This is a genomic window from Streptomyces sp. NPDC002133, assembly GCF_040296405.1.
Taxonomy (GTDB): Bacteria; Actinomycetota; Actinomycetes; order Streptomycetales; family Streptomycetaceae; genus Streptomyces.
The window spans coordinates 1-53365 of the sequence record NZ_JBEOXF010000050.1; the positions used below are offsets into that span (position 1 = coordinate 1).

General features: G+C 72.7%; 58 protein-coding genes, 4 pseudogenes and 1 riboswitch. Of the genes and pseudogenes, 26 read left to right on the forward strand and 36 right to left on the reverse strand.

Annotation, left to right across the window (positions count from 1 at the left end; translation table 11 throughout):
• Positions 1–24: 24 nt before the first annotated feature.
• Both ABT078_RS32290 and ABT078_RS32295 read right to left on the reverse strand, forming a co-directional pair.
• Entirely contained in the window at positions 25–1908 is a 1884-nt protein-coding gene (locus tag ABT078_RS32290) for a DUF6493 family protein (protein WP_351234053.1), read from the reverse strand.
• Positions 1905–3359, reverse strand: a complete 1455-nt coding sequence (locus ABT078_RS32295) for an SWIM zinc finger family protein (protein ID WP_351234055.1) — start codon at positions 3357–3359, stop codon at positions 1905–1907. Before ABT078_RS32295 ends, ABT078_RS32290 begins: the two co-directional genes overlap by 4 nt.
• Before the next feature lie 138 nt (positions 3360–3497).
• Between ABT078_RS32295 and ABT078_RS32300 the strand changes: the two are divergent.
• Positions 3498–4204, forward strand: a pseudogene (locus ABT078_RS32300) (DMT family transporter); the annotation flags it as partial.
• On the opposite strand, the gene ABT078_RS32305 reads toward ABT078_RS32300, so the two are convergent.
• Together ABT078_RS32305 and ABT078_RS32310 are read right to left on the reverse strand one after the other, a co-directional pair.
• Entirely contained in the window at positions 4166–4996 is an 831-nt protein-coding gene (locus tag ABT078_RS32305; RefSeq protein WP_351234057.1) for an alpha/beta fold hydrolase, read from the reverse strand. The pseudogene ABT078_RS32300 and the gene ABT078_RS32305 overlap by 39 nt on opposite strands.
• A gap of 249 nt (positions 4997–5245) precedes the next feature.
• Complete coding sequence (locus tag ABT078_RS32310) at positions 5246–5566, reverse strand: NAD(P)-binding domain-containing protein (RefSeq protein WP_351234059.1); 321 nt, start codon at positions 5564–5566, stop codon at positions 5246–5248.
• 133 nt (positions 5567–5699) lie between these two features.
• On the opposite strand from ABT078_RS32310, the gene sigJ reads away from it, so the two are divergent.
• Positions 5700–6581, forward strand: a complete 882-nt coding sequence (gene sigJ / locus ABT078_RS32315) for an RNA polymerase sigma factor SigJ (RefSeq protein ID WP_351234061.1) — start codon at positions 5700–5702, stop codon at positions 6579–6581.
• Positions 6582–6912: 331 nt separating this feature from the next.
• The gene (locus tag ABT078_RS32320; RefSeq protein WP_351234063.1) at positions 6913–7677 is read left to right on the forward strand and encodes a GntR family transcriptional regulator; all 765 of its coding nucleotides are present in this window, start codon (positions 6913–6915) and stop codon (positions 7675–7677) included.
• A 117-nt stretch (positions 7678–7794) separates the two neighbouring features.
• Here ABT078_RS32320 and ABT078_RS32325 read toward each other — a convergent pair whose 3' ends face one another.
• Positions 7795–8952 carry an ROK family transcriptional regulator gene (locus ABT078_RS32325; protein ID WP_351234065.1) on the reverse strand — a complete coding sequence of 386 codons (1158 nt, stop codon included), beginning with the start codon at positions 8950–8952 and terminating at the stop codon, positions 7795–7797.
• Positions 8953–9125: 173 nt separating this feature from the next.
• Here ABT078_RS32325 and ABT078_RS32330 point away from each other — a divergent pair, with 173 nt between their 5' ends.
• Positions 9126–9563 carry a hypothetical protein gene (locus ABT078_RS32330; RefSeq protein WP_351234067.1) on the forward strand — a complete coding sequence of 146 codons (438 nt, stop codon included), beginning with the start codon at positions 9126–9128 and terminating at the stop codon, positions 9561–9563.
• A gap of 117 nt (positions 9564–9680) precedes the next feature.
• Here the strand turns inward: ABT078_RS32330 and mug are convergent, their stop codons facing one another.
• From mug to ABT078_RS32345, 3 genes are all read right to left on the reverse strand, one after another.
• Positions 9681–10247, reverse strand: coding sequence for a G/U mismatch-specific DNA glycosylase (gene mug / locus ABT078_RS32335; RefSeq protein WP_351234069.1), 567 nt, complete (start codon positions 10245–10247; stop codon positions 9681–9683).
• Positions 10248–10261: 14 nt separating this feature from the next.
• Positions 10262–11695, reverse strand: coding sequence for an adenylosuccinate lyase (purB, locus tag ABT078_RS32340; protein WP_351234071.1), 1434 nt, complete (start codon positions 11693–11695; stop codon positions 10262–10264).
• 90 nt (positions 11696–11785) lie between these two features.
• Positions 11786–12637 (reverse strand): SGNH/GDSL hydrolase family protein, encoded by an 852-nt coding sequence (locus tag ABT078_RS32345; protein WP_351234073.1) that lies wholly within the window; start codon positions 12635–12637, stop codon positions 11786–11788.
• Positions 12638–12715: 78 nt separating this feature from the next.
• Between ABT078_RS32345 and ABT078_RS32350 the strand changes: the two genes are divergently transcribed.
• Positions 12716–12988, forward strand: coding sequence for a hypothetical protein (locus tag ABT078_RS32350; protein WP_351234075.1), 273 nt, complete (start codon positions 12716–12718; stop codon positions 12986–12988).
• Between the two features lie 57 nt (positions 12989–13045).
• A complete protein-coding gene (locus tag ABT078_RS32355; protein WP_351234077.1) occupies positions 13046–13339 on the forward strand; it encodes a holin in 294 nt (97 codons plus the stop codon).
• Here the strand turns inward: ABT078_RS32355 and ABT078_RS32360 are convergent.
• The 6 genes and pseudogenes from ABT078_RS32360 to ABT078_RS32385 form a co-directional block, all read right to left on the reverse strand.
• Complete coding sequence (locus ABT078_RS32360) at positions 13332–14357, reverse strand: hemolysin family protein (RefSeq protein ID WP_351234079.1); 1026 nt, start codon at positions 14355–14357, stop codon at positions 13332–13334. The genes ABT078_RS32355 and ABT078_RS32360 overlap by 8 nt on opposite strands.
• Entirely contained in the window at positions 14354–15724 is a 1371-nt protein-coding gene (locus tag ABT078_RS32365; protein WP_351234081.1) for a hemolysin family protein, read from the reverse strand. Before ABT078_RS32365 ends, ABT078_RS32360 begins: the two co-directional genes overlap by 4 nt.
• A 190-nt stretch (positions 15725–15914) precedes the next feature.
• Positions 15915–16346, reverse strand: coding sequence for a GNAT family N-acetyltransferase (locus ABT078_RS32370; protein WP_351234083.1), 432 nt, complete (start codon positions 16344–16346; stop codon positions 15915–15917).
• Positions 16334–17299: pseudogene (locus tag ABT078_RS32375) on the reverse strand (TIGR03621 family F420-dependent LLM class oxidoreductase). The gene ABT078_RS32370 and the pseudogene ABT078_RS32375 overlap by 13 nt, the downstream one beginning before the upstream one ends.
• Before the next feature lie 23 nt (positions 17300–17322).
• Positions 17323–19887: an ABC transporter permease gene (locus ABT078_RS32380; RefSeq protein ID WP_351234085.1), complete on the reverse strand. Its 2565-nt coding sequence runs from the start codon at positions 19885–19887 to the stop codon at positions 17323–17325.
• Positions 19888–19899: 12 nt separating this feature from the next.
• Entirely contained in the window at positions 19900–20682 is a 783-nt protein-coding gene (locus tag ABT078_RS32385) for an ABC transporter ATP-binding protein (RefSeq protein ID WP_351234087.1), read from the reverse strand.
• Between the two features lie 124 nt (positions 20683–20806).
• On the opposite strand from ABT078_RS32385, the gene ABT078_RS32390 reads away from it, so the two are divergent.
• From ABT078_RS32390 to ABT078_RS32400, 3 genes are all read left to right on the forward strand, one after another.
• A complete protein-coding gene (locus ABT078_RS32390; protein ID WP_351234089.1) occupies positions 20807–21058 on the forward strand; it encodes an antitoxin in 252 nt (83 codons plus the stop codon).
• Positions 21055–21426: a fic family toxin-antitoxin system, toxin component gene (locus tag ABT078_RS32395; RefSeq protein WP_351234091.1), complete on the forward strand. Its 372-nt coding sequence runs from the start codon at positions 21055–21057 to the stop codon at positions 21424–21426. The genes ABT078_RS32390 and ABT078_RS32395 overlap by 4 nt, the downstream gene beginning before the upstream one ends.
• 67 nt (positions 21427–21493) lie before the next feature.
• Positions 21494–22012 carry a hypothetical protein gene (locus tag ABT078_RS32400; protein ID WP_351234093.1) on the forward strand — a complete coding sequence of 173 codons (519 nt, stop codon included), beginning with the start codon at positions 21494–21496 and terminating at the stop codon, positions 22010–22012.
• A 24-nt stretch (positions 22013–22036) separates the two neighbouring features.
• Here the strand turns inward: ABT078_RS32400 and ABT078_RS32405 are convergent, their stop codons facing one another.
• The 5 genes from ABT078_RS32405 to bioB all read right to left on the reverse strand — a co-directional run bounded on the left by ABT078_RS32405 (position 22037) and on the right by bioB (position 26461).
• Positions 22037–22735 (reverse strand): class I SAM-dependent methyltransferase, encoded by a 699-nt coding sequence (locus tag ABT078_RS32405; protein WP_351234095.1) that lies wholly within the window; start codon positions 22733–22735, stop codon positions 22037–22039.
• 60 nt (positions 22736–22795) lie between these two features.
• A complete protein-coding gene (locus ABT078_RS32410; RefSeq protein WP_351234182.1) occupies positions 22796–23140 on the reverse strand; it encodes a VOC family protein in 345 nt (114 codons plus the stop codon).
• Between the two features lie 13 nt (positions 23141–23153).
• Positions 23154–23870 carry a dethiobiotin synthase gene (gene bioD, locus ABT078_RS32415; protein ID WP_351234097.1) on the reverse strand — a complete coding sequence of 239 codons (717 nt, stop codon included), beginning with the start codon at positions 23868–23870 and terminating at the stop codon, positions 23154–23156.
• Between the two features lie 139 nt (positions 23871–24009).
• The gene (locus ABT078_RS32420; protein ID WP_351234099.1) at positions 24010–25299 is read right to left on the reverse strand and encodes an adenosylmethionine--8-amino-7-oxononanoate transaminase; all 1290 of its coding nucleotides are present in this window, start codon (positions 25297–25299) and stop codon (positions 24010–24012) included.
• Entirely contained in the window at positions 25292–26461 is a 1170-nt protein-coding gene (gene bioB / locus ABT078_RS32425) for a biotin synthase BioB (RefSeq protein WP_351234101.1), read from the reverse strand. The genes ABT078_RS32420 and bioB overlap by 8 nt, the downstream gene beginning before the upstream one ends.
• A gap of 157 nt (positions 26462–26618) precedes the next feature.
• Between bioB and ABT078_RS32430 the strand changes: the two genes are divergently transcribed.
• Positions 26619–27764, forward strand: a complete 1146-nt coding sequence (locus ABT078_RS32430; protein WP_502981417.1) for an 8-amino-7-oxononanoate synthase — start codon at positions 26619–26621, stop codon at positions 27762–27764.
• Between the two features lie 26 nt (positions 27765–27790).
• Here ABT078_RS32430 and ABT078_RS32435 read toward each other — a convergent pair whose 3' ends face one another.
• Together ABT078_RS32435 and ABT078_RS32440 are read right to left on the reverse strand one after the other, a co-directional pair.
• On the reverse strand, positions 27791–28006 hold the full coding sequence (locus tag ABT078_RS32435) for a DUF397 domain-containing protein (protein ID WP_351234105.1): 216 nt from the start codon (positions 28004–28006) through the stop codon (positions 27791–27793).
• Positions 28007–28019: 13 nt separating this feature from the next.
• Positions 28020–28877, reverse strand: coding sequence for a helix-turn-helix domain-containing protein (locus tag ABT078_RS32440; protein WP_351234107.1), 858 nt, complete (start codon positions 28875–28877; stop codon positions 28020–28022).
• Between the two features lie 294 nt (positions 28878–29171).
• Between ABT078_RS32440 and ABT078_RS32445 the strand changes: the two genes are divergently transcribed.
• From ABT078_RS32445 to ABT078_RS32455, 3 genes are all read left to right on the forward strand, one after another.
• Complete coding sequence (locus ABT078_RS32445) at positions 29172–29612, forward strand: ATP-binding protein (protein WP_351234109.1); 441 nt, start codon at positions 29172–29174, stop codon at positions 29610–29612.
• 54 nt (positions 29613–29666) lie between these two features.
• Positions 29667–30446, forward strand: a complete 780-nt coding sequence (locus tag ABT078_RS32450) for an SDR family NAD(P)-dependent oxidoreductase (protein ID WP_351234112.1) — start codon at positions 29667–29669, stop codon at positions 30444–30446.
• A 214-nt stretch (positions 30447–30660) separates the two neighbouring features.
• Positions 30661–30987: a hypothetical protein gene (locus ABT078_RS32455; protein WP_502981414.1), complete on the forward strand. Its 327-nt coding sequence runs from the start codon at positions 30661–30663 to the stop codon at positions 30985–30987.
• Here ABT078_RS32455 and ABT078_RS32460 read toward each other — a convergent pair.
• The 4 genes from ABT078_RS32460 to ABT078_RS32475 form a co-directional block, all read right to left on the reverse strand.
• A complete protein-coding gene (locus tag ABT078_RS32460; protein ID WP_351234114.1) occupies positions 30970–31551 on the reverse strand; it encodes a DUF6328 family protein in 582 nt (193 codons plus the stop codon). The two genes, ABT078_RS32455 and ABT078_RS32460, sit on opposite strands and share 18 nt — an antisense overlap.
• A 66-nt stretch (positions 31552–31617) precedes the next feature.
• Positions 31618–32094 carry a C40 family peptidase gene (locus ABT078_RS32465; RefSeq protein WP_351234116.1) on the reverse strand — a complete coding sequence of 159 codons (477 nt, stop codon included), beginning with the start codon at positions 32092–32094 and terminating at the stop codon, positions 31618–31620.
• Positions 32095–32097: 3 nt separating this feature from the next.
• Positions 32098–32253: riboswitch (cyclic di-AMP (ydaO/yuaA leader) on the reverse strand.
• A gap of 364 nt (positions 32254–32617) precedes the next feature.
• Positions 32618–32926 (reverse strand): hypothetical protein, encoded by a 309-nt coding sequence (locus ABT078_RS32470; protein ID WP_351234118.1) that lies wholly within the window; start codon positions 32924–32926, stop codon positions 32618–32620.
• Between the two features lie 7 nt (positions 32927–32933).
• Complete coding sequence (locus ABT078_RS32475) at positions 32934–33569, reverse strand: ATP-dependent Clp protease proteolytic subunit (RefSeq protein ID WP_351234120.1); 636 nt, start codon at positions 33567–33569, stop codon at positions 32934–32936.
• Positions 33570–33641: 72 nt separating this feature from the next.
• Here ABT078_RS32475 and ABT078_RS32480 point away from each other — a divergent pair, with 72 nt between their 5' ends.
• Positions 33642–33944, forward strand: a complete 303-nt coding sequence (locus tag ABT078_RS32480) for a type II toxin-antitoxin system Phd/YefM family antitoxin (RefSeq protein WP_351234122.1) — start codon at positions 33642–33644, stop codon at positions 33942–33944.
• A gap of 84 nt (positions 33945–34028) precedes the next feature.
• On the opposite strand, the pseudogene ABT078_RS32485 reads toward ABT078_RS32480, so the two are convergent.
• A pseudogene (locus ABT078_RS32485) lies at positions 34029–35141 on the reverse strand (ABC transporter permease).
• Here ABT078_RS32485 and ABT078_RS32490 point away from each other — a divergent pair.
• The 7 genes and pseudogenes from ABT078_RS32490 to ABT078_RS32520 all read left to right on the forward strand — a co-directional run.
• Positions 35053–35473, forward strand: a pseudogene (locus ABT078_RS32490) (TetR family transcriptional regulator C-terminal domain-containing protein); the annotation flags it as partial. The pseudogenes ABT078_RS32485 and ABT078_RS32490 overlap by 89 nt on opposite strands.
• 138 nt (positions 35474–35611) lie before the next feature.
• The gene (locus tag ABT078_RS32495) at positions 35612–35914 is read left to right on the forward strand and encodes an urease subunit gamma (protein ID WP_351234124.1); all 303 of its coding nucleotides are present in this window, start codon (positions 35612–35614) and stop codon (positions 35912–35914) included.
• 15 nt (positions 35915–35929) lie between these two features.
• The gene (locus tag ABT078_RS32500) at positions 35930–36241 is read left to right on the forward strand and encodes an urease subunit beta (protein WP_351234126.1); all 312 of its coding nucleotides are present in this window, start codon (positions 35930–35932) and stop codon (positions 36239–36241) included.
• Positions 36234–37955 carry an urease subunit alpha gene (locus ABT078_RS32505; RefSeq protein ID WP_351234131.1) on the forward strand — a complete coding sequence of 574 codons (1722 nt, stop codon included), beginning with the start codon at positions 36234–36236 and terminating at the stop codon, positions 37953–37955. The genes ABT078_RS32500 and ABT078_RS32505 overlap by 8 nt, the downstream gene beginning before the upstream one ends.
• 488 nt (positions 37956–38443) lie before the next feature.
• Positions 38444–39115 carry an urease accessory protein UreF gene (locus ABT078_RS32510; RefSeq protein ID WP_351234184.1) on the forward strand — a complete coding sequence of 224 codons (672 nt, stop codon included), beginning with the start codon at positions 38444–38446 and terminating at the stop codon, positions 39113–39115.
• 18 nt (positions 39116–39133) lie between these two features.
• A complete protein-coding gene (gene ureG / locus ABT078_RS32515; RefSeq protein WP_351234133.1) occupies positions 39134–39817 on the forward strand; it encodes an urease accessory protein UreG in 684 nt (227 codons plus the stop codon).
• Positions 39814–40554 (forward strand): urease accessory protein UreD, encoded by a 741-nt coding sequence (locus ABT078_RS32520; RefSeq protein ID WP_351234135.1) that lies wholly within the window; start codon positions 39814–39816, stop codon positions 40552–40554. The genes ureG and ABT078_RS32520 overlap by 4 nt, the downstream gene beginning before the upstream one ends.
• Before the next feature lie 21 nt (positions 40555–40575).
• Here the strand turns inward: ABT078_RS32520 and ABT078_RS32525 are convergent, their stop codons facing one another.
• The gene (locus ABT078_RS32525) at positions 40576–41298 is read right to left on the reverse strand and encodes a lysophospholipid acyltransferase family protein (protein WP_351234137.1); all 723 of its coding nucleotides are present in this window, start codon (positions 41296–41298) and stop codon (positions 40576–40578) included.
• A 318-nt stretch (positions 41299–41616) separates the two neighbouring features.
• Here ABT078_RS32525 and ABT078_RS32530 point away from each other — a divergent pair, with 318 nt between their 5' ends.
• Both ABT078_RS32530 and ABT078_RS32535 read left to right on the forward strand, forming a co-directional pair.
• A complete protein-coding gene (locus ABT078_RS32530; protein WP_351234139.1) occupies positions 41617–42078 on the forward strand; it encodes a hypothetical protein in 462 nt (153 codons plus the stop codon).
• Positions 42079–42451: 373 nt separating this feature from the next.
• A complete protein-coding gene (locus tag ABT078_RS32535; RefSeq protein ID WP_351234141.1) occupies positions 42452–42955 on the forward strand; it encodes a metallophosphoesterase family protein in 504 nt (167 codons plus the stop codon).
• Positions 42956–43309: 354 nt separating this feature from the next.
• Here the strand turns inward: ABT078_RS32535 and ABT078_RS32540 are convergent, their stop codons facing one another.
• Positions 43310–43567: a hypothetical protein gene (locus tag ABT078_RS32540; RefSeq protein ID WP_351234143.1), complete on the reverse strand. Its 258-nt coding sequence runs from the start codon at positions 43565–43567 to the stop codon at positions 43310–43312.
• Positions 43568–43754: 187 nt separating this feature from the next.
• Between ABT078_RS32540 and ABT078_RS32545 the strand changes: the two genes are divergently transcribed.
• Positions 43755–44984: a D-alanyl-D-alanine carboxypeptidase family protein gene (locus ABT078_RS32545; RefSeq protein ID WP_351234146.1), complete on the forward strand. Its 1230-nt coding sequence runs from the start codon at positions 43755–43757 to the stop codon at positions 44982–44984.
• 99 nt (positions 44985–45083) lie between these two features.
• Here the strand turns inward: ABT078_RS32545 and ABT078_RS32550 are convergent, their stop codons facing one another.
• Positions 45084–45224 carry a hypothetical protein gene (locus ABT078_RS32550; RefSeq protein WP_351234148.1) on the reverse strand — a complete coding sequence of 47 codons (141 nt, stop codon included), beginning with the start codon at positions 45222–45224 and terminating at the stop codon, positions 45084–45086.
• Here ABT078_RS32550 and ABT078_RS32555 point away from each other — a divergent pair.
• Complete coding sequence (locus ABT078_RS32555) at positions 45223–45399, forward strand: hypothetical protein (protein WP_351234150.1); 177 nt, start codon at positions 45223–45225, stop codon at positions 45397–45399. The genes ABT078_RS32550 and ABT078_RS32555 overlap by 2 nt on opposite strands.
• 95 nt (positions 45400–45494) lie before the next feature.
• Here ABT078_RS32555 and ABT078_RS32560 read toward each other — a convergent pair whose 3' ends face one another.
• The 6 genes from ABT078_RS32560 to ABT078_RS32585 form a co-directional block, all read right to left on the reverse strand.
• Positions 45495–46316 (reverse strand): alpha/beta fold hydrolase, encoded by an 822-nt coding sequence (locus tag ABT078_RS32560; protein ID WP_351234152.1) that lies wholly within the window; start codon positions 46314–46316, stop codon positions 45495–45497.
• Between the two features lie 550 nt (positions 46317–46866).
• Positions 46867–47025, reverse strand: coding sequence for a hypothetical protein (locus tag ABT078_RS32565; protein ID WP_351234154.1), 159 nt, complete (start codon positions 47023–47025; stop codon positions 46867–46869).
• A gap of 117 nt (positions 47026–47142) precedes the next feature.
• Positions 47143–48102: a cytochrome c oxidase assembly protein gene (locus tag ABT078_RS32570; RefSeq protein WP_351234156.1), complete on the reverse strand. Its 960-nt coding sequence runs from the start codon at positions 48100–48102 to the stop codon at positions 47143–47145.
• Positions 48103–48221: 119 nt separating this feature from the next.
• Entirely contained in the window at positions 48222–49247 is a 1026-nt protein-coding gene (locus ABT078_RS32575; protein WP_351234158.1) for a 6-phosphofructokinase, read from the reverse strand.
• A gap of 168 nt (positions 49248–49415) precedes the next feature.
• Complete coding sequence (locus tag ABT078_RS32580; protein ID WP_351234160.1) at positions 49416–50144, reverse strand: type 1 glutamine amidotransferase; 729 nt, start codon at positions 50142–50144, stop codon at positions 49416–49418.
• An 18-nt stretch (positions 50145–50162) separates the two neighbouring features.
• Entirely contained in the window at positions 50163–51410 is a 1248-nt protein-coding gene (locus ABT078_RS32585; protein ID WP_351234162.1) for a MurT ligase domain-containing protein, read from the reverse strand.
• Positions 51411–51536: 126 nt separating this feature from the next.
• Between ABT078_RS32585 and def the strand changes: the two genes are divergently transcribed.
• Positions 51537–52079 (forward strand): peptide deformylase, encoded by a 543-nt coding sequence (def, locus tag ABT078_RS32590; protein ID WP_351234165.1) that lies wholly within the window; start codon positions 51537–51539, stop codon positions 52077–52079.
• 477 nt (positions 52080–52556) lie between these two features.
• On the opposite strand, the gene ABT078_RS32595 is transcribed toward def, so the two are convergent.
• Complete coding sequence (locus ABT078_RS32595; protein ID WP_351234167.1) at positions 52557–53213, reverse strand: TetR/AcrR family transcriptional regulator; 657 nt, start codon at positions 53211–53213, stop codon at positions 52557–52559.
• Between the last annotated feature and the right edge of the window lie 152 nt (positions 53214–53365).

Here is a 53365-nt window from a genome sequence, read left to right on the forward strand (position 1 = left end):
GACTCCCACCCCGCCCAACGGATCCTACGGGGCATGCATTCCCGCGGAGGCCATGCGGCATGGCGGCAGTGTCAGGGTCGAGGGTAGGCGTGGGCCGCCACTCCGGCGCACCCGCAGCAGAGCCTGGGCGAAGTCGCTTTCCACGGGGTCGGCGCACAGCCGCCCGTACGCGCTGAGCCGCTCGACCAGATCGCTCGCGTCCAGCGCGCCGTTCTCCCACGTGGGCGTGGCGAGGAGGAAGGGCAGCTGCCGGGTCCGAATGCGGTGGGCGACCTCCCACACCCGGACGTTGACCACGGAGTCCAGCGCCAGATGGACACAGGCCGCAGTGGGGCCGCCCCGGACCAGGCCGTCGCGCAGGCTGCGGACCGACACCCGGTCCAGCACGGCCGCGGCGACGACCTCGATGCCCTCGAAGCGCTCGGCGGACGGCAGGTCCACGAGGTCGCCGACCGACGCCTCGCCGAGCCACCAGCGGTCGGCCAGCGCGGGGCGCAGGGCCGCCGCCAGCGCCTGGCGGTCCCGGTGGGCGTGGCGCACCAGGCCGTCGAGCGCGCGCTCGAACTCCGCCACCGACGCGGATCGCGACTTGATCAGCGCGACCACGAGCTCCACGGTCTCCTCGACGGTGTCCGGCGCGGGAGCCAGCCGCGCGGGCACCGGCACCGGCGGCAGAGTCTCCTCGTACGGCGCCCCGTCGCCCGCCGCCGTCTCCTCACCGAACACCTCGGCTGCGAGCGCCCGGTGTACCGGACTCAACTGGCCGGCCGAGCCCGCCAGTTCCGACCGGAGGGCGTCGTCCACACCGGGGCCGCCTCGCCCGGCCCGGACATGGCGGCCCACCAGCTTCAGCGCCCGCTCCTGGATCGCGGTGTCCTCGTGGCCGAACGCCTCGGCCACCACCGGCAGCAGCTCGGTCGCGGCCCCCGGATCGCGCCGGAGCACCTTGCCGATCAGCACCAGCTGGGCCCGTACCAGCTTCTTCTCCGGACGGAACAGCACCGCGGCGGACATCTCCGCCAGCTGCCCCGCCGACAGTGCACCGGACTCGGCGAGCCGGGCGAGCACCTCCTGGGCGTGACCGGCCGGCGACGAGGGCCCGTCCGCAGCCATCGCGATCCAGTCCGCCGCACGGTCCCGCTCCTCTGCCGCTGTCAGCGCGATGCGCTCGAGCAGCACCAGGAAGAACCGCAGCTCTGCGGGCCGCCCTCCGCGCACCAGCCGGGCGACGCACCCGTCGACGAGCACGGACCGGTCGATCACCCCGTCCCCGGCCAGCCCGGCGAGCGCCGACGGCCAGTGGTCCGGCGCCTTCGGGTCGCTGTACCAGGAGAGGGCCGGGGCCGGCTCCACCGTCTCGAACAGGCGTGGCGCCAGCTCCCGCACATGCGGATCGCTGCGCAGCGCGAGGGAGAGGGTGGCCCGCGAAGCGTGCGAGGGCCTCGCCGAGACCAGGGACTCCGCCCAGCCGTGCACGAAGGCGTCCGTCGTCGGTACGGGGCACTTGGCGAGCCGCACCAGGTCGGCGATGAACGGGTAGTCCTCCGCAGCCGTCGCGGCGCGGGCCGCGAGCCGGTGCGCGACATCGCCCAGCCACGCCGGCTCCCGGCCGGCCAGGACATCGAGCAGGTCCGTGCTCGGCAGCGGCCGCCAGTCGCGAAGCTCACGCGCCCCGATCCAGGCCGCTGCGGCCGCCGCGCCGGTGTGGCACCCGGCACCGGCGACGAGCAGCGCGCGCTGGGCGGCGCTCCGTGCCTGCCAGCGGTCCCAGCCCCAGCCGCGCACCTCGCGGCGCAGCTCCTTCAACTCGGCCAGGGCTGCCCGGCGTTCGGCCGTCGCCATCGGCTTCAGCAGGCCCGGCACGTCGTGGACCCGGCCCGCCCGTGCGGCGTCGAGAAGCTCCTTCATCGCACGCCTCCCTCGGCAGGCGCGGCCTGTGCCGTCGTGCCTCGGTGCTGTGCCGCGCCGTGCTGTGTCGCGTCCTGGGGATCGGTGACCCGTTTCGCGATCCGGACGGCCAGTGCGTGCTTGCACGGGCCACGCGTGCCCCGGTGGTCGGCCCACCACTGGCAGGTGCAGTTCAGCGCCCCGCCCGCGTCGCGCACCTGATAGCGCTGCTCGCCCGATGCGACCGTCGCGCTCGCACCGTCGATCCGTACCGCACCGGCCGAGACCAGCGCCCGGGCCGCGACCAGGCGCGGATTGTGCCGCTCCGCGCGGTCCGCGTCGTACGGCAGCTCGCGGTGGAAGTAGGCCGCGTCGGCGATGTCGTACCCCACCCGGCCTGCGGTGCCGAGCCGGGTGAGCGCGGCCCGCACCCGCGCGACCGTGAGGCCCGACTGCTCGGCCAGGTCGGCAGGGTCGATCAGGGGCTCCCACGCCAGCAGTACGGACACCAGCTCCGCGTCCTCGGCGGCCTCGTCGGTGGCCAGCGCCTCCAGCACCCCGCCCTCGCCCGAGAAGCCCCGGGCCGCCTCGGGCGACAGCGTGAGCGTCAGCCGCATGCCCGGCAGCGTCACCTCCCACGCGCTCGCCGTGGCGGCGGCGCCCGCACCGGCACCGCCCGTCACCGGCGGCCCGTACACACGCAGCCCCGTCGCCTGGCGCAGCACCCGCTGCAAGGCCGCCAGTCGCTCGGGCCCCGGCAGACACACGGCCCCGGGAACGGGCCGCGTCGTCGGCCGCAGCGTCCTGCCCGCCGGGACGACCCACATCGCACCCCGTGAGGCACCGCCCGACGAGCGCGGCAGCGAGCGCAGGAACCGCACGGCCTCGGCTGCGGTCAGTTCGGCCCGCAGATCGAACCCGGCGGAGACCACCTGCGCCTCCGCGAACCCGCGCAGCCAGCGGTCGGGGAGCGGCACCCTCTTCTCCACGACGGCACCGTCCAGCGTGGTCACCGCGAGCTCGTCCGGGCCGACCCGCAGATGCAGCGGATCGTCCCCGCCGAGCCGCGACAGCGCCTCCCGCAGCGGATTGTTGACGTCGACGTTCGTCGTGCCGTGGCCGGTCTCGCCGCCGTCGAGCCCCTCCTGGAGCACGTCCAGGCGTGCGTACACCCCGCAGCATCCGGAGAACGACTCGAACCGCAGCCGGTCGCCGTTCCCCGTCACCACCGGGTCGAGGGAGGCGCGCAACTCGCGCTGGTAGTAGCGCGTGGCCGCCACGTCCGCCACGGCGAGCAGCCCGCGGGCCGCGGTCCGGGGCGACGTCAGAAAGCCGGAGAAGAACCGGGGATGGGCCTCGGCGCCGCCGGGTGTCAGCCCACCGGCGGTCTCGAGACCGAGCAGCCGGCCATCCCCTGCGGACTCCAGGGCGGACGGGCGGGAATAGGCGAATGCCTGTACGGATCGCGTCATGTGAAGGACGGTAGGGCCCACCACTGACAACGTCCCGGGCGTCCACAGGCCGCTGCCCGGGCCCCCGGGTCCCCCCGGGCCAGGCCAGTTGCTCCGCGCCCAGGATGCCGGTCGTGTCATCGGCCTGCCGGCCCGGTGAACCTTGCGATCCTCGCCGCCGAGCGCACGTCGGAGCCCGCCGTCCCGGGAGTCTTCGTCGGCTGCGCGCCCCTCGTGGTCGCGGGCCTCGTACCGCTGCTCGACGGCCGGCGGCCCACCCGGCCGGTCGTGCTCGGCGCCCTGCTCGTGGCGGCGGGCGCCTTCGCCGTCCAGGGGTGGGGAAGGACGGACCCCGCCGGAGTCGCCTGGTCGGCGGGAGCCCTCGCGGGGGAGGTGGGCTTCGCCGTCCTGGCCGTGCCTGTCCTCCGGCCGCTCGGCGCAGGCTGCTCGCCGCCGCGGTCTGCGGGATCGCCGCCGTCGAATCGACCCTCGTCGGGCTGGTGCTCGACGGCGCCGGCGTGGTGCGGACGCCGTCGGCCGCCGAGTCCCTGGCCCTGGTGTGGCAGGCGGCGATCGTGACCGTGATCGGTTTCGTCTGCTGGTACATGGGCGTGCAGCGCATCGGTGCCGAACGGGCCACGCTCTTCTCGGGTCTGATCCCGGTCTCCGCAGCCCTCACCGCCCCGCTCGTCGGCACCGGTACGTACGGTCCGGCACAGGCGACGGGCAGCGCCCTCGTCGGGGCCGGAGTCGTCCTGGGGTCGGGCGTGTGGGCCCGGGGCAGGCCGGGGGGCGTCGGCCGAGGTGCGGCCGCCGACGGCCGGAGGTCAGCGGCTGCCGTCGAGGATGACCCGGGCGACCAGCGCGGGGTCGTCGTTCATCGGCACATGGCCGCAGCCGGGCAGCCGCACCAGCCGGGCGCCGGGGATCGCGCGCTTGGCGCGGATGCCCTGGCGGCGCAGCAGCAGCCGGTCGCGGGTGCCCCAGGCCACGGTGACCGGTACGCCGGGCACGTCGTCGGTGAAGAGGACCCGTCGGCCGGCGTCGAGGGTCTGGCGGAAGCCGGTCGCGTCGCGGAGCGCGAGCGTCTCGGCGACGACCGCCTCGGGTGAACGGCGGCCCGGGCGGGCGTAGATGGTGCTGGTGAGCGCCGCCCGCCCGGGGGCCGTCCGCGACAGCCGGCCGATCACCGCCGGGGGGAGTGCCCGGGCGCCCTGTCGCATCGCGAGCAGCGTGCCGAAGGCGTAACGGCGTTCGCTCTCCGTCCAGAAGCCGGCGGGGGAGAGGGCCGTCACGGAGCGGACGAGGTTCTCGCGGCCCAGTTGCAGGGCGAGCAGGCCGCCGAGGGAGTTGCCCGCGACATGCGGGCGTTCGACCCCGAGCGCCTCGCAGAGGGCGCCGAGCACCGGCACGACCGTCGGGAGGTCGTACGACACGCCGTCGGGGAGTGCCGGGGACTCGCCGAAGCCGGGCAGATCGACGGCGATCACATCGCGGTCCGGTGCGAGCAGTGGAAGGATCGGCTCCCACGCCTGCCAGTGGTGCCCGATGCCGTGGAGCAGCAGCAGGGGCTCGCCCGTGCCGATGCGTTCGTACGCCACGGAGACCGTGTGGCTCCCGCGGGGGGAATCGATCGTGAACGAGACCTTCGAGGCCATGCCGCTGCTCCCTGTGCTCCCTGGTGGTGCCCTTTTGTAGACGCGCTGTCAGCAACAATTACCGCCCAGTAGGGCCCAGTTCAAGGGATACCCGCCGAAACGCTCGGGCACGCGGTCCGGTGTCCATCGGTGAACGGTCCGGCGCACCGGGAAAGTTGAGCTCCGCATCCCCGAACCTCCGGAAAGGCGTGACCCATTGGGGCATCGTCATCTCCACCGCACGGGCCGACTCGACCCCGCCGAGGCCGATCACCCGGCCGGCCGGCCGAACTCGCCCAGCACCACCGTCGCCTGCTCCTTCGCGCCCCCGTCGTCCCCGGACACGAAGATCTGATGCGCGTCCGGCACCTTCGCGGGGTTCCCGCCCACCGTCGGGATCACCGCACGCAGAACGCCGCGGCCTCGGCGATCGTGCCGTTGCTCGCGGCCCGGCCGGCGGCCCCCGCCCACTCCACGGCCGTGGGGGCGGGCCGCGTTCCGGGTGCCGATCCGCACCTCGTGCCCCAGCCTCACCAGCTCGCTCGCAAGGGTGCGCCCGACCTCGCCGGTGCCCAGTAGTCCGTACCGCATCGGAACCTCTCGGGTCCTGACCGTCGACCACCGGCCGCCGCCTGCACATGGTGTGCGCGGGCCGCGTCCCGTGTGCCGAGCGACGCACGTCGATCGCCTGGACAGGAGGGAATGTGTCGGCTGGGATGGAACCGTGGCGACCGACACCGTGACCGACGTCTTCGAGGCCCACCGCTCCGTGCTGACGGGAGTGGCCTACCGCATGCTCGGCAGGTTCGCCGACGCCGAGGACGTGGTCCAGGAGGCCTGGCTGCGCTGGTCCGCGGAGGAGCGGGACGACGTCCGGGAACCCCGCGGCTATCTCGTGCGGATCACCACCCGGCTCGCCATCGACCGGCTGCGACAGGCGCAGTCGCGCCGTGAGGCGTACGTCGGACCCTGGCTGCCCGAGCCCGTCGCGACCGACTTCGACCACACCGCCCCCGACACCGCAGAGCGCGCCGTGCTCATGGAGTCCGTGTCGTTCGCCGTCCTGGTCGTCCTGGAATCCCTCTCGCCGCTGGAGCGCGCGGTGTTCGTGCTGCGGGAGGCCTTCGGATTCCCGTACGGCGAGATCGCGACGACCCTGGACCGCAGCGAGGCGGCGGTGCGGCAGCTCGCCGGGCGGGCCCGGCGCCATGTCGAGGAGCGCAAGCCGCGATACGACGTAGATCCGGCCGAACGCCGGGCCCTGACCGAGCGGTTCCTCGCCGCGGCGACCGGCGGCGACCTCGATGCGCTCCTCGACCTCCTCGCCCCCGACGTCCGGCTGGTCAGCGACAGCGGAGGCAAGTCGAAGGCGCCCCTGCGGGTCATCGAGACCGCGGACAAGGTGGGCCGCTTCCTGCACGCCGTGGCCCAGGAGCCCCTGCCCGACTCCGAGTTCCGGCTCACGGAGCTCAACGGAGCGCCCGGCCTCCTGGTGTTCGCGGGTGGACACCCGGACACCGCCCTCCAGATCGAGGTCAGGGACGGCCGCATCCAGTGCATCTACCTCGTACGGAATCCGGACAAGCTCGGCGGCCTGGTGTCGTAGGGCCAGGCTCCTGCTCCGTTCCGTGCCGGTCCGGTCCTGTCCTGTCCGGTCCTGTCCGGTGCGGCCCGATCCGGACGACGGATCCCGGCGACGCCGTTCCGCCGCCCCGCGTGGTCCCGCATCCCGACCGGGTGCGGGGCCGTTGCTTTTTCGCCGGAGCACGAACCTTCCGTGAACGCTCTGTGGCAGACGGTGATTCCATGTCCCCGCGCATCAGGATTGGTCTTGACCAAGTCTGTGCGCCGTCCTATGGTCGCAGAGTTAGTGCAGGAACCTTTAATAAACAAGGGCACGGAAAGCCGCCGGGGCCACGGGGATTGCGGAGGACAGGGTGGGGACCACGCAGCTCGAGTCGGTGCCGGAGCCGAAGTACTGGCACTTGAAGACCGTGATCGGCGAGGCACTGGACTCCGACTTCTCGGTCGGTGAGATCCTGCCCAACGAGCGCGAGCTGGCCGCCCGTTTCGGCGTCGCCCGCGCCACTCTCCGCCAGGCGCTCGAACAGCTCGAGCTGGAGGGCCGGTTGCAGCGTCGCCGCGGCGTCGGCACCACCGTCGCCCCGCCGCGCATGGGCGTCGACGTCTCCACCTCCCCGCAGGGCTGGCCCGGTGGCCCCGAGGACTCCTGGCAGCCGCTCGACTGCACGGTCGCGCTGCCGCCGCCCGCCGTGGCCCGCGTGCTCGACACGGACGGCGACGAGGAAGTCCACACCGTGCGCCGGATGCTGGTCACCCACGGCCAGCCGGTCGCGGCCGAGCTGCTCTACATCCCGTCCGGTTCCGTGCCGGATCTCTCCGCCATCGGCGCTCCGTCCGGCGCGGCGCGCGCCCGCGGGGTCCTGCGCGAGCTGCAGCGGCTGGCCCTCGACGGCCAGGACCGTGCCGTGGAACTCGGCTCCGCCCGCGCGGACGACGCCAAGGAGCTGGACCGGCTGCCGGGCGCGCCCGTTCTCGTCGTCACCACGCGCTACTTCAGCGAGGGCCGTACCGCCGTCGTGTCCGTCGCGACGTACCGCGCGGACACCTGCCGGCTCACCTTCGGGGACTCGGGCGACCTGGAGATCCGGCACGAAGGACACCAGCGCCGCGCCTCCTGAGCCTTCCGCACCCCGGCCTCCCGGGTGCGCGGGAGCCTGCCGGGTGCCCTGTTCGGCCCGTCGCACCGAGCGGCGGGCCGTACGCGTTCCTTCGAGCCCGTCCTCGTGCCCGCGGGCTCAGTGCCGAGCCGTCACCGATCCCTCGACGGCGAACAACTGCTCCTCCACATGGTCCAGCGCCAGCCGCAGCGCCCCCGTCGCCACGGCGGCCTCACCGAGCATCGAGAGCGCCACGCGGGGCGGCCGGAGGCAGTAGCGGGACAGCTCACCGCGCAGCGGGTCGAGTACGCCGTCCAGACCGGCAGCCCAGCCGCCGACGACGACGAGCTCCGGGTCCAGCGCCAGGACGAGCGCCGCCACATCGTGCACCAGCCGCTGGATGAACCGGTCCACCGCGGCCCGCGCCCGCTGGTCCCCCTGCCGGGCAAGCGCGAACACCTCGGCAACCGCCTGCTCGTCCAGTGGATGCAACGGTTCGCCGGTCGTCGACAGCAGCGTCTCGGGCGTGACCTCCCGGCCCAGCAGATGCAGCGCGCCGATCTCCCCGGCCGCGCCGCCGTAGCCCCGGTGCAGCCGGCCGCCGATCAGCGAGCCCGCGCCCGGGCTCAATCCCGCCAGCACGAAGACGATGTCGTCCGAGTCCGTCGCGGCACCCTTCCAGTGCTCGGCGACGGCCGCCGCGTTGGCGTCGTTCTCCACCAGCACCGGGCAGCGGAACGACCGCCTCAGCCGCTCACCGAGCGCGAGCCCCGTCCAGCCGGGCAGCGCCGTGCACAGCCGCACCGTCCCGTCGGCCTCGACGATCCCCGGTGTACCGACCCCGACCGCGCGCAGTGAACTCCGGGCGACACCGGACCGGCGCAGGACATCGGCGACGACGGCACGCACCCGCTCGAGCCGCTCCTCGACCGACGCGGTCTCCGACACCTCCCGCGACCCGGCGCCCGTGATCCGCCCGTCGAGCCCCGACAGCAGTGCGGCAACCCTGTGCGGGCCGATCTCCACTCCCAGCAGATGCCCGGCCTCCGCCCGGAAGCGGAACCGCCGCGCCGGACGACCCTGCCGGCGGGCCTCGCTCTCGTCGGGTGCGGCCTCCAGGACCAGACCGGCCTCGATCAGCCCTTCGACCACACCCTCGACGGTCGGCCGGGACAGCCCGGTGATCCGGGTGAGGTCGGTGAGCGTGGTCGAGTCGGCGCCCCGCAGTGCATGGAGTACCACCGCGGAGTTGATCCGCCGCAGCAGCGACGGGTCCCCGCCGGTCAGCCGACCCACCGTGTGTCCTTCCCGCTCGTGCGCGTGTCTGCGGATCGTACTCAATGGCGGTGGGGCACGGCGAGCGTCCGCAGAGGGCGTGCGTACCGATCGGCCGGGAAGCGCCCTGCCGGGCGCCGGGCTGTCCACCTGACGGACCGCCAAATGTCAGTGAGGACAGGTTTACTGGCCCCATGACCCTCGCACGGCATCTGGCGACCATCGATCTGCTGCGCGCCCGTCCCTTTCCGGCGGAGCCCGGCAGATCGGACGTGGGCCCCAGCGGTCCCGGTTTTCACATGGCCGAGCTGAGCACGAGCGAGGACTTCTGGGAGGACGGATCGCGGTGGGAGCTCGTCGAGGAGCAGTACGAGGCCGAGCGCGAGGCCCTCGCGCTGCTGCTGAGCGAGCGGTGGGGCGAGGCGCAGGTCTTCAGCCTCGCCTCGGTGTTCGCCAGATCCTTCGACGGCGGCGAGGAGATACCGGAGCCCTGGGGGACGCTCAGCAACTCGGTGCCCGATGTGCACCTGTGGCGCGTGGACGGCCGGTGGGTGCTGCTGGGGCTCTCGCAGTGGGACACGGAGCTGCCCTTCCAGCTGCTGGCCGTCGTGACGGAAACGGACCCGCCGTAGGTGCGGCAGGCCCGGTCGCGGATCGGCAGGCTGCTCGTGGATCGGCAGCCCCCTCCTGGAATGGCCGGCCCGCCCCCGGAGCGACCGGCCGGCCGCAGGAACAACGGCCCGGCAGCCTCAGGAGCGGCCTGTTCCTCCCGGGGCGGCAGCGGCCTCTCGCAGCCGGGCGAACTCCTCCGCCATGGCCTGCGCCGTCCAGTGGGCGTTGAGACCGCTGGGGTTGGGCAGCGCCCAGATCCGGGTGTCGCCGATCATCCGCTCCTGCGGGCCGATGCGCGCCGTGCGGTCTCCGAAGGCCGTGCGGTACGCCGTGACGCCCGCGACCGCCAGCCAGCGCGGCCGCAGGCGCTCCACCTTCGCGGCGAGGATCCGGCCGCCCTCGCGGAACTCCTCGTCGCCGAGTTCGTCGGCCCGCGCGGTCGCCCGGGCCGCCACATTGGTGATCCCGAGCCCGTGTCTGAGCAGTTCGTCCTGCTCGGACGGCTTCAACCGGCGCGGGGTGAAGCCCGACAGATGCAGCACCGGCCAGAAGCGGTTTCCCGGCCGGGCGAAGTGGTGGCCCGTCGCGGCCGACATCAGACCGGGGTTGATGCCGCAGAAAAGGACGGACAGACCGTCCGCGACCACATCGGGAACGAGGCGGTCGCGGGCGGCCTCCAGCTCGGCGGGGGTGAACCGGGCCACGGGAGCGAGCCGGGTCAGAGGATGGAACCCGGCGCGTACGCGGCGGCGTCCGGGTGCTGCTTGGCGATCTCCTCGATGCGCGCGACCACCGAGGCGACCTGGTCGGCCGCCGCGCCGGTGAAGGACAGCTTGTCCGCCATCAGCGCGTCGAGCTCGGCGCGGTCCAGCGGGATGCGGGCGTCGGCGGCGAGCTTGTCCAGCAGCTCGTTGCGTTCGGCGCCCTGCTCGCGCATCGCCAGGGCCGAGGCGACGGCGTGCTCCTTGATGGTCTCGTGGGCGACCTCGCGGCCGACCCCGGCGCGCACCGCACCCATCAGGACCTTGGTCGTGGCCAGGAACGGCAGGTAACGGTCGAGTTCGCGGGCGACGACCTCAGGGAAGACGCCGAACTCGTCCAGCACCGTCAGGAACGTCTCCAGCAGTCCGTCGAACGCGAAGAAGGCGTCGGGGAGCGCGACCCGGCGCACGACCGAGCAGGACACGTCGCCCTCGTTCCACTGGTCGCCCGCCAGCTCGCCGGTCATCGAGGCGTAGCCGCGCAGGATCACCATCAGGCCGTTGACGCGCTCGCAGGAGCGGGTGTTCATCTTGTGCGGCATCGCGGACGAGCCGACCTGGCCGGGCTTGAAGCCCTCGGTGACCAGCTCGTGCCCGGCCATCAGCCGGATCGTCTTCGCCAGCGACGACGGCGCGGCGGCGAGCTGCACCAGGGCCGTGACGACGTCGTAGTCCAACGAGCGCGGGTAGACCTGGCCGACGGACGTGAAGGCGTGGGCGAAGCCCAGGTGGCCCGCGATGCGCTGCTCCAGCTCGGCGAGCTTCGCCGCGTCCCCGCCGAGCAGGTCGAGCATGTCCTGGGCGGTGCCGACCGGGCCCTTGATGCCGCGCAGCGGGTAGCGGCCGAGCAGCTCCTCCAGCCGCGCGTAGGCGACCAGCAGTTCGTCTGCCGCCGTCGCGAAGCGCTTGCCGAGCGTCGTCGCCTGGGCGGCGACATTGTGCGAGCGGCCGGCCATGACCAGCTCCGCGTACTCCCCGGACAGCTTCCCGAGGCGCGCGAGCACGGCGACCGTGCGGTCGCGCATCAGCTCGAGGGAGAGGCGGATCTGGAGCTGCTCGACGTTCTCGGTCAGGTCGCGGGAGGTCATTCCCTTGTGCACGTGCTCATGGCCGGCGAGGGCGTTGAACTCCTCGATGCGCGCCTTCACGTCGTGCCGGGTGACCTTCTCGCGCTCCGCGATGGAGACGAGGTCGACCTGGTCGAGCACGCGCTCGTAGTCGGCGATGGCGGCGTCCGGCACCTCGATCCCGAGGTCCTTCTGCGCGCGCAGGACGGCGAGCCAGAGCTGACGCTCCAGCTTCACCTTCTGCTCGGGGGACCACAGGACGGCGAGCTCCGCGGAGGCGTAGCGGCCGGCCAGGACGTTGGGGATGCGAGGCTTTGCAGTCACGTGTACGGATTCTACTGGCGGTTTGTGCAGGCCAGCGCCCCGCCCCGATTTGTGGCTTGCTACGAGTACCCGCCCCGGGGCCTGCCCACGTCACACGAGTCCGCGGTCGCGAGCCGCATCGCGGGGCACCTCGACCGGCACGTCGCGCGTACCGTCGGCGGGCACGTCGGCCCGGACCTCGTACGGCAGCAGGTCGGGCCGCTTCGCGGGCCGGCCGTCACCGGACGAGCGCCCGGTGAGGCGACGCCCGATCCACGGCCCCAGATACTGCCGGGCGAAGCGCACGTCCGCCGTCCGCCGGGCCGTCCATCCGGGCGGCACCGCCGGCGGCAGCGGCGCCTGCCAGTCGTCCTCGGCGGTCAGGCCGAGCGACTGCCACACCGCCTCGGCGACCCGGCGGTGCCCCTCGGCGGTCAGATGCAGCCGGTCCACGTCCCACAGCCGCTGATCGCCGAGGACGGGCGCCCCGTACAGGTCCACCACCAGCGCGCCGTGCCGCGCCGCGAGGGTGTCGATGTGGTCGAACAGCTCCTCCATGCGCGGCCGGAATCGCTCCATGACCGGGCCGTTGCGGCCGGGGCTGCGCATCAGGACCAGCCGCTCGCACGACGGCGCGAGCCGCTCGACGGCCTCCTCCAGCAGCCCGCGGACCCGGCCCATGTCGCACTTGGGGCGCAAGGTGTCGTTGAGCCCGCCGACGAGGGTCACCACATCGGCCTTCATCGCGGCCGCGCGGTCCACCTGCTCGTCGACGATCTGTCCGATGAGCTTGCCGCGGACGGCGAGATTGGCGTACCGGAACCCCGGTGTGCGGGCGGCCAGCCGCGCCGCGAGGAGGTCGGCCCAGCCCCGGTACGAGCCGTCGGGCAGCAGGTCCGACATGCCCTCGGTGAACGAGTCGCCGACCGCGACAAAGCTGGTGTATGTGGCATTCATCTGCATGGCGGAGCGATAATACCGCGCGGTATGGGCCCCCGGTTCCGGGCTCCGGGAGCCGGTCCCACGCGGAGGGGGAGACCTGTGAGCGATGCGCTGCTGAACGCCCTGGCGGAGGCTCTGGCGGACGTGGTGCCTGAGGGCCACCGACACCGGGCCACCTGGACGGTCACCCTCCAGGACCAGGACACGAGCGGGACCGCCACCGCCCGCGGCGAGGCCACGGCCACCGTCGAGGCGGAGAGCGGTGACCTGCTGCTGCTCGTCCACGGCCGCTACGAGCCCTCCGACGCGCGCTTCAGGCACAGCGGGGACCGCCGCGTGCTCGACGCCTGGCTCTCCGCCACGGCCCGGTAACCGGCTCGTCGACGGCCTGCCGCCTGCCGGACATGGCCGACTGGGTATGTCCCGTACATGACGAGCTTGCTGAGCGCGGCCTTCTGGGCCGCCACCGCCGAACGCGCCGTCCGCACCTTCGCCCAGTCACTCGCCGCGGTGCTCATGGCCGGCGCGACGAGCCTCTTCGACGTCGACTGGCCCGCCGCCCTCGCGACGGCGGGCCTGGCGGCGCTGCTCGCCGTCCTCACGGCGATCGGCGCGTCCGGTGTCGGCGCGCGCGGCCCCGGCATCACGGAGACCACGGACCGCACGGACCCGGGCGCCCGAGACGCCCGAAGCGCCCGAACGTGGATGCGGCGGTTCAGCTGAGCTGACCGGGCCGCCCCACCAGCTCCCGGAGCACGTCCTCCATCGTCACCAGACCGGCGGGCTTGCCGTCCTGGTCCAGCACCGCGGCGAGATGCGTCCGGCTGCGGCGCATCGCGGTCAGCACATCGTCGAGCGGCGTCGAGGCACGCACCCGCGCGATGGGCCGCATCGCCGTGACCGGGAACGGCGCGTTGCGCGGAAACTCGTCCAGAGCGTCCTTCACGTGCAGGTAGCCCAGGAGCGTGCGGGTGCTGTCCACGACGGGGAAACGGGAGTACCCCGACTCCGCCGACAGCCGCTCCAGCTCCTCGGGCGTGACGCCCACGTGCGCGTACACCACCCGCTCCACCGGCACGACCACATCGGCCACCGGCCGGCGCCCCAGCTCCAGCGCGTCGCGCAGCCGCTCGGCCGCCCGGTCGTCCAGCAGTCCGGCTCTCCCGGAGTCCCTGACCAGCCGCGCCAGTTCGTCGTCCGAGAACGTCGCCGCAACCTCGTCCCTGGTCTCCACCCGCAACAGCTTCAGCAGCGCGTTCGCGAAGGCGTTGATCGCGAAGATCACCGGGCGCAGGGCCCGGGCCAGGGTCACCAGCGGCGGACCGAGCAGCAGCGCCGTCCGCGTGGGCTCGGCGAGCGCGATGTTCTTCGGCACCATCTCGCCCAGCAGCATGTGCAGATAGGTCGCCACCGCCAGGGCGATCACGAACGAGATCGGGTGGACCAGCCCGTGCGGCACACCGAGGACGTCGAAGACCGGCTCCAGCAGATGTGCGATGGCGGGCTCCGCGACCACCCCGAGCACCAGGGTGCACAGGGTGATGCCGAGCTGCGCCGCGGCCAGCAGCGCGGAGACGTGTTCCAGGCCCCACACGACGGCACGGGCCCGCCTGTTCCCGGCCTGCGCCTCCGGCTCGATCTGGCTGCGGCGCACGGAGATCAGGGCGAACTCCGCACCGACGAAGAAGGCATTGACGACCAGCGTCAGAAAGCCGATCAAGAGCTGGATCACGGTCGTCATCGCGTGGACCGCCCCTCGTCGTAGTCCCCGTAGCTGTCGCAGCCGTCGCAGTCCTGCGACGGCTGCGGAGCGTGCATCAGCACCCGCGCCGCGCGCCGTCCGGACGCGTCGACCACGTCGAGCCGCCAGCCGGAGAGCTCGATGCCGTCACCGACGACGGGAATGCGGCCGATCTCCGTGGCGATCAGCCCGGCGAGCGTCTCGTAAGGCCCCTCGGGCACCCGCAGGCCGATCGCCTCCAGCTGGTCGGCGCGGGCGGCACCGTCGGCCGACCACAGGGCCCGGCCGTCCGCGTCCTCACCGGCCCTCGCGAGGTCCGGTGTCTCGTGCGGATCGTGCTCGTCGCGGACCTCGCCCACGACCTCCTCGACGATGTCCTCCAGGGTGACCACCCCGGCCGTACCGCCGTACTCGTCGATCACGACCGCCATCGTCCGCTTGCCGGACAGCCGGTCGAGCAGCCGGTCCACGGTGAGCGTCTCGGGCACCAGCAGCGGTTCGCGCAGCAGCTCGGCCACGGGGTGACGGAGCCGCCGCTCGGCCGGGACGGCCAGGACGTCCTTGATGTGCGCGATGCCGACGACGGAGTCGAGGCTGCCCCGGTAGACGGGGAAGCGCGACAGTCCGGTGGCCCGCGTGGCGTTGGCGACGTCCTCCGCGGTCGCCAGGATGTCGAGGGCGGTGACCTGGACACGGGGCGTCATCACGTTCTCCGCCGTGAGCTCGGCCAGGGAGAGCGTCCGTACGAACAGCTCGGCGGTGTCCGCCTCCAGCGCGCCCTGCTTGGCGGAGTGCCGGGCCAGCGCGACGAGCTCCTGGGGCGTGCGCGCGGACGCCAGCTCCTCGGTCGGCTCGAGCCCGAGCCGGCGCAGGATGCGGTTGGCCGTGTTGTTCAGATGGCCGATGAGGGGGCGGAAGGCCGCGGAGAAGACCCGCTGCGGCGTCGCGACGGCCTTCGCGACCGTCAGCGGCGACGAGATCGCCCAGTTCTTGGGCACGAGCTCGCCGACGACCATCAGCGCGATCGTCGAAAGGCCCGTCCCGATGGCGAGCGCCAGGGACGAGGCGACGTTCGGGGACATACCGAGCGACGCCTCGAGCGGACCGCTGATCAGCTTGGCGATGGACGGCTCGGCGAGCATGCCGACGACCAGATTGGTGACGGTGATGCCGAGCTGCGCGCCGGAGAGCTGGAAGGTGAGCCCGCGCACGGCCTTCAGGGCGCTCGCGGCCCCGCGCTCGCCCCGTTCCACGGCCCGCTCCAGGTCGGCGCGCTCGACGGTCGTGAGCGAGAACTCCGCCGCGACGAATGCCCCGCAGGCGAAGCAGAGCAGCACCGCCACCACGAGCAGGAGGACCTCGGTCATCGGTTCACCTCCGTCCCATGATCGGCCAGGGGGAGGAGGATCGCGCGATGTCTGCTACTGGGAGGCTCGCCCATGGGCGGACGCTCACACCTTTCGTTTCATACGGTCGGGAGAACACCCATGGTAAAGGACGGGCAAAAGGGGTTGTGGCGCCCCTGCCCTGCCGGGCAGGCCGGGGCGGGCCGGGGTGTCAGACGAACGGCTTCACCCAGCGGCTCCACTCCGGCTGCGGCGCGTATCCGGCCGAGCGCCACGCATGGTGCGCCGTCTCGTTCCGGTCCAGCACCATCGCGTCCCCGCGCCGCCCGCCCAGCCGTACGAAGCGTTCCTCCGCGGCCGCGAGCAGCGCCCCGCCCACACCGAGCCGCCGGTGGTCCGGATGGACCGCCAGCCGGTACAGGTGACAGCGCCAGCCGTCGAAGCCCGCGATCACCGTGCCCGCCGGCTCGCCGTCGCGCTCCGCGAGGATCAGCGCATCGGGGTCGCGCTCGACCAGCCGCTCGACCCCCGCCCGGTCGTCGCTGATGCTGGTGCCCTCCGCCGCCGCTTTCCAGAACGCGAGCACGGCGTCGAGGTCGGCCGGCGTCGCGGTCCGTATCCGAAGATCAGTCATGGCGGCCATCCCACCATCGCCCCGGCGGCCCGTCGACGGCATTCCGCCATGCGATACGGGCCCGCCCAGTCGCGCCGCAGCTCCTCGATCACGTGACCGAACGACTCCATCCACGGGTCGAGCACGGTGAGGTACGAGAAGCCGTACCGCGCGCGCTGCTCCCTCATCCGGTCCGCGATCTGCTTCACCGTGCCGGGGCGAGCAGCGGCGGCTCCAGCACCTGCTCCTCGGTGAGATGCGGGACCAGCGGCAGCAACTCCCGGGCCGCGGCCCGCCGGTCGTCGGTGATCGCCGGGGCGTGGACGAGCAGGTTTAGTTCGGCGGGGGTCTGGCGGCCGGCCGCGAACGAGTGGTACGCCACCACCCGCTCGTCCAGCTCCTGTGCGGTGAGCGCCATCAGCACGCCGTTCGACTCGCGGGCCCCGGTGAACGCCACGACGTCCGCGTGCTCGGCCGCCGTCCGTAGCACCCGGTTGCCGTTCCCGCCGATCAGCAGCGGTGGCCGCGGCCGCTGCACCGGTTGCGGCACGTGCCCCTCGTCCGCCGGCAACCGGTCCACCTCCTCGACCGTACGGGCCAGTTGGTCCACGCTCCCCCGGAGCTTCGCCCGCGAGGTGCCCCCAGCCCGGCGGGAGGAAGTCCAGGACCGCGCGGTCGTGCTCCTGCTCCACATAGCCGGTGCCGAGCCCGATCTCCGCCCGTGAGTACATCGGCGGTGGCGATCTCCCGGGCGAGCAGGACGGGGTTCCAGAACGCCGCGGTGAGGACGAGCGTGCCGAGCCGTGGCCGCTGCGTCGCATCGGCGGCGGCGGTCAACGCCGTAACGGTGCCACCCTGCCCAGATGACCGGGCGCCAGGATGACGTCGTAGCCGAGGTCCTCCGCCCGCCGGCACCGCTTGCGCCACTCCTCGCCATCGGCGGGCGTCACCGTGTTCACCCCGAACCGGATCGGCCTGGCCATGAAGTCTCTCCTCGGAAGCTCGGCTACTCGTGCGCGATGGCGGCGAGCACGTTCATCCGCGACGCCCGCAGCGCCGGAAGCACCGCCGCCGCCAGACCCGCCACCATCGATCCGAGCACGACCGCCACGACCGTCCCCCACGGCACGGCGAACTCGGTCATGCCCTCCAGCTCCAGCACCTGCTGCACCGCCACTCCCCACACCATGCCCAGCGCGAGCCCCAGTACCGCTCCGAAGACCGCGATCACGACCGATTCCAGCCGGATCATGCGGCGCAGCTGCACCCGCGAGAGACCGATCGCCCGCAGCAGCCCGATCTCCCGGGTCCGCTCGACCACCGAGAGCGCGAGCGTGTTCACGACGCCCAGCACGGCGATGACGATCGCCAGCCCCAGCAGCGCGTACACCAGATGGAGCAGTACGGAGATCTGCTGCCGCACCAGCTCCTTGTAGTCGGCCTGATCCCTCACCTGCACCTGCGGATACGGCTCCAGGGCCTCCTCCAGCGCCACGCGCAGCTCGCCCGGATCGACACCGCCCGCCGCGTTCACGTACACCGCGCTCTCCTGACCGCCCGGCACATGCCGGTCCAGGGTGGCAAGGCCCATGAACAGTCCGCCCCGCATCCCGGGCCCCGTCGCCTGGTCCATGTCCGTCAGCGCGCCGACCGCCAGCCGGGCCTGCCGGCCGCCGGGGAACTCCACCGGCAGCACCGAACCGATCCGCACCCCGTGCTCCGAGGCGAAGTCACGGTCCATGCCCAGTGCGTCGGGCGCCAGCGCGGCCCGCGTGTCCCCGCTCGCGTACGTGACGTTCGCGGCATCGTCCAGCCCGGCGTCGTACCCCGCGGCCGTCGACTCCACCCGCCCGCCGTCCGGAAGCGTCAGCGCCAGCGGCGTGAACCGCTGCCGTACGACCGTGCCCGCGCCCGCCACGTCCCGTACCTTCTCGGTGACCTCCTGCGGGAACGGCTGGAAGTTGGTGTTCTGGACGACGAAGTCGGCGCCCAGCGTGCGGTCGATCTGCCGGTCGAAGGAGCGCGTCATCGAGGCGCTCGCCACCGAGAGTCCGGTCACCAGCGCCAGCCCGATCATCAGCGCCGCGGCCGTCGCGCCCGTACGCCGTGGATTGCGCAGCGCGTTGCGCCGGCTCATGCGGCCGACCGCACCGAACAGCCGGGGGTACGCCCCGCCCAGCAGCCTGATCACCGGCCGCACCAGCAGCGGACCGGCCACCACGGCGGCGATCAGCGTCAGCGCCACGCCCAGTCCGAGCAGCGAGGACGCGGTCGCCGTCCGCCCGCTCGCCGCACACCCCGCGAGCGCGGCGAGGCCCGCCGCGCCGACGAGCCCACCCGCGACCGCCCGGACCTTCAGCGGCCGTCCCACACCTGCGACTTCGGCCTCCGCGAGGGCGGCCATCGGCGACACCCGGGCAGCACGGCGGGCCGGCAGATACGCGGCGACAAAGGTGACGCCGAGTCCGACGACGTACGCCGCGACCGGGGTCACCGGCCCGATCACCATCTCGGCAGCCCTCAGATTCATCCCGAACAGGCCCATCAGCTCGATCAGACCCGCGGCGAGACCGATCCCGGCGGCCAGCCCCAGCGTCGCGCCGATCAGTCCGAGCAGCAGCGCCTCGGTGAGCACCGAGCGGCGCACCTGCCGCCGGTCCGCGCCCAGGGCCCGCAGCAGCCCCAACTCGCGTGTCCGCTGGGCGATCAGCATCGAGAAGGTGTTGACGATCAGGAAGATCCCGGCCAGCACCGCGACGCCGGCGAAGCCGAGCATCACGTACTTGATCACATCGAGGAATCCGCCAAGCTGCTCGGCGGCCGTCTCGGCCTGCTCGTCCGCCGTCCTCAGCTCGTAGGTGTCGCCGAGCGCGGTGCCGATCCGCTGCTTCAGCTCGGCGTCGGACACATCGCCGACCGCGTCCACGGAGATCGACGTGGCCGCGTCCGGCCTGCCCAGCAGCTTCCGCTGGGCCGTCGCCGTGTCGAGATACACGAGTGCCGCACCCGGGTTGGTGGCGGTGAAGGTGGCGATGCCGACGATCTCGACATCGAAGGAGCCCGGCTGGGCCACGACGGTGAGCGTGTCCCCGATGCGCACGTCCTTCTTGTCGGCCGTGTCCTTGTCGACGACGGCCTGGCCCGGACCCTCCGGCGCGTGTCCCGCGGTGAGTCGCACCGGACTGCGGTCGGTGACATACCAGTTGGCGGCGACGGTGGGTGCCCCCGTCGTCGGACCGACGGGCTCCTTGCGGTCGTCGACGACCGTGACGTTCTCGACGGCCGCGTCGACATGCGCGTCGGCGACACCGTCGACCTTGCGGACACGCTGGGCGAGCGACGCCGGGACCGTACGGACCACACCGGAGGGCACGTACTCTTCGAGACCCTCCTTCGGGGAGACCGTCACATCCGCCGAGGTCGAGGCGAACAGCCGGTCGAAGGTGCGGGCCACCGTGTCCGAGAAGATCAGCGAGCCGCTGACGAACGCGACGGACAGGATCACCGCGAGGGCCGACAGGAGCAGCCGGCCCTTGTGGGCGAGGAGGCTCCGCAGCGTCGCCTTCAGCACGGCGCCGGTCCCTCAGCTCTTGCGCAGGGTGTCGAAACGCTTGAGGCGTTCCAGCACCGCCTCGGCCGTCGGCTCGTGCATCACGTCCACGATGCGCCCGTCGGCGAGGAACAGCACCTGATCCGCGTGGCCTGCCGCGCCCGGGTCATGGGTCACCATCACCACCGTCTGGTCCAGGCGGTCCACGGCCTCCCGCAGGAAACCGAGCACCTCGGCACCGGCCCGCGAGTCCAGATTGCCGGTCGGCTCGTCGGCAAAGATCAGCTCGGGGCGGGAGGCGAGGGCCCGGGCACACGCGACACGCTGCTGCTGACCGCCCGAGAGCTGCGCGGGCTGGTGCTTCAGCCGGTCGCGCAGCCCCAGGGTGTCGATCACCTGGTCCACCCACTCCCGGTCGGGTCGCCGCCCGGCGATGTCCATCGGAAGCGTGATGTTCTCGGCGGCGGTGAGCGTCGGCAGCAGGTTGAACGCCTGGAACATGAAGCCGACACGGTCCCGGCGCAGCCGGGTGAGCTCACGGTCCCTGAGCCCGGTGATCTCGGTGTCGCCGAGCCAGACCTGCCCTGCGGAGACCGTGTCGAGGCCCGCGAGACAGTGCATCAGTGTGGACTTGCCGGATCCGGAGGGGCCCATCACGGCCGTGAAGCGCCCGCGCGCGATGTCCACGTCCACGGAGTCGAGGGCGAGCACGGCCGTCTCGCCCGTGCCGTACGCCTTGGTGAGGCCGCGGGCCCGCGCGGCGAGCGGCGCGTCCGTGGCCGGTCCATGGGCCGGCGCTGTGGCAGGAGTGGACAATGCTGCCTCCCGGGTCGTGGGTGTCTGCGGCTCCCGAACTCCGTGCTCGCTGCTGCGTACCCCCGAGCGTACGGGCAGCCTCCAGGGGTTGTCGGTGCTAGCGCCGCGGCGCTAGCGTGAAGGGGTGGCCAAGACTCAGCTGAACGTACGGGTGGACGAGAGCACCGCCGAGACCGCGCGCCGGCGGGCGCACCAGCGCGGGGTGAGCGTGAACCGCTACATCGAAGAGCTCGTCCAGCAGGACGCGGGCGAGGTCGGGCGCACGTTCGTCGATGCCGCGGCCGACTTCATGAAGCAGTACGAATCGGTGTTCGCCGAGGAGTTCGGCGCGTCGGGCCGCGCGTCGGGCGCGGAGCGGAGCAAGGGCGGGCGTTGAACCTCTCGATCGACCTCGCCTGGCTTCTCATGGTCGCCGAGCACAAGACGCCCGGCGATCCGCAGGTCACCGACTGGGGTGCGCTCGTCGCTGCCGTCAGCCGTCATGATGCGGAGATATTCGGCACACCTGTCTACAGCGATCCGCACACGCGTGCCGCGGCCCTGCTGCAACTGCTGCTGCACGTTCCCGCGCTGGAGCACTCCAACGCGATGTTCGCGTCGGCCGTCGCGTACGGCTATCTCGTCGCGTCGGGCCTGAAGGTCGTGACCTCGCCCGAGCAGGTACGTGACCTCGCACGGCTCGTGAAGGACGGCAAGGCGGACGTCCGGACCATCGCCGGCGAACTCCGCCAGTGGAGCCGCTGAGCCGGCCGGCGCGGAGGATCCGCGGAAGCCGCCCGTCCGGACGTGGGTCGTGGCTAGGTTGCGACGCATGGCCACCACACAGAACACGCGTACGAGACGGATGGCGCTCGCGGTCTCCGGCGCCGCGGTGATCGCGGTCCTGGGCATCAGCGGTGCGATCGCGGCGAACGGGACGGACGGGCCGGTCGCCCGCGTCGGCGTCGCCGACGAGACGTCGACGCCGCCGGACACCGGCGGAGCGACAGGCGGGGACAGCGGCGGCAGCGACGGCGGCGGTACCGACAGCGGCGGCAGCGTGGGCGTGACCGACGGCGGCACGACGAACGGGTCCGACGGCAGCGGTTCGACGGGCGAGACCGTCGGCGGACCGGACCCCAGCCCGACCGGCCCGACCGACCCCGCGCCGACGGATCCCTCGTCCCCGTCCCCCTCGCCCAGCACGCCGGCCGACCTGGACGGCCTGGCCGAGCGCATCGACGAGCTGAACGCCAAGGTCGACCAGCTGCCGACGAAGAAGGAACTGGCCGACGCGCTACGGGCGTTCGCCGACGAACTGGAGAAGGGCGACGGCGACCGGCGACGCTGAGCGCTTCCGGACGCCGAGGGCGGACTAGGACACGTCCTGAGCCGGTGCGTCGGTCGTGTACGGCCGGCGCGCCACTCCCAGCACCGCGAAGGACGAGGGCAGTCGGGGCCCCTTCTCCGGAATGCTCAGCCCCCGGTACGCGCCGACGTCGAAGCCGGCCCGCTCCATCGCGGCGATCGGGTCACGGGCCGTGTGGCAGCCTCCGAACAGCCACGGCCACACCGTACGGTCCAGGGCACGCTGGACCCCGGCCATCGCGCGGCCCGGCGCCAGGCCGTGTTCGAAGAAGCGCAACTCGCCGCCGGGGCGCAGCACCCGCTTGATCTCCGACAGCGCACGCGGCACGTCCCGCACCGTGCACAGCACCAGGGACACGACGGCCCCGTCGAACGCCTCACTCTTCACGGGCAGCGCCTCGGCCGCACCCGGCACCACATCGACGGGCACGTCGGCGTGGAGGGCCGCGGTCGCCGCCAGCCGGCGCAGGCTGCGCTCCGGTTCGATCGCGACCACCTCCGAGACGGCGGCCGGATAGTGGGCGAAGTTCAGACCGTTGCCCGCCCCGATCTCGATCACCCGGCCCGACATGCCGGACAGCAGCTCCTCGCGGTGGGCGGCGATCCCGCCCTTCGTGTCGGCCGTCACGCTGATGCGTGCGTAGAAGCGGGCGAAGACGGGGTGGTGGACGGCGTCCCGGGGGACACTCGAACGGCGCAACGGCATCGTGGGCCTCCTCCGACGAGCGATACGGAGATTGTCCCCCCGGACTGCCCGGGTCAGCCGTCAGCCGCCCACAAAACAGAACTCGTTGCCCTCCGGGTCCCGCACCACCTGGAAACTGCCCTGGTCGTCGGCGACGATCCCGCCGACGAGGGTCGCGCCGAGCCGCACGGCCTCGGCGGCCGCTGCCTCGATGTCTCCCGCGTTCAGGTCCAGATGGAGCCGGTTCTTGACGGACTTCGCCTCCGGCACCCGCTGGAAGGCGACGCGTACGAACCCGGGCGGATCGACATACGCCCAGCCCGCGTCCCGCACCACCGCCTCGCCGCCGAGCAGACCGGACCAGAACCGGGCGAGAACCACGGGCTCGGCGCAGTCGAAGACGATCTCGTCGACTCTTGCTCGCATGGCGGTCATGACGTCAGCGTACGGACGCGGCGAAGGCTTCCGCGTCCCAGACCCCGCCGAGCGCGGGGCCGAGCCAGTAAGGCGCCGCCGTACGGAACGCGGCGGGCGGCAGCGAGCCCGATCCCTCCGGCACGGCGCCCAGCAGCGGCGCGCCCGCCGCCTCGGGCAGATCGGTGAGATTGCAGCGGGCCGCGAGATCGGGCACGGCGGGCCAGCTGCCCACGACGACGCCGAGGGGCTCCAGCGAACGGGCGCGCAGCGCCTCGGCGGTGAGGGCGGTCGTGTTCAGCGTCCCGAGCCCGGGCGGAGCCACGATCAGTACGGGGGCGCGGAGCGTGCGGGCTGCGTCGGCGAGAGTGCCGGCGGCGTCGTCGAACCGTACGAGGAGGCCGCCGGCGCCCTCGACCAGGACGAGGTCGTGCTCCGTGGCGAGCTTCTCGGCGGCCTCGGCCACGGCATGCGGCCGCACCGGCGCCATGCCCGCCCTCCGCGCGGCGGTCGCCGGTGCCAACGGCTCGGGGAACCGCGCGAGTTCCATCCCGCTCACCCCGCTGCCCGCGAGCCGCGCGGCCTCCTCCGCGTCCCCGGCCTCCCCGCTTCCCAGCCCTGTCTGCGCGGGCTTCAGGACGGCCACCCTGCGCCCCCGGACGGCCGCGACGGCGGCGACGGCCGCGGTGACGACGGTCTTCCCGATCTCGGTCCCGGTTCCGGTGACGACGATGACACCCATGCGCGCGCTGCTCCTTGCCGTTGTCTGTTCCTGTGCTGCCGTGCTGCTGCGGTGGCGCTCGTCCGCCGGGCCGGGGAGCACCTGCGGCGGGCGCAAGCGGCGGACCCGCACGCCGGACGGGCTCCGGTGAAGGCCCGCGTCACCCCGCCGACGCGGCCGCCCGTACCGCGCGCGTGATGCGAGCGAGGTCCTCGTCGCCCGTCACGTACGGCGGCATCGTGTACACCAGGTCCCGGAACGGGCGGAGCCACACCCCCTCGCGTACCGCCGCCTCCGTGGCCGCGGCCATGTCCACGGGGTGGTCCAGCTGCACCACCCCGATGCCGCCGAGGACGCGGACCTCCCGCACCCCTTCCAGCGACGCCGCCTCCGCAAGCCCCTCCCGCAGGCCCGCCTCCAGGCGCTTGACCTCCTGCGCCCAGTCCTGACCGAGCAGCAGGTCGATCGAGGCGCACGCCACCGCAGCCGCCAGCGGGTTCCCCATGAACGTCGGCCCGTGGGCGAGGACGGGCACCTCACCCTGCGAGATCCCCTCCGCGACCCGCCCCGTGCACAAGGTCGCCGCCATCGTCAGATAACCGCCGGTCAGCGCCTTGCCGAGACACATGACATCGGGCGGGACAGGCGCGTGCTCGGCGGCGAACAGCGTCCCCGTCCGCCCGAAGCCGGTGGCGATCTCGTCGAACACGAGCAGCACGCCGTGCGCGTCGCACGCCTCCCGGAGCACCCGCAGATACGCGGGGGAGTGGAAGCGCATCCCGCCCGCTCCCTGCACCACCGGCTCCACGATCACCGCGGCCAGCTCGTCCGCGTGCCGCGCGACGAGCGCGCGCAGATGGTCCGCGTACGTCTCCTCGTACGCGACCGGCGGCGCGTCCGCGAAGATCTGCCGTGGCAGCACACCCGACCACAGGTCGTGCATGCCGCCCTCGGGGTCGCAGACCGACATCGGCTGCCAGGTGTCCCCGTGGTACCCGCCGCGCCAGGTCAGCAGCCGCTGCTTGGCCGGGCGGCCGACCGAGCGCCAGTACTGCAGGCACATCTTCACCGCGACCTCGACGGACACCGAGCCCGAGTCGCAGAGGAAGACGTGCCGGAGCGGCTCAGGGGTGATCTCGACCAGCCGGGTGGCGAGCCGGACGGCCGGTTCATGGGTGAGGCCGCCGAACATCACATGGCTCATGCGGTCCAGTTGGCCGCGTGCCGCCTCGTTGAGCACGGGGTGGTTGTAGCCGTGGACCGCCGACCACCACGAGGACATGCCGTCGACCAATTCGTGCTGTCCGTACGCCGGTTCGGCGAGCCGGAGCCGTACGCCTGACGCGGACTCGACGACCAGCGGGTCCGTACGGCCCGGCATCGGGCCGTACGGGTGCCAGACATGGGCCCGGTCCAGGGCCACGAGTTCGCGCGCGCCGGGACTACGCATTGGGTGCGAGGTCCGTCCCGGCGCCCCGGCGGCGCACCGCCACCAGATCGGGCCGCGCCGAGGTGGCGCTCGCGGTCTCCGGGGTTTCCGGCGCGGCGTCACCGCACGGCTCGCAGCCGCCGCCCCCGTGCGAGCCGCAGCCGCCCGCCGGCGCGTTCCCCCGGTGCTCCGGCAGCGTCGTCGTGTCCGCGCCCTCGACCTCGAAGCCCGCGTCCGCGATCATCTCGAGGTCCGCATGGCCCGCCTGGCCCTCGCTGGTCAGGTAGTCGCCGAGGAAGATCGAGTTGGCCAGGTGCAGCGCCAGCGGCTGGAGCGTGCGCAGATGCACCTCGCGGCCGCCCGCGAGCCGTACCTCCACGTCCGGGCAGACGAACCGCACCATGGCGAGGATCCGCAGCGCCCGCTGCGGCGTCAGATTCCACTCCTCGGCGAGCGGCGTGCCCTCGAACGGGATCAGGAAGTTCACCGGCACCGAGTCCGGGTCCAGCTCGCGCAGCGCGAACACCACGTCGACCAGGTCCTCGTCGCTCTCGCCCATGCCCGCGATCAGACCGGAGCACGCCGACAGCCCGGCCGCGTGCGCCTTCTGGACGGTGTCCACCCGGTCGGCGTAGGTGTGCGTGGTCGTGATGTCCCCGTACGTCCCCTCGGACGTGTTGAGGTTGTGGTTGTACGCGTCGGCGCCCGCGGACCGCAGCCGCTCCGCCTGCCCGTCGGAGAGCAGGCCGAGGCAGGCGCACACCTCGACGCCCTCGTTCTGCTCCTTGATCGCCTCGATGGTCTGCGACACCCGGTCGACGTCCCGGTCCGTCGGACCGCGGCCACTGGCGACCAGGCACACCCGCTTCGCGCCGCCCGCGACCCCGGCGGCGGCCGCCTTCGACGCCTCGTCAGGCTTCAGCCAGGTGTACTTGAGGATGTCCGCCTTGGAGCCCAGCCGCTGGGAACAGTAGGAGCAGTCCTCGGGGCACAGGCCCGACTTGAGATTGACCAGATAGTTCAGCTTCACCCGCCGCCCGAACCACTGACGGCGCACCTTTCCGGCCGCGGCCACCACTTCGAGCAGATCGTCGTCGGAGGTCGCCAGCACGGCGAGCGCTTCTGCGCGGGTCGGCAGCTCGCGCCGCAGGCCCTTGTCCACCAGCGTGTTCAGGAGGTCCATGGCGCAGATCCTTGCCTACCGGACACCCCCGGGCCAAGGAGGAACTCGACAACACGCGCGGAATGAGGTGTGTGCATGGCCACACTCTGACCTCTGCTGTCCCGGGCTAGGGTCTGTCCGCTGCCTACAAAAGGACCGGACCGTCATGCCGCAGGCCCTGCCCCAGGATCCCTTCGAGTGGACCGCCGACGCGGCACGCCTCCGGGCGGAAGCCGGTCTCGTACGGACAGTCCGGCCGCGCCCATCCGGCGCCGCCGTGCTCGATCTCGCGAGCAACGACTATCTCGGCCTCACCCGGCGGCCGGAGATCACCGAGGCGGCGGCCGAGGCCGCCCGGCGCTGGGGCGCCGGCGCCACCGGCTCGCGGCTCGTCACCGGCAGCACCGAGCTGCACGCTGAACTGGAGCGCGAACTGGCCGAGTTCTGCGGTTTCGAGGCCGCCCTGGTGTTCTCCTCCGGGTACGCCGCGAACCTCGCCGCACTCACCGCGCTCAGCGCCCACGGCTCCCTGACCGTCTCGGACGCGGGCAACCATGCCTCCATCGTCGACGGCTGCCGGCTCTCGCGGGCCGAGACGGCGGTCGTCCCGCACGCCGATCCCGAGGCCGTGCGCAAGACGCTCGAAGCGCACCCCGGGCGGCGCGCCCTCGTCGTCACCGACTCGGTTTTCTCGGTGGACGGCGACGCCGCCCCGCTGACCGGTCTCGCCGAGGCCTGCCGCACGCACGGGGCCGCTCTCATGGTCGACGACGCGCACGGCTTCGGGGTGCTCGGTGACGGCGGCCGGGGCGCCCTGCACGCCGCCCGGCTCGAGGGTGCCACGGGCGTCGTCGCCACCCTGACGCTGTCCAAGTCCCTTGGCAGCCAGGGCGGTGCGGTCCTCGGCCCTGCGCGGGTGATCGACCATCTGGTGAACGCCGCGCGGACGTTCATCTTCGACACCGGCCTGGCCCCGGCCGCGGTGGGCGCCGCCCTGGCGAGCCTGCGGCTGCTGCGGCGCGAGCCGGCTCTCGCCGAGCGGGCCCGTACCGTCGCCACGACGCTGTACGAGCGGCTGACCGGAGCCGGACTGACGGCCGCCCGTCCGGACGCGGCCGTCGTGTCCGTACAGGCTCCGTCGCCGGAGTCGGCCGTGCGGTGGGCGGCGGACTGCCGTGCCGCGGGTCTGGCCGTCGGGTGCTTCCGGCCGCCGTCCGTGCCGGACGGGATCTCGCGGATCCGGCTGACCGCGCGGGCCGACCTCACGGAACAGCAGATCCAGGCGGCGCTCGGCACGATCCTGCGGACCGCGCCGCCGCGGTGAGTTACGCGGCCGCCGCCGCCGACCCGTCAGGCGTCCTCGCGTCGCAGCCCGCGCAGGAAACCGGTCCATGCCTCGGGAGAGAGACGCAGATGCGGCCGCTCGACGTTCTTGGAGTCGCGCACGGCCAGACCGCCGTCCGCGTATCGGGCCGTCTCGACGCAGTTGTTCATTCCGACGCTGCGGCTGCTGCGCCGCCAAGGGGTGCAGATCTGGGTGCGTATCCGTGCGTGGTGAGCAGACATGTGTGTGCCTTCCCTACGCGCCGTCGGCGATCCCGGCGATGAGATCCAACGAGTCCTGGAACGACAGGGCATGCGCCTGCATGGTGCGGAACGCGGCGCCGTACGCCTCGAGGTCTTCTTTCCGCTCCAGGTAGAGGCTACTCGTCAGATGGTCAAGAACAACCACGTCCAGATCAGAAGTGGCCGGAAACGAGAAAATTACGAAAGGTCCGGTAAGGCCCGCATAGCCGCCCGTCGAGAACGGGAGCACCTGCAGCCGCACGTGGGGGAGTTGGGCCTGCTCCAGCACCCGCGCCAGCTGCCCGCGCATAACCCCCCGCCCGCCCACCTGCCGCCGCAGCACCGCTTCGTCCAGGACCGCGCTCAACGTCAGGGGACGCTCCGCGTGCAGCACCTCCTGGCGGGCGAGCCGCACCTCAACCAGCGAGTCCACCGTCGCCGCAGGCACCCCGTCCAGCGCGGAACGGGTCACCGCCCGCGCGTAGTCCGGGGTCTGCAGGAGCCCCGGCACCACCGAGGTCTCCAGCGTGCGCGCGGCGCTCGCCTGCGACTCCAGACTGATGAAGTCCCGGTACTGGGGCGGGATCACCCCGCGATAGGCGTGCCACCAGCCGGTGCCCCCGCCGCCTGCCGAGCCCGCCAGCGCCTCGAGCAGTTCGCGCAGCCGCGCGTCGGTGACGTCGTACGCATCGAGCAGCCGCACCACATCGGCCGGTTTCACACCGCTCGTGCCGGTCTCGATCCGGCTCACCTTCGACTGGTGCCACCCCACGAGCCGGGCGGCCTCCCGGCTGGTGAGACCCGCGCCGAGGCGCAGCCCGCGCAGCTCCTCACCGAGCTTGCGCCGACGCACCGCGGGACCGTGCCGCATGCCCGCCGCCTCCTTCCGGTACCAGGGCCCCTCCTCCGGATCGGACCCGAGCCGCCCGGCGGACCGAGGGCACCGAAACGGCAGCCACCAAGTCTGCGCCCAAATACGTTCTCGCGTCGCAGAGTTCACCGCTTCGAGCGACAGATATATGCATATCTTGGTGGATCGCCGCCAACAGCGGCATCAACGGTGGCAGTCTGGCGCGAAGCACAGTCCGAGGCCGCTCCGGTGCATCATCCGCTCCGTGTCGCCACGTGCCGGCATCCGGCCCCGGCGGGAAAGGGACAGCTCGCCATGGCAGACCACCTGGAAGCCTCCGTCACTCTGCCGAGCGATCCCGCCTCGGTCTCCGCCGCCCGGCGATATGTCACCGGAGTCCTCACCGAATGGGGCCTCCCCGGTGAGGCGGAAACGGCCGACACCGTCCGGCTGATCGTCTCCGAACTCGCCACCAACGCCGTGCAGCACACCTTCGGGCAGTCGCCGACCTTCACCGTCGACCTCCGCCTGGAGCGCGACGAGCACCTGCGTGTCGGGGTCACCGACAGCCATCCGCGCTGGCCGCAGCGGTTGCCCGCGGCCGTCCAACAGGACAACGGACGCGGCATGGTGATCATCCGCTGGCTCACCACCGAGTACGGCGGAGAGCTCTCCGTGACCCCGACTCCCGACGGCGGCAAGACCGTCTGGATCGCCCTTCCGTGGACCACGGCCCCCGTCCGGAACCCGGACTGAACCGGTCGGCACCGCCCCGGCCCGCCCCGAGGGCCTGCCGACTAGTGTGCGGGGATGATCTCGCAGGCGTATCTCTCCGAACTGTTCTCGCTGGAAGGCCGGGTGGCCGTGGTGACCGGCGGCAGCTCGGGCATCGGCCGGGCCATCGCCGGGGCCCTCGCGCGCGCAGGGGCGGACGTCGTGGTCGTGGCACGCAAGGAGGCGGAGCTGGCCGCCACGGTCGGCGAACTGGCCGCCCACGGCTGCCGGGCAGCCTGGGTGAGCGCCGACCTGAGCAGCCGCGACGGTGTGCGCACGGCGGCCGAGGAGGCGGTCGAGGCCTTCGGGGAGCCCGACATCCTCGTCAACTGCGCCGGGGTCAACCTGCGCCCGCCGATGGGCGAGCTGGACGAGGACGTGTGGGACACCACCATGGCCGTGAACCTGGAGGCGCCGTATCTGCTGGGCCGGCGGTTCGGGCCCGGCATGGCCGAACGGGGATTCGGCCGGATCATCCACATCACCTCCCAGCAGGCGCACCGAGCGTTCGTCCAGAGCGGCGCGTACGGGGTTTCCAAGGGGGCGCTGGAGTCGCTGGCCCGCTCACAGGCCGAGGCATGGTCGCCGTACGGCGTCACCTGCAACACGCTGGTGCCGGGATTCGTGATGACGCCGCTCAACACGCGGCTGTCCTCGGACCCCGAGAAGGTGGCGGCGCTGGCCGCGCGCACGATGGTCGGGCGCAACGGGCTGGCCGATGACTTCGCGGGCGCGGCGGTGTTCCTGGCGAGCCGCGCCTCCGCCTATGTGACCGGGCAGTCGATCTTCGTCGACGGCGGGTTCTCCGTTCACTGAGCCTCACACCAGTGCCTCACGCGGCCTGCGCGAACCCGCCCGCGGCAGCGCCCGCAGGGAGCGGGCAGCGGGACCGGACTCGTCGCCGCGGTGTGCCACCGAGATCGTGCGCCGGAAGGTCGGGTGGGGCGTACCCTCCACCTCGGCGTGCGGGCCCTGCGCAGCGCGCTCCGGCCGGTACGGGCGGCCCGGGACGAAGGCGAGCGGCCTCGGCGTGCGGGCCCTGCGCAGCGCGCTCCGGCCGGTACGGGCGGCCCGGGACGAAGGCGAGCGGCCGGTGCCCGCCGGGACCGTGCGCAGCCTGCGTCAGGGCTTTCCGGCCGATGCGCTGAACCCCAAGGCGCCGGTGCTCTTCCTCGGCCTGCTGCCGCCGTTCGTTCCGGTCGGCGCGCCCGTGCTGCCGCGGACGCTTCTGCCGGCCGGCCTCGTGCTCGTGCCGGTGTGGTTCCCGCTCGTCGCGCTGCGTTGGACCGGCTGTGGCGGTGGCTGCGCCGGCCGCGTACCTCGCGGGCCGTGGAGGGGGTCAGCGGCGGGGCGCTGACGGCCCTCGGCCCGACGCTGGTGAGCCCTCCCCTCGCCCGTTGAGGCTCCGGGCCATGGCCCACGGCAGGACTGCCCAGAGCGCGGCACAGATGAGCAGCGTCACCGCAGCGGCCGCGATGCCCTCCGGTGTGCCGTGCACGACGTCGACGACCAGGAGCATCGCGGAGGCCAGCGCCAGCGCGAGCACCGCCAGGCCGATGCCCGCCAGCCGGGAGGAGACCTGCACGATCTCCTCCTTGGCACCCCTGCGGAAGAGGCCGCGATGCACCGCGGCGGGCGCGGTGAACAGCGCCGCGGCCGCCACGGCGAGCAGCAGCGTGGTCACGTACGTGCCGCGCTGGAACGAGTCGAGGGACGGGAACCGCGCCGTGAAGGCCAGCGTGAGCAGAAAGGCGAACAGGATCTGGACGCCAGTCTGGATGACCCGCAGCTCCTGCAGCAGCTCGGCGAAGTTGCGGTCGGCGCGCTCCGGCTCGGTCTCGCGCCGTCCGTCGTCGAGCTCTTCGTCGTCCGGTCGTGCGTCGTCGTTCCGCGGGGCGCCGGGGCTCTGGTCGTCAGGCATACCGTACGAGTAGCCCGCGCCCCGCGGAACATGTCACCGAATGGGCCGACCGGCTGATCCGGCCGGTCAGCGCACGCGCCCGTACCGGACGCTCTTGGTCCAGATCTTGCTCAGCTTCACGACGGAGCCGGTCTTGGGGGAGTGCCACATCCTTCCGCCTCCCGCGTAGATGCCGACGTGATACACGTATCCGCCGGCGTGGAAGAACACCAGGTCGCCCATCTGCCGGTGGGAGGCCGAGATGTGGCGCGTGCGGTTGTACTGGGCCTGCGCCGTGCGCGGCAGCCGCTTTCCCGCCTTCTTGAACGCGTAGAGCGTGAGCCCCGAGCAGTCGAACCGGTACGGGCCGGTGGCTCCCCACCGGTAGGGGGCGCCCCTCTTGGAGGCGGCCACCTTGAGAGCCTTGAGCGCGTGGCCCGACGCGGCGTGCGCCTCCGGCGCGCCGCCCGGGACCAACAGGGAGCCGCCGACGGCGGCGAGAGTGAGAGCCGAGACGGCTCCCGTCCGCGAGAGCAGGGACGGACAATATGTCTGCGCAGTCATGCGCAACCCTTCGTCAGCCGCCTGTGAAGGATGACCTGTCGGGTTCGGACCTGCGAAGATGCCCGGCCGCGGATGCGGCTTCACCCCGAGGACCGGCCGCGGTGGGCGGCCGGCCCGAACTGCTCGGGTCCTCCACTCCTGCCGAAGCACTCATGTCGACCAGGCATCCGGAGCGGCGGCAGGATTCGGCGTCCGCCCGGACCGCCCCGCCGCGGTGGCGGGGGCTTGTCGTCCCAGGGATCTTGACGCACCTACTGCCCGATTTCCGAGTTGAAACGAGGGTATGTAAGGCTCCTCACGACTGATCCGATCGAGTGGACCAAGCCGTTCGGCCCACTTCCAGTGGCCGGATGACGAGCCTCGTACCAGCAACTGAGCGGCTCCTTTCACCGGATGGCCCATCCCGCTGCGCAACTCGGCAGGCATGAAAGTTGAAGTCGCACCTACGCCGGATGGGCGACACCCACTCGTACGCCTGCGGCCCTCCCGGCGCGTCGCCGACGCCGGCTCGCTGCCGCCTCGGTCAACTCGCCGACTCCGGCGGGACGGTGACCCGATCGGCCCTCCGCTCCCCGTCCAGCACCCTCAAGGCGCGGGTCAGAGTCGGCGCGTGCAGCTCGCTCTCGCCGCGGGCGTGCATCAGCGCGAGCGCGTCCCGCAGAGCGATCGCCCGTGCGGCCAGGGCCTGAGCGGCGCGGAGCGCGCCATAGGTGTGGGCGCCCCTGGCCGGATTGATCCGACCCAGTTGGTCGACCACTTCGAGATAGCGGTCGATGAACTCGCTTTCGGCGCGGGTCAGTGCGGGAAGCGGGGGCAGTTCCGGGGGCAGCACGGCCGCTTCACCGCGCCGCGGACGAAGCCGCGGACGTCCTGCGGTTCTTGATGAGGTGGTCGACCAGGCCGTACTCCACGGCCCCGGCGGCGTCGAACACCGTGTCACGTTCGATGTCGGCGGCGACGCGCTCGGGGCTCTGACCGGTGTGGTGCACCAGCATGGCGGAGATCTGGTCACGCAGCCGCAGCAACTCCTGCGCCTGGATGTCCAGATCGGTCGGCTGCCCCTGCACGGGCTCCGGAAGGGCGGGCTGCCCGACCACGACGCGTGCGCCCGGCAGGGCCATCCGCTTCCCCGGCGCACCGGCCGCGAGCAGTACAGCGGCGGTGGAGGCGGCCTGGCCCAGGCATGTCGTCGCGACGTCGCAGGTCAGCACCTGCATCGTGTCGTAGATCGACGTCATCGCGCTGATCGGGCCGCCGGGGGAGTTGATGTACAGGTTGATGTCCTGGTCGGGGGCCGCGTACTCGAGGTACAGGAGCTGGGCGACGACGTCGTTGGCGGACGTGTCGTCGACGGTCGTACCGAGGAAGACGATCCGCTCCTCCAGCAGCTTCGAGTACGGATCGAGGGTGCGGAGGCCGGCGCTGGTGCGCTCGGTGAACTCCGGCAGAACGTAGCGGGCGGCGGGTCGGTGCATGGCGTCCCTCTCCTCGTGCAACACGTCTCTGTGAAAAATGTACAGGACGTACAGGCCGTTATGATGGGGAGCATGGCCTATGAGATTCCGGTGACGCAAGCGCGGGCAGAGCTCGCCGACCTGATCAACCGCGTCGTGTACGGCGGCGAACGCGTGGTCGTCACCCGCCACGGAAAGCCGCTCGTGGCCCTGGTCTCCGCCGCTGACCTGGAACGACTCGAGGCGCTTGCGCGCTCCGAGGCCGCCGCGCAGCCGGCCGACGGGCCGGTGGCCGCGTCGCTGTCGAGGCTCCACACCCCGTCGTCGTCCGCTCCGGGCGAACGGGGCCGCTTCGGCATCGCCGCGGAGCACCGGCCGCAGGGTGGCGGTGCCTGAGGCGCCGCTTTCCGGCGGGCGTGGCGTACGGGAGGCGTGAAAGACCGCGCGCCCCCGTCCGCTGCAGCGGGGACGCGCGGTCGCTCACGGGGCCGGCAGGGGCCGTCGGCGGCCTCGGCCGACCGGTGCCGGTGCGGCCGCTCCGGCGGTACGGGACCGGTCGGCCGACCCGGCCGCGAGGGTCCGCCGGTTTCCGGCCAGTACGGCGGCCAGGCCGAGCGCCGCCCACAGCGTCAGCGTCGGTCCGCCGGCCGCGCTGCCGTCGAAGTACGCCACAGACCGCAGGAGTGATCCGCCCGCGCCCGGCGGCAGCCACCGGCCGATGGCTCCGGCCGGCTCGGGCAGCAGCTCCGGCGCCTCGCGACGCCCGAGAACGGGTTGCCGATCAGCACGACCAGCAGGGAGCCCAGGCCGACCCCGGCCGGTCCGACCAGCGCGGCGAGCCCCGCGACACCGCTGCCGACGGCCGGCACGGTCAGTCCGAGGACCCCCGCCTCCGCCCACCAGCCGCCGGTCAGGACCCCCAGCCAGGAGTGCGCGACGGCGGTCGCGGTGATCCCGACCGGAACGGCCGAGCCCAGCAGAGCGGTCGCCGCCCGCACCCGGCGCAGCCCGAGCACCGTCACCATGGCTCCGGCCGGCACGCCCGCCAGGGCGAGCGGGAGGATGCTGGAGGCCGGCGCGCCGCCCCGGGGGTCGCCGGCAGGGGCGGGCACGACATCCTCGACCGCCGGCCCGGCGCCGGCCGGCGCCGCTCCCGCCGCCGACTCCTTGAGCAGCTGCGCCACGGCAGGGCTCGCCGCCGACGCCGTCAGCACCTTCGGCCCCTCGGGGGTGACCAGCGGCTACTCGCGCCTCCTCGGCGGTGTCCGCGGCACGCGCCGCGGCAGCCGCGCGCACCGCGCCGTATACGGCCCGGTCCTCCACCGCGTCCCTGGCCGCGGCCTCGTCGGCGTAGTGACGGACGTCGAAGGCGCCCTCCCGCCGCTCGAAACCCTGCTCCAGCTGTGCGATGGCCGCGGCCGGTCCGGCGACGCCGACCGGGAGGTCCCGGGGCGCGATGCGTGCGGCTGGCCACGCGAAGGCCCACAGGGCGAGGGCGGGGGCGTTCGCGGGGATTCGCGGGGCTTTCGAGGAAGCGGCGCGTACGAGCCCGCCCCCGACGCCCGACGTGCTGCTCGGCCGGGAGCTGCACATGTTCCTGGAGGAGCAGGTCCCCGGGGGACCGGCAGGCGTTCGCACGGCTCGTCCTCCAGGTCTGGGGCGAGACGCTCCGCAACGACCATCTCGCCGGCATCCTCCGCGAGGGGTACGACGGCATGCGGCAGGCGTGGTCGAAGCTTGTCGGCGTCTACCGGGACAACGGGATTCTGGCCGTCGACGTGCCGGCCGACCACGTCGCGCGAACCCTCATCGCGACGGCGCAGGGATTCATCGCCCAGTAGGCGCTCTTCGGTGACGTGCGGGTCGAGGCCCTGGAGGACGGACTCCGTGCGCTGATGTCCATGCAGGTGGCGGAGATCAGTTAACGCGCCGGAAAAACTTCCGCCCTACGGTTCAAGCGTCGGTCACGCGAAGCTCGCATCGCAGTCAACGCATTGTTGACGCGGGCCGGCCTTCGCGTCGGCCCGAACAGGCCCACGCCGGACGACTTGTGAGGTGGAAGCGTGCAACTGACCCCGCACGAGCAGGAACGACTGCTCATCCATGTCGCCGCGGACGTGGCCGAGAAGCGCCGGGCCCGCGGGGTGAAGCTCAACCACCCCGAGGCGATCGCCCTCATCACCTCGCACATCCTGGAGGGCGCGCGCGACGGACGTACCGTCGCGGAGCTCATGGCCTCCGGACGGAAGGTGCTCACCCGCGACGACGTCATGGCGGGCATCCCCGAGATGATCCACGACGTGCAGGTCGAGGCCACCTTCCCGGACGGCACCAAGCTCGTCACCGTCCACGACCCGATCGTCTGACGGGGGAGCGCCGCGATGATTCCCGGAGAGTTCCTGTACGCGGACGAGCCCGTCACGCTGAACGAGGGCCGCGAAGTCACCCGTCTGACCGTGCTCAACGCCGCCGACCGCCCGGTCCAGGTGGGCTCCCACTACCACTTCGCCGAGGCCAATCCCGGTCTCGACTTCGACCGCGCCGCGGCCCGCGGACAGCGGCTGAACATCGCGGCCGGCACCGCCGTGCGCTTCGAGCCCGGTATCCCCGTCGCCGTCGAACTCGTACCCCTGGCCGGTCTCCGTGTCGTACCGGGGCTGCGGGGAGAGACCGGAGGCGGACTCGATGCCTGAGCTGACACGTGCCGTGTACGCGGACCTCTTCGGGCCCACGACCGGCGACCGGATCCGGCTCGCCGACACCGGGCTGCTCGTCGAGATCGAGGAAGACCGCTCCGGCGGGCCCGGACGCGCGGGCGACGAGGCCGTGTTCGGCGGCGGCAAGGTGATCCGCGAGTCGATGGGCCAGTCCCGCGCGACCCGCGCCGACGGCGCACCCGACACGGTCGTCACCGGCGCGGTGATCCTCGACCACTGGGGCATCGTCAAGGCCGACATCGGCATCCGCGACGGCCGGATCACCGGCATCGGCAAGGCGGGCAACCCTGACACCATGGACGGGGTCCACCCGGAGCTGGTGATCGGTCCCGAGACCGAAGTCGTCGCGGGCAACGGGAAGATCGTCACCGCGGGCGCCATCGACGCCCATGTCCACTTCATCTCGCCGACCATCGTCGACCAGGCGCTCTCGTCCGGCATCACCACACTCGTCGGCGGCGGCACCGGTCCCGCCGAGGGCACCAAGGCCACGACGATCACGCCCGGTTCCTGGCACCTCGCCCGGATGTTCGAGGCCCTGGAGCACTACCCGGTCAACATCGGGCTGCTCGGCAAGGGCAACACCGTGTCGCGCGAGGCGATGCACGCACAACTGCGGGGCGGTGCCGTCGGGTTCAAGATCCATGAGGACTGGGGTGCCACGCCCGCGGCCATCGACTCGTGCCTCGGCGTCTGCGAGGAGACCGGCGCGCAACTCGCCGTCCACACCGACACCCTGAACGAGGCAGGGTTCGTCGGCGACACCCTCGCCGCGATCGCGGGACGAACGATCCACGCGTACCACACCGAGGGCGCGGGCGGCGGGCACGCGCCGGACATCATCACCGTCGTCTCGGAGCCCTACGTCCTGCCGAGCTCCACCAATCCCACCCGGCCGCACACCGTCAACACCATCGAGGAACACCTCGACATGCTGATGGTCTGCCACCATCTCAACCCGGCCGTCCCCGAGGACCTGGCCTTCGCCGAGTCGAGGATCCGGCCGTCGACCATCGCCGCGGAGGACGTGCTGCACGACCTCGGCGCGATCTCCATCATCTCCTCGGACTCCCAGGCCATGGGGCGTGTGGGGGAGGTGATCCTGCGGACCTGGCAGACCGCGCACGTCATGAAGAAGCGGCGGGGAGCACTTCCCGGGGACGGGCGCGCAGACAACCTGCGTGCGCGTCGCTATGTCGCCAAATACACGATCAACCCGGCGGTCGCCCAGGGCATGGACCACGAGATCGGCTCGGTCGAACCGGGCAAGCTCGCCGACCTGGTGCTCTGGGAACCGGCCTTCTTCGGCGTCAAGCCGCAACTCGTCATCAAGGGCGGCCAGATCGCCTGTGCCCAGATGGGCGACGCCAACGCGTCCATCCCGACGCCCCAGCCGGTCATGCCCCGCCCGATGTTCGGCGCCATCGGCCGGGCGCCCGCCACGAACTCGGTCAACTTCGCCACGGCGGAGGCGATCGACGCCGGCCTGCCCGACCGTCTCGCCCTCGGCAAGCGCTTCGCCTCGATCCGCAGCACCCGCGGCGTGACGAAGTCGGACATGCGCGAGAACGACGCCCTGCCGCGCGTCGAGGTCGACGCGGACACCTTCACGGTGACGATCGACGGCGAAGCCGTCGAACCGGCTCCGGCGGCGGAACTGCCCATGGCCCAGCGCTACTTCCTCTTCTGACGATGACAGCGACCACGCACAGGGAGCGAAGAGAACCGGCCCGGGCCACCCGATCCGGGAGCACCGGAGCGGCAGCCGGCACCACGGACGTCACGGCCACCGGTGCCGCGTTCGGGCAGCCGGGCGTCGTGGCGCCGGGCGCTCCGGAGCCGACCGGCCGGCCCGGTGCAGCAGGGGTGTCGGAGGTGTCGTCCGAGGAGGGCTTCGTCGTGTGCGATGAGGCTGCGGTGTCCGGTTGTGGTGTTCCGGTGTCGTCGGCGGCTGCGATGTCCACCGCGTCGCCGTCCTTCTCGGGGCCGGTGGGAGGCGTGCGGGGGTTCGGCCTGGCGCCGGGCGTTCCGGAGCCGACCGGTCGGCCCGGTGCCGCAAGGGTGTCGGGGGCGTCGGCCGATGGAGTCGGCGCAGTCCGTCCCGCGTCCGCGTCGACGCGGCGTGCCGAACCGGACCCGGCCGCCCGGCACGGGGCGCCCGGTGACGGCGGGCAGGGCGTGCGGGCGGCGCTGCTGGTGCTGGCCGACGGGAGGTTTCCCGCAGGGGGGCACGCCCATTCCGGTGGGGCCGAGGCGGCCGTGAAGGCGGGGCGGATCCGGGATGCCGGGGGGCTTGCCGGGTTCTGCCGAGGGCGGCTCCACACCGTGGGGACGACCGGCGCCGCGCTGGCCGCGGCGGCGGCGCTGGGGATGGATCCCGGCGAGCTGGACGCGGCCGCCGACGCCCGCACGCCCTCACCCGTGCTGCGGGCCACGTCCCGCAAGCTCGGGAGGCAGCTGCTGCGGGCCGCCCGGGCCGCCTGGCCGTCGGTCGACCTGGACGCGCTGGCAAGGGCGTTCCCCAAAGGCGCCCATCAGCCCGTCGTGCTCGGGATCGCCGCGCGCGCCGCGGGCCTCGGGCCCGAGGACGCCGCGCACTGTGTCGCGTACGAGACGGTCGGCGGGCCCGCCACCGCCGTGGTCCGGCTTCTCGGCCTGGACCCCTTCGAGGCCACCGCCGTCCTCGCCCGGCTCGCCCCCGACATGGACCGGGTCGCCCGGCGCGCCGCCGATGCGGCCCGGCGGGCCGCCGGGCTCGGCGTCGACGCCCTTCCCGCCGCGTCGGCGCCGCTGCTCGACATCACCGCCGAGCAGCACGCCGCCTGGCCCGTACGACTCTTCGCCTCGTAGCCCCCAAGGAGCCGCACCATGCACCTCGACCACCGCCATGACACCGGCATCGCCGCCAGCGCCGACGCCGCACGTCCCGACGGCACCCGCCGCGCCCTGCGGATCGGCCTCGGCGGACCCGTCGGGTCCGGGAAGACCGCGACCGTCGCCGCCCTGTGCCGTGCCCTGCGCGACCAGGTGTCGATCGCCGTCGTCACCAACGACATCTACACCCGCGAGGACGCCGAGTTCCTGCTCCGCAACGCCGTCCTGCCGCCCGAGCGCATCCAGGCCGTCGAGACCGGTGCCTGCCCGCACACCGCGATCCGCGACGACATCTCCGCCAACCTCGAAGCCGTCGAGGACCTGGAGGACTCGGTGGGGCCGCTCGATCTGATCCTCGTCGAGTCGGGCGGTGACAACCTCACCGCCACCTTCTCCAGGGGCCTCGTCGACGTGCAGATCTTCGTCATCGACGTGGCGGGCGGCGACGACATCCCCCGCAAGGGAGGCCCCGGGGTCACCACCGCCGACCTCCTGGTCGTCAACAAGACCGACCTCGCCCCGTACGTCGGCTCCGATCTGCAGCGCATGGCCCGCGACGCCAAGGAGCAGCGCGGCGAACTCCCCGTCGCCTTCACCTCCCTCACCGGCGAGGGCGGCGTCGGCCCCGTCGCCGACTGGGTACGCGCACAGCTCGCCGCCTGGGCCGCGGCCGCGTGAGCGTCCAGGCCACGGCCCGCGTCGTCGCCACGCGCGACGGCGGCCTGCCCGTGCTCGAGAGCGCCGGGCCCCTCGCGCTGCGCCGGACCAGGTCCGCCGGACCGTACACCCGCGTCACCGTCGTCGGCGCCATGAGCGCGCCCCTCGGCGGCGACCGGCTGGCCATCGAGGCGGACGTCCGCGACGGCGCCAGGCTCCACATCGACTCCGCTGCCGCAACGGTCGCCCTGCCCGGGTACATCCCGGATCCGGCCACGTACGACATCGCGCTGACCGTGGGGGAGGGCGCCGAGCTGCGCTGGCTGCCCGAACAGCTCATCAGCGCCCGCGGCAGCGACCTGCGCATGCGCACCCGCGTCGAACTCGCCGCGACCGCACGGCTGGTGCTGCGCGAGGAACAGATCCTGGGCCGGTACGGGGAGGACACCGGAAGCCTCACCACGCGCCTCACCGTCCACCGCGCCGGCCGGCCCCTGCTCGACCAGGAACTGGCGTACGGTCCCTGCGCACCGGGCGGCTGGGACGGCGCCGCCGTGCTCGCCGGACACCGCGCGGTGGGGCAACTCCTCGTCGTCGACCCGGAGTTCGAGGGGCAGCCCGTCGAGTCGCGGCAGCTCGGCGACACGGCCGTGCTCACACCGCTCGCCGGCCCCGCGGTGCTGATCACCGCGGTCGCCCCGGACGCGCTCGCCCTGCGCCGGCTGCTCGACCTCGACGCGGTCCTGGCCGTCGGCTGACCCGTCCCCCGCGGCCGGGCCTCAGCGGCGGCGCAGCCGCGGGAACTTCCTGGGCTGCGCCTGCGAAGCGGCCTGCGCCGCCTTCACCTTGGCCGCGTACTCGTCCACGTACTCCTGCCCGGACAGGGCGAGAATCTCGTAGATGATCTCGTCGGTCACCGCCCGCAGCACCGCCTTCTCGCCCTCCATCCCGGCGTAGCGCGAGAAGTCCAGCGGCTCGCCGAAGCGGATCGTCACCCTCTTGATCTTCGGGACCACCTGGCCCGGCGGCTGGATCTCGAACGTCCCGACCATCGCACACGGCACCACCGGCACCTGTGCCCTGATGGCCATCACCGCGACCCCGACCTTGCCCTTGTAGAGCCGCCCGTCGTGCGAGCGCGTGCCCTCGGGGTAGATCCCGAGCAGCTCACCCTTCCCGAGCACCCCGAGGCCTTCGCGGATGGCCGCCTGCCCGGCGTCCTTGCCCGAGCGGTCGACCGGGATCTGGCCCGCGCTGCGGAAGAAGGCCGCGGTCAGCCGGCCCTTGAGCCCCGGCCCGGTGAAGTATTCGGCCTTGGCGAGGAAGGTGATCCGGCGCTTGAGGATCGCCGGCATCAGGAAGTGGTCGGAGAACGACAGATGATTCCCCGCGACGATCGCCGCCCCGTCCGCCGGAATGTGCTCGAGCCCTTCGATCCGGGGCCGGAACAGCAGCCGCAGCAGCGGCCCCAGAACGACGTATTTGAGCACGTAGTAGAACACGGGAGCGCTCCCAACTCTGTCGGATCGGAACTGGTGCCACGCTCTGCGAGGTCAACGCGTGGATCGACACGGGCCGGCAGATCCGCAGGTGTGACCTATTTGATCAGAAGCGATCGGACTCATGCCGACTCCTTGCTGACTTTGACGACGACCCCTCAGGTTGCGGTTGAGCGATGCGCTGTCCCACTCGTACCGCAGTGATCGATCGTAGCCCGACCAGCTGGGAATCCCTCCGGCGAGGACAGGGGGACGCGGCCGCAGCACGGGCCTTCGCCGACGCTGCCCTGGGCATATGTTCCGCTATGTCACGATTGGCCCATGGCGATCCTCTCCGAATTCACCGGCACATGGGCGGGCACGAACGGGTTCCGGCTGATGCCTGCCGATCCGCTCGCCGGATTTCCCGCATCGGCGACCGTGACGGTCGCCGCCGGCGGTCACCTGACCACGGTCACGTACGCCTGGGAACACCCCGACGACGGGCCACAGGAAGGGCTGATCGTCATCGGGGCGGGTGGTGAGGACGACTCGCTCGTGGCGACCTGGGGCGACTCCTGGCACCAGAAGCCGGTGCCGATGTCGCTCTCGGGGCGGCGAGGGGCGGAAGGGGGGTTCGTGCTGGATGGCAGTTACGGCGAGGGCTGGGGCTGGCGCATCGTGTTCGAGGCGGGCTCCGGGAAGGAGCTTCGGATGCGGATGGACAATGTGCTGCCCGAGGAGTACGCGACGCGCGAGGTGTCCGTCTATCCCGTGATGATCATGGAGTTGGGGCGGGTCTGAGGGAAGGCCGACGGGACAGCCGGGGAGACGGGGGCGGACCCACCTGGCTCCTTCCGGGCCGGTGGCGTGGCTGCCGGTGCCGATGTGACCGTCCTCGCGGACTGCAGGGCGGACGGGATGCGGATGGCCACGGCGAACACCGCCCCTCGGCGGGCGCCTGACCCCGATGTACCCGGCGGCGGGTGCGGCCCGGGCAGGCTGACGGCCCGGGCGGGCTGACCGGGCGGATCGGACCGCTCGGCGGTCCGGTCACCGCCGAGGCCCACCGTGACGGCTCCAGGTGTCCGTCTTCATTCCGCACCTCGATACTTCATGGTGTCGAGCGTGGCCCTTGCCCCGCAGTGCCGCGGGCAGCGCGAGCAGGAGGTGGCGGATGAAGCTGTTGCTGATCTCCGACACCCATGTGCCCAAACGCGCCCGGGAGCTGCCGGGCCCGCTGCTCGAGGAGATCGACCGGGCCGATGCGGTGATCCACGCGGGCGACTGGGTGGACTCGGCGACCTTGGATCTGCTCACCGCGCGGGCCCGGCGCCTCATCGCCGTGTACGGCAACAACGACGGTCCGGAGCTGCGGTCGAGGCTGCCCGAAGTGGCGCGCGCGGAGCTCGGCGGGCTGCGCTTCGGGATCGTCCACGAAACGGGTGCCGCGCAGGGACGCGAGCGGCGGTGCGCCGAGCGCTTTCCCGACCTGGACGTGCTCGTGTTCGGGCACAGCCACATCCCGTGGGACACCACGGCCGCGGGCGGACTGCGGCTGCTCAACCCCGGCTCGCCGACCGACCGGCGGCGGCAGCCGTACTGCACGTACATGACGGCCGTGGCGGCGCAGGGCCGGCTCACCGACGTGCTTCTCCACCGGCTTCCGCCCCGCCGATAGCAGCCCGTCCTCGGCGAGCAGCCGGTCGTCGGCACGCCAGTGATCGGACCTGTCCACGCTCAAATGCCCAAACGCCTTGGACTTCTTTGGTATCTCGGCAGGGAATCTTGATCCCTCGCGGCTGGATTGGATCGGGACGGCGAGATCCGATGAATCCGCCACGTCATCTCTTCCCCATCCGAAGGGAGTTGCAGTGCTGCGCAGAGGATCCTTCCCCCGGCTGCCGGGCGCCGCGGCGGCCGCCCCGCTGCTGCTCGCGGGGCCCGTACCGGCCGCCCGCGCCTCGGGAGCCGAGACCGGACCGCCCATCACCGTCCCGGCGCTGGCCAACTGGACGCCTGTGGAGGGGAGTCACTACTCCTTCGCCAGGACCACCCGGCTCGTCGTCGCCCCGCGCGACACGGCCGCCCGCCGGGTCGCCACCACATTCGCCGGGGATCTCGCGCCGCCGGCCGTGGCACCGTACCCGTCGCGCACGGCAGCCCACGGGCCGGGGACATCGTTGTCGCCGTCGAACCCGCGCGGCAGGAGAGCCTCGGCGAGGAGGCCTACGAGCTCACCGCGGGCCGCACGCTCCGCATCACCGGTGCGACCGGGGCCGGCGCCGTCCACCGCTCGCAGGTACCGGCACAGGCGCAGGTGCAGGCGTGCGACGCAGCGCCGGCCGGATTGCGTACGACGCCGCCGTCGACTCCTGCACGCACGGTGTCCTGCCGCCGCGCGATCCCCCGCACCTCGGTGTAGGCCAGTCGGCTCACTCGGGCCCGCGCAGGGCGTCACCGGTTTCTACGGTGAATGAATGATGATCAGTTTTCTGCCCCGAACCGCGGTTTCGGGTGTGCTGGCCCTCGCCGCCGCAGCGCTGACCGTCCTGCCCGCACCGGCGGCAGCGGTCCCTCGGGAGGAGCCGCTGCCGCCGCGGCCGGTGTCCGCCGATGCGTCCCTGCTGCACCGTTCGGGCACCCATGTGCGGCCCGACGACGACGCCCCGGACCTGCCGAGCGAGGTGTCCGCCCTGTCCTGGCTGGTCGCCGACGCGCGTACGGGTGATGTCCTCGCCGCCCACAACGCACATCGCCGACTGCCGCCGGCCAGCACGCTGAAGACACTCTTCGCCCTCACCGCCCTGCCCCGGCTCTCCGGCAGACGCGTGCACACCGTCACCGACGAGGAGCTGACCGGGGTGGGGGAGGGGAGCAGCCTCGTGGGCCTCGCCGCCGGCCGTACGTACCGGCTGGCGGACCTGTGGCGGGGCGTCTTCCTGAGCTCCGGCAACGACGCCGTGCACGTACTGGCCGAGCTGAACGGCGGCTGGCGGACCACGGCCAGGCAGATGCAGGCCAAGGCCCGTGCCCTGGGCGCACTCGACACGCACGTCGTCTCCGCGGACGGCTACGACGAACCCGGCCAGGTCTCCTCCGCGTTCGACCTGGCCGTCTTCGGGCGGACCGGGCTCGCGAACCGGAAGTTCGCCCGGTACGCGGCGACCGTCGACGCGAGGTTTCCCGGCGGCACCTTCGACGACGGAACCCCCACCTGGACGTACGGCATCCGGAACACCAACCGCCTGCTGACCGGCGCCGACGGGGTGGGGCGGTACCCCGGCATCATCGGCGTGAAGAACGGCTACACCACCCACGCGGGCCACACCCTCATCGCCGCGGCCCGCCGGGACGGCCGTACCGTGCTCGTGACCGTGATGAACCCGCAGAGCGACGGCGGACGCGCGGTGTACGAAGAGGCCCGGTCCCTGCTCGACTGGGGCTTCGACGCCGCGGAACACGTCCGTCCGGTGGGCTCGCTGGGACCGCCCTCGGTCCCCGAGCCCGAGCAGGCCGGGCCGGGCCCCGTCGAGCAGACCACCGCCACGGCGCCCGAGGACTCCGACGACGGCACCGGCCACGACTGGCTCTGGGCCCAGATCGCCGCCGCGTACCTGGCCGCCGCCCTCGTCGTCCGGTGGCGGCACGGCCACTACGAGCCGGAGGCGCGGACGGTGAAAAAGGCGGAGGCCCGTGCCGGGCGGTGAGCCGGAGGCCCGTGCCGGGCGGTGAACGGTCCGCCGGTGCCGTCCACCCGGCCTGTCCGGTCGGCCGGTGCACGGCGGTGAGGACCTCCCCCGTTCGGCCTACAGCGGTTGCTCCGCCACGGTGGCGGAGGTGTCCTGGCAGAGCGCCCAGCGACGGTCGCGGGGCGTCGAGCAGGGCTGTTCCGCGCCGAACGCGTGCGGCCGCCCCTGCACACCGACACGAGACTTGGAGAGATCCATGCCCTACAACAAGGGACAGCGCGTGGAGTACCGGGACGAAGAGAACCGGATGCAGGAAGGCCAGATCCAGCGCGCCGAGGGCAGCGGGGACAAGGCGAAGTACGCCATCAAGAACGAGCAGACGCAGCGCGTGGACCAGGTGACCGAGCGCCAGATCCAGCGGCCGCTGCAGTAACGGCCCCGCAGAGGCGGCCGCCCTTGCACCGGATCACCGGTGCAAGGGCGGCCGTCGGCGTGGAACCGGTCCGCTCGCCGTCTCGACCGTCCTCCTCACCTGTCCTGCTCGCCCGACAGCACCGCGTGCAGCACCGCGGCGAACTCCTTGGGCTGCCCGAGGAAGCCGCCGTGATCGCCGGGGAACTCGACCGGCGGCGCACCGAGCAGCTCGGCGAGCGCCGTGGAGGTCCGGTAGGTGAGCAGGCCGCCCGAGGCGGCGCCGATGCCGACGACCACCCGGGCCGGGCCGGCCCGCAGCGCCGGGACGTCCGGGACGTAGAGCGCGGTGCCCCGCAGCTCATGGGCGAAGAAGCGGGCGCTGTCGGCGAGTTGCTGCTCCGAGGGCTCCCCGGGCGGCGGAGTGGGGGCACCCTCACCACCGATGTCGAAGCCCGCGTTGACCATGAACTTCATCCACGCGGCCCCCACGCCCTCGTGGTGGAAGGTCGCGATGATGTCGTCGGTCGCGGCGCGCTGCTCAGCGGCATCGGGGAGCAGCTCCAGCAGGGGAGGTTCGTGCGCGACGAGCGTGCGCACCCGGCCGGGATGCCGCGCGACCAGCGCGAGCCCGGTCACCGCGCCGCCGCTGCTGCCGAACACGTCGGCGGAATCGGCGCCGAGGGCGTCCAGGAGAGCGCCGAGGTCGTCCGCCCGCAGCTCCGGCGTGGAGTCCTGCTCCGGGTCGTCGAGGACGCTGCCCGAGATGCCCCGCGGGTCGTGGGTGACGACGGTGTACTCGCCCGCGAGCGCGTCGGCCAGCGGTGCGAAGTCCGCCGAGGCCATCGGCGCCCCCGTGACGAGCAGCAGCGGTCCAGTGCCGCGCACCTCGTAGTGCAGGCGTGCTCCGGGGACGTCGAGGGTGCGGGTGGTGGTCATGGCGGGTGGTTCCTTCCCTAGGGGCGTCAGCGGTCGCGGTGACGGAAAGGCAGACTCGGGCCGACCGGAAAACTCATCGTCCCGCCCCGCCCCGCCTCGGCCGGGCGCACCTCACCTCGGCCCGGCTCGCTCAGGCGGCCACCCAGGGCCTCGGTCGGGGGGGGCAGGCACGCCGCCGGTACCGCCGGGTGGAAGCCCGCCGGAGCGCCGATGACCCGGGGCGGCTATGGCCCGGGCGGGGACGATCGTCGGCCGGCCCTGATACATCGCGTACGAGGCCGTGACACCGATGCCGAGGACGCACGCCTCCGACGCCCCGACGCGGCCGAGCAGCACTCCGCTCAGCGCGTCGTCGGTGGCCTCCTTCGCCACCGACGCACCCGAGGGGCGGGGGACCCCGACCGGGAGCTGGGCCCCTCCGGGTCGGCGGCGGCCCCCAGCACGGCGTGGACGTCGCCGACCGCCGCGCCCTGGGTACCTGTGCCCGCCGAGCCGCATCTGGCGCCCCGCCATGCGGCTCCGCCACCCGCGGCGGAGCCGCACATGGGCACTACGTGGGTTTGGAAGCCACCATTCCGAGAGTCACGAGACCGAGCACGACCCAGCCGAACCACAGCCAGCCGTTGCTGCCCAGCGCGACCGTGTAGGCCGTCACGACCACCAGGGCGACGAGGGTGAGCACACCCATCGTCTTCGTGGAACCGGACATGCGCGTCCTCCTCCGGGCCTCTGTGCCGTGGCTGGAAGCCATGGCCATGGCCGTGCAGCCATGGTCACCCCTGAAGAGGCCCGCGCGCTACTGCCGCGCACCACTGGCGGGCGGTGCTCAGCGCCCGCGCGCCTGGAGAGAGGCCAGATACGCGTTGTACGCCTCCAGCTCCTTGTCCCCGTCCCGGTCCGCGGCCCGGTCCTGGCGGACGGCCTGACGCTGCTCGGAGCGGTACCACTGGAACACCAGCGCGATCAGCACCAGCACGGACGGGATCTCGCTGAACGCCCAGGCGATGCCGCCCGCCGCGTTCTGGTCCGCGAGCGCGGTGATCCCGAGCGACGCCGGCGGATCCGCGTACGCCTTCACCATCGGCTCGGACGCCATCATCAGCGCGATGCCGAAGAAGGCGTGGAACGGCATGCCCGCGAACAGCTCCAGCATCCGCATCACGTAGCCGGGACGGTGCGGCCCCGGGTCCACGCCCATGATCGGCCAGAAGAAGATCAGGCCGACCGCGAGGAAGTGCACCATCATCCCGATGTGCCCCACCTTCGACCCCATGAGGAAGTCGAACAGCGGGGTGAAGTAGAGCGCGTAGAGGCTCGCGATGAACATCGGGATCGTGAACGCCGGGTGCGTGACGATCTTCATGTAGCGGCTGTGCAGCAGGGCCAGCAGGAGCTCGCGCGGTCCCGTGCGGCCCCGCCCCGCGACCGGCAGCGCGCGCAGCGCCAGTGTCACCGGAGCGCCGAGCAGCAGGAGGATCGGCGAGAGCATGCTGATCACCATGTGCTGCACCATGTGCACGCTGAACATGACCATGCCGTAGTCGTTCAGCCCGGTGCACATCACCAGTGCGATGGTCAGCACCCCGACGGTGAAGAAGACGGTCCGCCCCACCGGCCATGCGTCGCCGCGTCGCCGCAGCCGGACGACACCCCAGGCGTACAGCCCGAGACCGACGAGGCAGCCGACCAGGAAGAAGGGGTCCGCGGAGAACTCCAGGCCCCGCCCCAGCGTGAACGGCGGCAGATCCATCGGCATACCGTGCTCGCCGTGCCCGCTGTGATCCATCTGTGTACTCCTGGAGCGTCCCGATTCGCGGTTGTTGTCCGCCGCACCAGAGTAGAACCGCCCCCGGCCGCTTCTGCGACCGGGGGCGGTTCCTCACACATGCAGCGTGTGCGACCGGTTCACAGCACGCACTCGGCCTCGGCGTACCGCTCGTCCGGGACCGTCTTCAGCGTCTCCACGGCCTGTGCCAGCGGCACCATCGTGATGTCCGTGCCGCGCAGCGCCGTCAGCATGCCGAACTCGCCGCGGTGCGCGGCCTCCACGGCGTGCCAGCCGAAGCGGGTGGCGAGGACACGGTCGTACGCGGTCGGCGTACCGCCGCGCTGCACATGCCCGAGGATCACCGGCCGGGCCTCCTTGCCGAGCCGATGCTCCAGCTCGACGGAGAGCTGCCGGGCGACGCCGGCGAAACGCTCGTGGCCGTAGATGTCCTTGCCGCCCTCGTCGAAGTCCATGGAGCCCTCGCGCGGCTTGGCGCCCTCGGCGACGACGACGATCGCGAAGCGCTTGCCCGCCTCGAAGCGCGCGCCGACCCGCTTGGTCAGCTCGTCGATGTCGAAGGGACGCTCCGGGACGACGATGGCGTGCGCGCCGGCCGCCATACCCGAGTGCAGGGCGATCCAGCCGGTGTGCCGGCCCATGACCTCGACGATCAGGACGCGCTGGTGCGACTCGGCGGTGGTCTTCAGCCGGTCGAGCGCCTCCGTCGCGACGCCGACGGCGGTGTCGAAGCCGAACGTCACATCGGTCGACGCGATGTCGTTGTCGATGGTCTTCGGCACGCCGACGATCGGCAGACCTGCCTCGGAGAGCAGATTGGCGGCCTTCAGCGTGCCCTCGCCGCCGATCGGGATGATCGCGTCGAGCCCCAGCTCGGCGACGTGGCCCTTGGCCCGCTCGACACCGTCGACGAGATGCGCGGGCTGCACCCGGGACGAGCCGAGGATCGTGCCGCCACGGGCGAGGATGCCGGCCACCGCGTCCAGGTCGAGCTTGCGGTAGTCGGCCTCCAGCAGACCCTTCCACCCGTCGTGGAAGCCGATGACCTCATCTCCGTGGTCGACGACGGCGCGGTGCACGACGGAACGGATGACTGCGTTCAGACCGGGGCAGTCACCGCCGGAGGTGAGGACACCAATGCGCATTAGCCCGAATACCTTTGCAACGTGGGCCGACTCCCGGACCACGTTGTCCGGTTGGATCCCCGCCACCCTACCGGCGCGGGGCGGCGAGGACCGAACCGGACGTCCGTACCGTGGACACTGTGGATTCGTACGAAGGCGAAATCCGTGCGACCGCCTGTACGGGGGCCGTCAGACGGGCTGGGTCGCGGCGGCGATGCGCTCGCCCCGCAGCGCCTCGTACCACCGGTCGTCGGTCGGCGGCAGCGCGTTCACGTCGAGGGCCAGCTTGAGCAACAGGTCCGCGATCTGCGGGTTGCGGGCCATCACCGGGCCGTGCATGTATGTGCCGAAGACGGTGTCGTTGTACGCGCCCTCGGTGCCGTCGCCGGTGCCGTTGCCGTTGCCGAGCACCGTGCGGGCGAACGGGCGCGCCGACGGGCCGAGGTGGGTGATGCCCTGGTGGTTCTCGAAGCCCGTCAGCTGGGGCAGGCCCAGCCGGGGGTCGATGTCGGCCAGGACGTCGCCGACGCAGCGCTCGCCCTCGCCCCGGGTGGAGACCACGTCGAGCAGGCCGAGGCCCGTCTCGCGCTCCCCCAGGTCGTTGATGAACTCGTGGCCGAGGATCTGGTATCCGGCGCACACCGAGAAGATGATCGCGCCGTTGGACGCGGCCCGTGACAGGCCGCCGTCGCGCCGCAGGCGCTCGGCCGCGAGCCGCTGCGGACGGTCCTCGCCGCCGCCGATGAGATAGATGTCTCCGGAGGTCGGCACCGGCTGGTCGCTGCGCACATCGACCCGCGTGACGCCGAGTCCGCGCTGGCGCGCCCGGCGCTCCACGACCAGGGCGTTGCCCTGGTCCCCGTACGTGCTGAGCAGGTCCGGGTAGACCCAGACAAGCCGCAGGCTGCCGTTACTCATGCTCTCGTCTCCTCGGGGTCAGTTGCCGACGCGGCGGCGGACGTCCTGGAACGCCGTGTAGTTGGCGATGAGCTCGATCCGTCCGGGCGGGGCGAGCTGTACGGCCTCGTCGACGGTGTCGCAGACCCGGAATTCCAGGCCCGCGACCTCGAGACGTACGGCCAGGTCCAGCCGGCGGTCGCCGATCACGAAGATCGGGTGGCCGGCGAGCCGGGTGTAGTCGACGTCCCAGAGCCAGGAGGTGTCGGTGCCGTCGGCGCCGCGCGCGTTGACGGAGAGGATCACCGGGGTCGGGGGCGGGTCGATCAGCGAGAACGTCTCGAGCCAGCCGGCCGGGTTCTTCGCGAGCAGCAGGCGTACGTCGCGGCCGAGGAAGGACACCACGTCGTACCGTCCGGCGACGGCCTGCACCTGGTACATGCGCTCCAGGGCGACCTGCGGCGGGACACCGAAGACCGCGGCGACCGCGGCGGAGGTCGCGGCGTTCGCCTTGTTGGCGCGGCCCGGCAGCTGGAGATGGATCGGCCAGGCCGAGCCGTGCGGGTCGAGCACGTGGTCGCCGCTCAGCGCCCAGCTGACGGCGGGGCGGCGGAAGCCGCACTGGCCGCAGAACCAGTCGTCGCCGGGGCGCTGCATGACACCGCCGCAGGAGGGGCAGGACCAGGCGTCGTCCTTCCACTCCTGCCCGGCGGCGACCCAGACCACATTCGCGGAGGAGGACGCGGCCCAGACGACCAGCGGGTCGTCGGCGTTGGCGATGACCACGGCCTTCGTACCGGACAGGCCCTCGCGCCACTTCTCGGCGAGCATGCGGGTCTCGGCCGCGCGGTCCAGCTGGTCGCGGGAGAGGTTGAGCAGGGCGATGGCCTTGGGGGTGGTGTCGCGGGCGACGCCGGCCAGGTACTTCTCGTCCACCTCGATCACGCCGTACCGGGCGTCGGAGCCGCCGGCGAGGGCGGACGTGATGCCCGCCGGCATGTTCGCGCCCAGCGCGTTGGAGACGACCGGGCCGCTGGCGCGCAGGGCCTCGGCGATCAGCCGCGTGGTGGTGGTCTTGCCGTTCGTCGCCGACACCAGAATGACGTCGAGATGCTGCGCCAGACGGCTCAGCAGATCCGGGTCGAGTCTGAGCGCCACCCGGCCGCCGATCACCGATCCGCTGCCGCGTCCCGCGGCGCGCGACACCGCCGCTGCGGCCTTGCCTGCCGTCACGGCCAGCTTGGCCCGCGGCGACAATGGCTCTGCATTGCCAGGGTGTCCTGCCATCGTCCTTGATCCTCCTTGCGTCGGTCGGGGCCCAGCCTATCGAGATCCGGCCGACGGCCCGAACCGCGGCTCCCGGACGAAACCTGGAGGTCATCGCGGCGGCGGGCGGAACGTACCCTTACCGCCATGCGAAACCGTCCGATCCCCGGCAGTTCCGGACTCGTACGAGCCATGAGGCTGTTCGGAGATCCGGTGCTGCACGCCCCCTGCGAGCCCGTCACGGACTTCGGTCCGTCCCTCGCGAAGCTCGTCGAGGACATGTTCGCGACCATGTACGCGGCGAACGGCGTCGGCCTCGCGGCCAACCAGATCGGCGTCCCGCTGCGGGTCTTCGTCTACGACTGTCCCGACGACGAGGACGTCCGCCACCTCGGGCACGTGGTCAACCCACGGCTCGTCGTGACCGACGGGGTCACGGTGCGCGGCCCGGAGGGCTGCCTCTCGCTGCCGGGCGTCGAGGCGGGTACGCCACGCTTCGACCAGGCGGTCGTCGAGGGCGTGACGATGGACGGCGAGCCGGTGCGGGTGGACGGGACGGGGTTCTTCGCACGGTGCCTGCAGCACGAGTGCGACCACCTCGAGGGCGGGGTCTACCTGGACCACGTCACCGGCCGGCGCCGCGCCCGCGCGCTCCGCGCCATCCGACGCGCGCCGTGGTCCCGCCCGTAGGGCCGTTTCCCCCACCCCACCCTGCCCTCGCCCGAACCGGGGCGGGCCCGGGGCCCTGTGTCGGGGGCTCCGCCCGTGCCTGGCTCGGGGCTTCGTCCCAGAGGCCGTTGCCGGGGCGCGGCCCCGACCCCGATGCGGGGCTCCGTCCGGGCCCCGGGGAGTGCCCGGTACTGTCCGGTCGGCCCGGCTGTCCGTCCTCGATCGGCGGGCGGGCCTGATCGGTCTCGCCGGTAGGGGTGTGCGGGTCCCTGGTGACCGTCGTCATTCACCGGACGGACCTGATTGGTCTTCTGCTTCGCCTGGGGTGTCCCCCGACGGGCTCCTTCTCAGCCCCGTCCACCGCGCCCGCCAAGGCGTAGGCGCCGCGCTCCGGGGCGGAGCCCCGGAGTCCCGTCCTTCCGGTCCCTCCGGCGTTTCGGATGAAGGCCCCCCGCGCCCGCCAGGGCTCAGGGGAGAGGTGCGGGGCGGGGCCCCGGCTCAGAACCCCGGACTGCCCTCGCGGTCCGCGGAGAGGGCCAGGCCGCCCCAGAGCAGATCGGTGAGGCTCTTCACCAACTGCTCGCGGGAGCAAGGGCGTTCGCCCAGCCACCAGTCGCCCGCTGCGTGCATCATGCCGACGATCCCGTGACCCCACACCCGCGCCAGCTCGCGCCCCGCGGGCCCGAGGTCGACGCGGTCCTCGATGACCTTGGCGAGCTCCTCGCCGAGGCGGCGCAGCAGGGGTGCCGAGTGCCGGCCGACGTCGAAGCCCTGCTCGGACTGCTCCGACTGCTGGGAGTCCTCGGCCGGGTGCATGAGGAAGCGGTACACCTGCGGCCGGGCCTCGATCGCCGCCAGGTAGGTGTCGAGGGTGTTCTCGACCCGCTCGCGCCGGTCGGCAGGCGCGTCCACCGCCGCGCGCAGCGCGTCCAGGAGGGCGTCGGTGTGGCGCTTGGCGAGGGCCCGGTACAGTCCGCCCTTGTCGCCGAAGTGCCGGTAGAGGATCGGCTTGGTGATCCCCGCCTCCGCCGCGATCGCGTTCATGGAGGCCTGGGGCCCGTCGCGGAGCACCACCCGGTCCGCGGCTTCGAGCAGTTCCCGCCGCCGCTGGTCCGCCGACCGCTGCTGCTCGGTCTGGTGAGTCGTGGTCTCCATAGCGTCTCCCCGCCCGTCGTTGTCCTGCGGCCTGCGCAACGTAACACTCCGCAGGGACGGAGCGCCGACCCGACCGGTGCAGGTTGACAGCATCTACTTGCCGGTAACAGACTGCTGTTACCGCAAGTAACATGCGGGTGGATGCGTCACGT

What these genes read in the sequence shown, in the direction of transcription:
- ABT078_RS32595 (WP_351234167.1), bottom strand. Translation starts at nt 53,213, where the DNA reads ATGGAGACCACGACTCACCAGACCGAGCAGCAGCGGTCGGCGGACCAG.
- ABT078_RS32505 (WP_351234131.1), top strand. Translation starts at nt 36,234, where the DNA reads ATGCCTGAGCTGACACGTGCCGTGTACGCGGACCTCTTCGGGCCCACG.
- ABT078_RS32585 (WP_351234162.1), bottom strand. Translation starts at nt 51,410, where the DNA reads ATGGCAGGACACCCTGGCAATGCAGAGCCATTGTCGCCGCGGGCCAAG.
- ABT078_RS32400 (WP_351234093.1), top strand. Translation starts at nt 21,494, where the DNA reads ATGGCCACCACACAGAACACGCGTACGAGACGGATGGCGCTCGCGGTC.
- bioD (WP_351234097.1), bottom strand. Translation starts at nt 23,870, where the DNA reads ATGGGTGTCATCGTCGTCACCGGAACCGGGACCGAGATCGGGAAGACC.
- ABT078_RS32450 (WP_351234112.1), top strand. Translation starts at nt 29,667, where the DNA reads ATGATCTCGCAGGCGTATCTCTCCGAACTGTTCTCGCTGGAAGGCCGG.
- ABT078_RS32460 (WP_351234114.1), bottom strand. Translation starts at nt 31,551, where the DNA reads ATGCCTGACGACCAGAGCCCCGGCGCCCCGCGGAACGACGACGCACGA.
- ABT078_RS32290 (WP_351234053.1), bottom strand. Translation starts at nt 1,908, where the DNA reads ATGAAGGAGCTTCTCGACGCCGCACGGGCGGGCCGGGTCCACGACGTG.
- ABT078_RS32550 (WP_351234148.1), bottom strand. Translation starts at nt 45,224, where the DNA reads ATGGATCTCTCCAAGTCTCGTGTCGGTGTGCAGGGGCGGCCGCACGCG.
- ABT078_RS32360 (WP_351234079.1), bottom strand. Translation starts at nt 14,357, where the DNA reads ATGACGACCGTGATCCAGCTCTTGATCGGCTTTCTGACGCTGGTCGTC.
- ABT078_RS32435 (WP_351234105.1), bottom strand. Translation starts at nt 28,006, where the DNA reads ATGTCTGCTCACCACGCACGGATACGCACCCAGATCTGCACCCCTTGG.
- ABT078_RS32570 (WP_351234156.1), bottom strand. Translation starts at nt 48,102, where the DNA reads ATGGATCACAGCGGGCACGGCGAGCACGGTATGCCGATGGATCTGCCG.
- ABT078_RS32530 (WP_351234139.1), top strand. Translation starts at nt 41,617, where the DNA reads ATGGCGATCCTCTCCGAATTCACCGGCACATGGGCGGGCACGAACGGG.
- ABT078_RS32440 (WP_351234107.1), bottom strand. Translation starts at nt 28,877, where the DNA reads ATGCGGCACGGTCCCGCGGTGCGTCGGCGCAAGCTCGGTGAGGAGCTG.
- ABT078_RS32465 (WP_351234116.1), bottom strand. Translation starts at nt 32,094, where the DNA reads ATGACTGCGCAGACATATTGTCCGTCCCTGCTCTCGCGGACGGGAGCC.
- ABT078_RS32565 (WP_351234154.1), bottom strand. Translation starts at nt 47,025, where the DNA reads ATGTCCGGTTCCACGAAGACGATGGGTGTGCTCACCCTCGTCGCCCTG.
- ABT078_RS32545 (WP_351234146.1), top strand. Translation starts at nt 43,755, where the DNA reads ATGATGATCAGTTTTCTGCCCCGAACCGCGGTTTCGGGTGTGCTGGCC.
- bioB (WP_351234101.1), bottom strand. Translation starts at nt 26,461, where the DNA reads ATGGACCTCCTGAACACGCTGGTGGACAAGGGCCTGCGGCGCGAGCTG.
- ABT078_RS32445 (WP_351234109.1), top strand. Translation starts at nt 29,172, where the DNA reads ATGGCAGACCACCTGGAAGCCTCCGTCACTCTGCCGAGCGATCCCGCC.
- ABT078_RS32305 (WP_351234057.1), bottom strand. Translation starts at nt 4,996, where the DNA reads ATGGCCTCGAAGGTCTCGTTCACGATCGATTCCCCCCGCGGGAGCCAC.
- ABT078_RS32500 (WP_351234126.1), top strand. Translation starts at nt 35,930, where the DNA reads ATGATTCCCGGAGAGTTCCTGTACGCGGACGAGCCCGTCACGCTGAAC.
- ABT078_RS32560 (WP_351234152.1), bottom strand. Translation starts at nt 46,316, where the DNA reads ATGACCACCACCCGCACCCTCGACGTCCCCGGAGCACGCCTGCACTAC.
- ABT078_RS32295 (WP_351234055.1), bottom strand. Translation starts at nt 3,359, where the DNA reads ATGACGCGATCCGTACAGGCATTCGCCTATTCCCGCCCGTCCGCCCTG.
- ABT078_RS32535 (WP_351234141.1), top strand. Translation starts at nt 42,452, where the DNA reads ATGAAGCTGTTGCTGATCTCCGACACCCATGTGCCCAAACGCGCCCGG.
- ABT078_RS32345 (WP_351234073.1), bottom strand. Translation starts at nt 12,637, where the DNA reads ATGCAGATGAATGCCACATACACCAGCTTTGTCGCGGTCGGCGACTCG.
- ABT078_RS32575 (WP_351234158.1), bottom strand. Translation starts at nt 49,247, where the DNA reads ATGCGCATTGGTGTCCTCACCTCCGGCGGTGACTGCCCCGGTCTGAAC.
- ABT078_RS32410 (WP_351234182.1), bottom strand. Translation starts at nt 23,140, where the DNA reads ATGCGAGCAAGAGTCGACGAGATCGTCTTCGACTGCGCCGAGCCCGTG.
- ABT078_RS32555 (WP_351234150.1), top strand. Translation starts at nt 45,223, where the DNA reads ATGCCCTACAACAAGGGACAGCGCGTGGAGTACCGGGACGAAGAGAAC.
- ABT078_RS32330 (WP_351234067.1), top strand. Translation starts at nt 9,126, where the DNA reads ATGACCCTCGCACGGCATCTGGCGACCATCGATCTGCTGCGCGCCCGT.
- def (WP_351234165.1), top strand. Translation starts at nt 51,537, where the DNA reads ATGCGAAACCGTCCGATCCCCGGCAGTTCCGGACTCGTACGAGCCATG.
- ABT078_RS32475 (WP_351234120.1), bottom strand. Translation starts at nt 33,569, where the DNA reads ATGCACCGACCCGCCGCCCGCTACGTTCTGCCGGAGTTCACCGAGCGC.
- ABT078_RS32365 (WP_351234081.1), bottom strand. Translation starts at nt 15,724, where the DNA reads ATGACCGAGGTCCTCCTGCTCGTGGTGGCGGTGCTGCTCTGCTTCGCC.
- ABT078_RS32310 (WP_351234059.1), bottom strand. Translation starts at nt 5,566, where the DNA reads ATGCGGTACGGACTACTGGGCACCGGCGAGGTCGGGCGCACCCTTGCG.
- ABT078_RS32420 (WP_351234099.1), bottom strand. Translation starts at nt 25,299, where the DNA reads ATGCGTAGTCCCGGCGCGCGCGAACTCGTGGCCCTGGACCGGGCCCAT.
- ABT078_RS32405 (WP_351234095.1), bottom strand. Translation starts at nt 22,735, where the DNA reads ATGCCGTTGCGCCGTTCGAGTGTCCCCCGGGACGCCGTCCACCACCCC.
- ABT078_RS32480 (WP_351234122.1), top strand. Translation starts at nt 33,642, where the DNA reads ATGGCCTATGAGATTCCGGTGACGCAAGCGCGGGCAGAGCTCGCCGAC.
- ABT078_RS32355 (WP_351234077.1), top strand. Translation starts at nt 13,046, where the DNA reads ATGACGAGCTTGCTGAGCGCGGCCTTCTGGGCCGCCACCGCCGAACGC.
- ureG (WP_351234133.1), top strand. Translation starts at nt 39,134, where the DNA reads ATGCACCTCGACCACCGCCATGACACCGGCATCGCCGCCAGCGCCGAC.
- ABT078_RS32580 (WP_351234160.1), bottom strand. Translation starts at nt 50,144, where the DNA reads ATGAGTAACGGCAGCCTGCGGCTTGTCTGGGTCTACCCGGACCTGCTC.
- ABT078_RS32370 (WP_351234083.1), bottom strand. Translation starts at nt 16,346, where the DNA reads ATGGCCGCCATGACTGATCTTCGGATACGGACCGCGACGCCGGCCGAC.